Raw genomic sequence first — 55848 nt, forward strand, 5'->3', positions numbered from 1 at the left:
CTGGACTGGGCGCTGGCGGCGATCGCCCTGGTGGCCTGCCTGTACCCGGTGCTGCCGGTGACGCTGGGCGACTCCGGCGGCGGCTTCGACGCGTTCCTGGACCGGCAGGGCTCGCTGACCGGCCTGGACGTCGCCATGGGCGCGATCGTGCTGGTGCTGGTGATCGAGGCGACGCGGCGGACGACCGGCTGGGTGCTGCCGATCGTGTGCGTCGCGTTCCTGGCGTACGCGTACTACGGCGGCTTCCTGCCGCAGTCGTGGCCGGGCGCGCACGCCGGCATCGACATCGACCAGATCGTCAACGCGCTGTACAACGACCCCAGCGGTTTCTACGGCATCCCGCTCGACGTCTGCGCCACGTACATCGTGCTGTTCACGATCTACGGCGCCGTGCTCGACCGGACCGGCGCGGGCCGCTTCTTCATCGACCTCAGCTTCGCGATCTTCCGCCGGTCGCGGACGGCGCCGGGGCGGACGGTGGCGCTGTCGGGCTTCCTGCTGGGCACGGTGTCCGGGTCGGGGACGGCGACGGCGGTCGGCCTCGGCGCGGTGACGTGGCCGGTGCTGCGCAAGGCCGGCTATCCGCGCGAGAACGCCGGCGGCATGCTGGCGGCGTCGGGCATCGGCGCCATCCTGTCGCCGCCGACGCTGGGGGCGGCGGCGTTCATCATCGCCGAGTACCTGGGCGTCTCGTACCTGGACGTGCTGGTGTGGGCGCTGGTGCCGACGCTGCTCTACTACCTGGGCATCGTGCTGGCGATCGAGATCGACGCGCGCAAGGCCGGCGTCGACGCCGTCGAGGTGGAGCGGAAGAACCCGTGGCGACTGCTGGCGCGGTCCGGCTACCACTTCCTGTCCCTCGGCGTCATCGTCGTGTTCCTGGCGGCCGGGCTGACGCCGTTCCGCGCGGTGGTCTTCGCGACCGCCGTCGCCCTCGGGTTCGGCGTGATCGACGCTGTCGTGCGTCGGCGCGGCCGCGACTGGGCCGGCGTCGCGACGGAGACCGCGCGGGTCGTCTACCTGTCGCTGTCCGACGGGGTGCGCTCGGTGCTGCCGGTGGCCGCGGTGTGCGCGGCCGCCGGGATCATCGTCTCGACGATCACCAAGACCGGCCTCGGCCAGGTGCTGTCCGACCTGCTCATCGACACCGCGTCGGCGGTCTCCGACAACGCCACCGTCGTGCTGGTGCTGAGCGCGGTGCTGGCCGCGGTCGCGATCCTGGTACTCGGGCTGGCGGTGCCGGTGACGGCGTCGTTCATCATCAGCTGGGTGGTCATCGGCCCGGCGCTGCTCGACCTCGACGTGCCCGCGCCGGCGGTCGCGATGTTCATCTTCTACTTCTCCGTGCTGTCCGAGGTGTCGCCGCCGACGGCGCTCGCGGCGGTCGCGTCGGCGGCGATCACCGGCGGCCGGGTCATCGCGACGATGTGGCAGGCGTGCAAGTACGCGCTGCCGGCGTTCCTGGTGCCGCTGGCGTTCGTGCTGACGGACAACGGCTCGGCGCTGCTGCTGGAGCGCCCGGCCGGCGACGTCGCCTGGACCGTCGCCGTCTCGGCGGTCGCCGTCGCCGCACTGGCCGCGGCCGCCGGCGGCTGGATCGTCCGCCGCGCCGGTCCGGCCGAGCGCACGCTCTGCGCCGTCGCCGCCTGCCTGCTGCTGTACCTGCAGCCGCTGTCCATCGCGCTCGGCGCCGGTGTGCTGGCCGCCGCCGTCGTCGTACACCTCACCACGTCGTCAACCCGAGAGGAAGCGCCGACATGAGAACTCGCGTCGCCACCCGCCTGACGGTGGCCGTACTCGCGACCGGCCTCGCCGTGTCCGCCTGCGGCGGCCGGCAGAGCACCGAACCCAGCGATGAGGGCGGCGGCGACGCGGGCGCGTGCGAGGCCGGCTCGGGCCGGATGACCATCGCGACCGGCAACGCCACCGGCGTCTACTACGCGCTCGGCGGCGGCCTGGCGCAGCTGATCGGCGACGAGACCGACATCACCGCGACGGCGGCCGAGACCGGCGCGTCGGTGCAGAACATCCAGCAGCTGGTGGCCGGCGACTACGACCTCGCCTTCTCGCTGGCCGACACCGCCGCCGACGCCGCCGAGGGGACCGCCGCGTTCGACGAGCCGCAGCCGGTGTCGGCGCTCGGGCGCATCTACCCCAACTACACGCAGGTGGTGGTGCGCGCCGACGCCGGGATCACGTCGATCGAGGACATGGCCGGCAAGACCATCTCGACCGGGTCGCCGAACTCCGGCACCGAGGTCATCGCGCACCGGCTGCTGGAGGCGGCCGGCCTGGACCCGGCGAGTGACGTGCAGGCGCAGCGGCTGGACCTCACCAAGACCGTCGACGGCATGAAGGACGGCTCGATCGACGGGCTGGTGTGGTCCGGCGGCCTGCCGACCGCCGCGATGACCGACCTGTTCACGTCCCTCGGCGACGACGTGACGTTCATCGACATCACGCCGCAGCTGCCTGCGCTGCAGGAGTTGAACCCCGTCTACACCGAGGGCGAGATCCCGGCCGAGACGTACGGGACGAACGCCGCGGTGCCGACGATCGTCGTGCCGAACGTGCTGCTGGTCCGCGACGACCTCGACGACGGGACGGCGTGCGCGCTGACCAAACTGGTCTACGAGAACGTGGCGGCGCTGACCCAGGTGCACGCGGCGGCCGCCGACATCGACGTCTCGCAGGCGACCGAGATCGACCCGATCCCGCTGCACCCGGGCGCGGAGCAGGCCATCGGCGAACTGGAGTGAGTTCGTAGGCTGGGAGGGTGATCCTGGCCGAGGAGGAGTGGCGGGCGCGGCTGCTCGCCCACGAGGCGCGCGTCGACGCGCTGGTCGGGCCGCACCTGTCGCGGCGGCGGGCCGGGCGCACGCACCCCGTCCACGACTTCCTCTTCACCTACTACAGCTTCAAGCCGGCCCAGCTGCGCCGCTGGCACCCGGGCACGGGGGTCGTGCTGGCCGGGTCGCCGCCGCACGCGTCGTGGCCGGGGTACGAGGCGCGGCGTTCCGGCGTGGCCGTCGGCGCCGCCATGGTCGAGCGGCGGGCGTCCACCGTCGAGTGGGTGCGCGGGTTGCTGGCCGCCACGGCCTCGCGGCCCGCACACACCGGCTGCTTCGGGCTGCACGAGTGGGCCATGGTCTACCGGACGCAGCCCGGCGACGTCCGGCACGAGGCGTACCCGCTGCGCCTCGGCCACTCCGGCACGGACGAGGTGGTCGAGGCGCACCAGATCAGGTGCTCGCACTTCGACGCGTTCCGCTTCTTCACCGACGAGGCCCGGTCGCTCAATGCGCTGACGCCCACGCGCGAGCTGCAGCCGTCGCTGGAGCAGCCGGGCTGTCTGCACGCCGGCATGGACCTCTACAAGTGGGCCTACAAGCTGACGCCCTTGGTGCCGTCCGAGCTGGTCGTGGACGCGTTCGAGCTGGCGGGCGAGATCCGCGAGCTGGACATGCGCGCGTCGCCGTACGACCTGAGCGGGCTGGGCTACGAGCCGGTCCGCATCGAGACCACCGAGGGCAAGCGCGACTATGTCGAGCGGCAGCGCGCCTTCGCCGCCCGCGGCGCGACGCTGCGCGAGCGGCTGCTCGCCGTCACGGAACCCGGGTGAGCCAGTCGCCGGTGCCGAACTTCGAGACGACGAGGTCCTCGGCCAGCCACAGCGTCTTCTCGTCCAGCGCGTCGTCGGTGAGGCCGTAGCGGGCGCGGAAGGTGCCGACCATGCGGTCGATGACGTCGGCGCGGGGCAGGCCGGTCTGCGACCGGAGCGGGTCGACCCGCTTGTTGGCGCTCTTCGTGCCCTTGTCGGACAGCTTCTCGCGGCCGATGCGCAGGACCTCGAGCATCTTCGCGGCGTCGATGTCGTAGGCCATGGTCACGTGGTGCAGGACGACGCCGCCGGCGAGGCGCTTCTGGGCGGCGCCGGCGATCTTGCCGGCCGGTGAGGTGATGTCGTTGATCGGCTGGTAGCTCGCCTCGATACCGAGGGCGCGCAGCGCCGCCACCACCCACTCGTCGAGGAAGGCGTAGGAGTCGACGAAGGAGAGGCCGGACACCAGCGACTCGGGCACGTACAGCGAGTAGGTGATGGTGTTGCCCGGCTCGACGAACATCGCGCCGCCGCCGGAGATGCGCCGCACCACGGTGACGTCGTGCCGCGCGGCGCCGTCGAGGTCGACCTCGTTGCGCAGCGACTGGAAGCTGCCGATGATCACCGCGTTCGACGACCACTCCCACACCCGCAGCGTCGGCGGCCGCTCCCCCGCGCCGACCTGCTCGGCCAGCACCTGGTCGAGCGCCATCTGCAGCGCCGGCGGCTGCGGGCCCTCGTGCAGGAAGTACCAGTCGTGGTCGGTCCAGGACGTCGCGCCGGTGAGGGCCCGGCGGACGGCCACGGCGACCGCCTCGGCGGAGAACCCGAGCATGACGACGCCGTCGAGGACACCGTCGACCCGCGCCGCCAGCTCCGCCGCGGACAGCGAGACCGGCGCCCCCACCAGCGCGGCATCGATGCGTTCCAGCGCGTCGTCGGGTTCGAGGAAGAAGTCGCCGCTGACGCGCGCGTGCCGGATGACGCCGTCGAGGACGTCGAGGTCGACGACGACCAGCTTGCCGCCCGGCACCTTGAACTCACCATGCATGATCGTGACAACCGCCCCGGCCACGGGGCTGTTCCCGCTACGCTCCGACCATGCGGTCGAACCCCGTGGCGGCCCGTTGGTGGCACGTCGTGACCCTGCTGGTCATCGTCGCGTCCCTGATCACGCAGCTGGTGCTGGTGTTCCAGGGCACCAACGTGCTGGTCGAGGACGGCACCGTCCCGCCGTCGCGGGCGATGCGGCTGGTGAACTACCCCAGCTACTTCACCGTGCAGTCGAACATTCTGCTCGGCATCGGCGCGGCGATCCTCGTCGTCAGGCCGGACGCGGACGGCCGCGCCTTCCGCGTACTGCGCCTCGCCGGCCTCATCGGCATCGCCGTCACCGGCGTCGTCTACGTGACGCTGCTGCGCGGCGAGGTCAGCCTCGACGGCGCCGCGGTGCTCACCAACATCGGCTTCCACTACCTGTCGCCGCTGCTGGGCGTCATCGGCTGGCTGCTGTTCGGCCCGTGGCCGCGGATCGAGCCGCGCACCATCGTCCTCAGCCTGAGCTGGCCGGTCGCCTGGCTGATCTACACGCTGATCCGCGGCGACGTCGTCGACTGGTACCCGTACCCGTTCATCGACGTGGCCGAGCTCGGGTACGGGCGGACGCTGCTGAACGCGGCCGGCATCACGGTGGTGTTCCTGGCCGTGGGCTGGCTGTTCGCCTTCGGCGACCGTAGGCTCGGTGACCGTGCCTACGGATCTGACGACGTCGCTCGAACGCGCTGACCACGATCCGGACTCCCTCCACGACGCCTTCACCGAGTGGGCCGCCGAGCGCGGCTTCGACCTGTATCCGGCGCAGCAGGAGGCGCTGATCGAGCTGGTCTCCGGCTCGCACGTCATCCTCAGCACGCCGACGGGGTCGGGCAAGAGCCTGGTGGCGGTCGCGGCGCACTTCGCGGCGCTGGCCGACGGACGGCGGACGTTCTACACGGCGCCGCTGAAGGCGCTGGTGTCGGAGAAGTTCTTCGCGCTGATCGAGATCTTCGGCGCCGCCAACGTAGGCATGATGACCGGCGACTCCAGCGTCAACCCGACGGCGCCGATCATCTGCTGCACGGCCGAGATCCTCGCCAACATCGCACTGCGCAGCGGCGACGACGCCGACGTCGGCCAGGTCGTCATGGACGAGTTCCACTTCTACTCCGACCCGCAGCGCGGCTGGGCCTGGCAGGTGCCGCTGCTGGAGCTGACGAAGGCGCAGTTCCTGCTGATGTCGGCCACCCTCGGCGACGTGTCGTTCTTCGAGAAGGACCTGCGCCGCCGCACCGGCCGCGAGGTCGCCGTCGTCACGTCGGTGCAGCGCCCGGTGCCGCTGACCTACCAGTACTCGCGCGAGGCGACGCACGACCTGCTGGCCGAGCTGCTGTCCACGCACCGCGCGCCGGTGTACGTCGTCCACTTCACCCAGGCGGCGGCGATCGAGCGGGCGCAGGCGCTGGTCAGCGTGAACGTCGCCAGCCGCGAGCAGCGCGACCGCATCGCCGCCGAGATCGGCGGGTTCCGGTTCAGCTCCGGGTTCGGGAAGGTGCTGAACCGGCTGGTGCGCGCTGGCATCGGCGTCCACCACGCCGGCATGCTGCCGAAGTACCGCCGGCTGGTCGAGCGGCTCACGCAGGCCGGCCTGCTCAAGGTGGTGTGCGGGACGGACACCCTCGGCGTCGGCATCAACGTCCCCATCCGCACCGTCGTCTTCTCCGGCCTCACCAAGTACGACGGCGTCCGCATGCGCCAGCTCTCCGCCCGCGAGTTCCACCAGATCGCCGGGCGGGCCGGCCGGGCCGGGTACGACACCCTCGGCGAGGTGATCGTCCAGGCGCCGGAGCACGAGATCGAGAACCAGCGGCTGGTCGCGAAGGCCGGCGACGACCCGAAGAAGCTGAAACGCGTCGTGCGGAAGAAGGCGCCCGAGGGGTTCGTCTCGTGGGGCGAGGCCAGCATGCAGCGGCTCATCGCGGCCGAGCCGGAGCAGCTGACCTCCAGCTTCGAGATCAGCAACGCCATGGTGCTGGGCCTGATCAGCCGGCCCGGCGACGCGTTCGCGCACGCCCGCACGCTGCTCACCGACAACCACGAGCCGCCCTCGCGCACCCGCAAGCACGTCCACGACGCCATCGCGATCTACCGGGCGCTGGTCGCCGCCCAGGTGGTCGAGCGGGTCGACCCTCCCGACGCCGAGGGGCGGACGGTGCGTCTCACCGTCGACCTGCAACCGGACTTCGCGCTCAACCAGCCGCTGTCTCCGTTCGCGCTGGCCGCGTTCGACCTGCTCGACCAGGAGTCGCCCACCCACGCGCTGGACCTGCTCTCCGTCGTCGAGGCGACGCTGGACGACCCCCGTCAGGTGCTGTCGGCGCAGCAGCACAAGGCCCGCGGCGAGGCGATCGGCGCGATGAAGGCCGAGGGCATCGAGTACGACGAGCGCATGGAGCTGCTCGAGGACGTCACCCACCCGAAGCCGCTGGAAGAGCTGCTCGACGCCGCGTTCACGATCTACCGGCAGAGCCACCCGTGGGTCGGCGACTACGAGCTGTCGCCCAAGTCCGTCGCCCGCGACCTCTACGAACGCGCCATGAGCTTCGGCGAGTACGTCGCGTTCTACAGTCTGGCCCGCTCCGAAGGGCTGGTGCTGCGCTACCTCGCCGACGCCTTCCGCGCCATGCGCCAGACGGTGCCCGAGGAGGCCCGCACCGAGGACGTCGCCGACCTCGTCGAGTGGCTGGGCGAGCTGGTCCGCCAGGTCGACTCGTCGCTGCTGGACGAGTGGGAGGCGCTGCGCAACCCGGCAGCACTCGACGGCGACGGCGGGGCGGTCCCGGTCGAGAACGCGCCCCGGCCGATCACCGAGAACCGGCGGGCGTTCCTGGTCGGCGTCCGCAACGCGCTGTTCCGGCGGGTCGAGCTGGCCGCCCGGCGCGACTGGGCCGGGCTGGCCGCGCTCGACTCCGCGGACGACTGGACGGCCGACGACTGGCAGGACGCGCTGGAGCCGTACTTCGACGAGCACGCCGACATCGGCATCGGCCCGGACGCGCGCAGCGCGAAACGGCTGATCGTCACCGAGCACCCGGACCGCTGGGAGGTCCGGCAGATCCTCGACGACCCCGCCGGCGACCACGACTGGGGCTTCACCGTCGTCGTCGACCTCGCAGAGTCCAACGCCGCTGGCGCCCCCGTCATGGCCGCCAGCGAAGCCGGCCGGCTCTAGACCCCGTCAGACGCCCGTCGCGGCGAACCAGGTGGTCGCGTTCGGCCCGACGAACACGACCGGGGCGATGCACGGCTCCGGCAGGTCGACGCGGTCCTTGATCTCCGAGTCGCCGCCGGTGGACGCCGGGAACGGGTCGGTGGCCACGTTCACCGTCGTCGCGACGCCGTCGACCGTGGTCAGGCAGCTGACGACGGCGACGAAGTTCGGCGCCGGGTTGACGCCCTGACGGTCCGGCGGCACGGGCGCCGCTTCGAGCAGGACGAGGTCGTCCACCTCGACCTCGATGCGGCCGTTGCTGGACAACTCGACCTCCGCCTTGTCCAGCTGCCACGGCAGGCCGCCGCCGTTGACGCCGCGGATCGGGTTGGCGGCGCCGACGTACGGCCCGTCGACCGCGACCATGGTGTCGGCCTCGACCACGGTGCGGCCCTTCGAGTGCCCGTGCCCGCCCGACGCGGGCAGCGCCACGAGCGCGGCCGTCGCCAGCGACGCGAGCACGGCTGCGGGTATGCGCTTCATGTCTATCCCCTTCGCAGGTCGATGGTCCTCCCCTCCTGATACGAGCCGGACGAGCGAAAGGATCGCGTCGCTACCGACGCGGCGTCAGCCGAAGGTCACGTCGAAGTAGGCCTTGTACGCTCCCTCACCGGTGAGCAGCGGCGTCGCGAGGTGGAACTCGACGTCACGCTCGCGCTGCCGCGGTGCCTGCGCGAGGCCGATCAGTGCCTTGGGCGCCAGCGGGAACACGGCCGTGCCGATCGTGTCGTCGCCGCTGTCGATGGCGTCGTTGATGGCGTTGGCGATCGGCCCGGCACCCGCGTTGGCCAGGGCGAGGGCGATGCCGCTGACGGTGAGCCCGACGCCGGTCGCCGCGACGGCGGCGGCGAGGCCGTTCATCGCCAGCCGCACCCCGGCCTCGATCTGGCCGCGGTACTCGTCCGGGTTGCCGGTGTCGTGCTCGGCCATCGTGACGGTGAGCGCGCCGATGCCGGCCGGCGGCCCCTGGTAGACGACCATGGCGTCCGGGAACGACCCGCCGGCGTCGACGCCGACGATCGGCGTACGGACGGAGACGGTGGCGTCCCGGTTCGGCCCGACGGACGTGGCGACGACGTAGGTCTCGTCCTGCGCGGAGAGCTCGTCGGACTCCGCGAAGCAGTTCTGCCCGCGGTAGCGGACCTGGATGCTGCGGACCACCTGGACGCCGAGGTCCTCCCAGAGGTAGATGTCGCCGTGCTCGAAGGTGTTCACCTTGCCGCGGTCGGCCCGCTCGATCTGCTCGTTGCTGGTCGGGTAGCCGAGGTCACTGGTGGGCCCGCCCAGTTCCTTCCACTTGGCGCCGATCTGCCCGTGCACTTCGTGCGCGCCGGTGGCTGTGGTCGAGTACATGGTGCCGTTCTCGAATTCGGTGACCTTCCCGCGGCCGTCGGGCACCCGTTTCGTGTCGGAGAGCGGCCGGCCCAGGAAGCTGCCGAGCCCGCCGAGTTCCTTGTACTCCGCGTAGATCGGCGCGTCGATCGCGATCGCGTCGCCGGACGGATGCAGGAAATAGATCACCCGGTCGCCGTTGAACTCCTGGGAGTAGAAGCGGCCGCCGCTCGTCGGCGTCGAGTGGATCGGCCCCGTGGGCGTGTCGAAGGCCGACGTCTCCAACGCCTTGTCGGCGATGCCGTCGCGCACGATCCGGGCCACCCCCAGGCCGTCGGCCCGGCCCTCCAGCCAGGCCGCCTTCAGGTCCTCGACGTGCTCGGCGCCCAGTGGCGGCGGGACGAAGTCGTCGGTCGTCGTGCCGCGGAGGCCGACGGTGATGCCTCGCTTGAACCCCTTCTTGTAGGCCTCGAACCGGGCCATGCCGTCGTCGAAGCCCTCAGTGAACGCGTCCGTGGCCGGTCCCGGCTCACCCACCGGGTTGTTGTCCAGCCTGTGGTCGCCGAACGCGCCCTCCTTGTACCCGTCGGCGTACGCCGGTCCCAGGACCGGATCGCCCGTGTGCGGATTCTCGAACGGTCGCTCGATGAGCTGGGTACCCGTCCCGTCCTCGCCGTTCGGCATGACCATCGCCCCCCGTGAAGCCCTGGCCCGTGCCGTGCGGCACCGGGCCGCCTGATGTTTCCCCTCTTCGCAGCATGGCACCGGCGGCGGACGGTGTGAAGGGATTGACATGTGACCTTTTGGTCACCTATCGTCGATGCCATGACCGGCGACCGGGTCTTCAAGGCACTCGCCGATCCCACCCGGCGCTTCCTGCTCGACCTGCTCTTCACGCGTGACGGCCGCACGCTGACCGAGCTGGAGTCCGAGCTGGAGATGAGCCGCTTCGGCGTCATGAAGCACCTGCGCGTGCTGGAGGAAGCGAACCTCGTGGTCACGCGCCGGTCGGGGCGGGAGAAGTGGCACTTCCTCAACCCCGTCCCGATCCGGGAGATCCACGACCGGTGGATCGACAAGTACACCGAGCACCACACGACGGCGCTCATCGAGCTCAAGGCCGAACTGGAGGACGAATCATGACGACCGCGACCGTGACCACCACGCAGGTGTATCGCATCTACATCAAGGCCACCCCGGAGGCGATCTGGGCGGCCATCACGCAGCCGGAATGGACGGCGCGCTACGGCTACACCGGCATCGCCAGCTACGACCTGCGGCCGGGCGGCGCCTACTCCGTCGCGCCGACGCCGGAGTTCAAGGCCGCGGCCGAGGCGCAGGGGTTCCCGTGCCCCGACGTCATCGTGGACGGCGAGGTGATCGAGGCCGAGCCGCCGCGGCGCCTGGTGACGACGTTCCGGATGCTGATGGACCCGGCGATGGCCGAGGAGGGCTTCACCCGCATCACCCACGAGATCTCGCCCGCGCCCGACGGCAAGTCCTGCTCGCTGACATTGACGCACGAACTGGCCGGCGCGCCGCTGCTGGCCGCGCTGTCCCGCGGCGACAACGAGGCCGAGGGGGCCGGCGGCGGGCACGCCTGGGTGCTCAGCGACCTCAAGAGCCTGCTCGAGACCGGGGCCGCCCTAGGGGGTGACTGACGGATCTTCGGCGGCGCGGATCGACGCCCAGGAACCGACCAGCTGCGTTGTCGTCGTCACTCGATGGCACCGCATCGACCTCCTCCTCCGCCTTGCTGGACCGGCCCCTGGACGCCGCCCGCATCCACCAATACCCGTCAGACACCCCCTGGCGGAGTGATCGACGGGCGCAGCCGTTCGGCCGACACGCTGATCACGTGTCGGCCGAACGGCTGATCTTGGTCGACTCACCGAATTTCGATGCGACATCGCGCGCAGAAAGTGACAGACTTCACTTCGGCGATACCGCAGGAAACATTCTTACGAGAAAGGACCCAAGGTGATTCGGGGGATCCTCGACCACGGCAGCAACGGCTGGCGGGTCGAACTGTACGACACCGAACCTCTCCGCCGTACCATCATCGAGATCGACGAGCTGCCCACGTGGGCCGACGCGTCGGCCGTCATGAGCAGCGCATTCAAGCTGGTCAGCTGATCGCCGACTCCCCCTGGCGCAGCAGTCCGTAGGTGACGGCGTCGACGAGCGCCTCCCACGAGGCCTCGATGATGTTGGCTCCGACACCCACGGTCTCCCAGGACGTCTTGCCGTCCGTCATCTCCACGAGCACGCGCGTCACCGCGTCCGTGCCGTGGGCCGCGTCCAGGATCCGCACCCGGAAGTCGATCAGCTCCAACTTGGCGATCTCCGGGTAGAGCGCACCGATCGCGGTGCGCAGGGCGTGGTCGAGCGCGTTGACCGGACCGTTGCCTTCACCGGTCACCACGACGCGCTCGCCCCCCGCCCGCAGCTTCACCGTCGCCTCGCTGATGGCGTCGCCGCCGGGCCGCGACTCGGTGATGACCCGCCACGACTCCACGTCGAAGTAGCTGGGCCGGCCCTCGGCCTCCTCGCGCAGCAGCAGCTCGAACGACGCGTCGGCCGCCTCGAACGTGTAGCCGGCCGCCTCGAGGTCCTTCACCCGCTGGGTGACCCGGGTGACCAGCTCGCGGTCGCCGGACACGTCGTAGCCCAGCTCGCGGCTCTTCAGCTCGACACTCGCCCGGCCGGCCATGTCGGACACCAGCAGCCGCATGTCGTTGCCGACCCGCGCGGGGTCGGTGTGCTGGTAGAGGTCGGGGTCGACCTTGATCGCGCTGGCGTGCAGGCCGGCCTTGTGCGCGAACGCGCTGGCACCGACGTAGGGCTGCCGCGAGTAGGGCACGATGTTGGTCAGCTCGGAGACGGCGTGCGCGATGCGGGTGGCCTCCTGCAGCGCGCCCTCCGGCAGCACCGTCAGATCGCGCTTGAGCTGCAGGTTCGCGACCACCGTCATGATGTCGGCGTTGCCGGTGCGCTCCCCCGTCCCGTTGACGGTGCCCTGCACGTGGGTGGCGCCCGCGTCGACGGCGGCGACGGAGTTGGCGACGGCACAGCCGGTGTCGTTGTGGGCGTGCATGCCGACCCGGGCGCCCGTGCGCGCGAGCACGTCGCGCACCGTCGCGCCGACGTCGTCGGGCAGCATGCCGCCGTTGGTGTCGCACAGCACGACGACGTCGGCGCCGGCGCCGGTGGCGGTGCGCAGCACCCGCAGCGAGTACTCGGGGTTCGTCCGGTAGCCGTCGAAGAAGTGCTCGGCGTCGAGGAAGACGCGGCGGCCGTTCTGCACGAGGAAGCCGACGGTGTCGGCGATCATCGCGAGATTCTCGTCGAGCGTGGTGCGCAGCGCCCGCTCGACGTGCCCGACGTGGCTCTTCGCGACCAGCGTCACGACCGGCGTCTCGGCGTCGAGCAGCGCCCGCACCTGCGGGTCCTCGGCCGCCGTGGTGCCCGCCTTCCGGGTGGCGCCGAACGCCGCCAGCTTCGCGTGCGTCAGGTTCAGCTCGGTGCGGGCGCGGCGGAAGAACTCGGTGTCCTTCGGGACGGCGCCCGGCCAGCCACCCTCGATGAAGCCGACCCCGAGCTCGTCCAGGTGACTGGCGATGGCGAGCTTGTCCTGCACGGAGAGCGACAGGCCTTCCTGCTGGGCGCCGTCGCGGAGCGTGGTGTCGTAGACGTGGAACTGCTCGGGGTCGGTCACTGCTCTGTCCTCACGGGGGGTCTGCTGACAAAACAAAAGACCTCCCGCGGATGCGAGAGGTCTGCGCGCCTGGCATGGTGCTGGGTGCCGGCGCGCCTACGGAATAATCAGACAGAAAGTCATCGTGCAGCAGTATGACACAGTTCACCCGGCCGGTGGAGACGGACCCCATGACGACGCCGCAGCCAGGGCGATCGGACGCACACGACGGCGCCCACGCCTTCGTCACCTGATCATCTCCAGCATGCGGACACCTGACGATCAGGTGACACAACGGCCGCTCTGTGTGCGCGTACGTCACCTGATCGTTTCCGTCCACATCGTGGAGACGATCAGGTGACAAAGCGGGGCGCAGCGCTACGCCACCGTCACCTGATCGTTTCCGTCCACATCGTGGAGACGATCAGGTGACAAAGCGGGCGGTCAGGCGACGCGGTGCATCCAGCCGTGGGGGTCGTCGGCGCGGCCGTACTGGACGTCGAGCAGCGCGGCGCGGAGCTCGGACGTCACCGGGCCGGGCTCGGCGCCCATGGACAGCTCGCCGCCCTGCCACGCCAGCCGGCCCAGCGGCGTGACCACCGCGGCCGTGCCGCAGGCGAACACCTCGGTGATGTCGCCGGACGCCACACCCTCGCGCCACTCGTCGATGGAGAAGCGGCGCTCGTCGACCTTGTAGCCGCGGTCGGCGGCCAGCGCGTGGATGGAGTCGCGGGTGATGCCCTCGAGGATGGTGCCGGTCAGCTCGGGCGTGACGATGGAGCCGTTGGCGTGCACGAAGTACAGGTTCATGCCGCCGAGCTCCTCGACCCATTTGCCCTCGACGGCGTCGAGGAAGCAGACCTGGTCGCAGCCGTGCTCGATGGCCTCCTGCTGGGCGATGAGGCTGGCCGCGTAGTTGCCCGCGCACTTCGCCGCGCCGGTGCCGCCGGGCGCCGCCCGGGTGTACTCGGACGACAGCCAGATGTCGACCGGCTTCACGCCGGACGAGAAGTAGGCGCCGGCCGGCGATGCGATGACGCAGAACGTGACCTGCTTGGCCGGGCGCACGCCGAGGAACACCTCGGAGGCGAACATGAACGGACGCAGGTAGAGGCTGGTCTCACCGCCGGACGGCACCCAGTCGGCGTCGGCGCGGACCAGCAGGTCGACGGCCTCGACGAATGAGTCGGCGGGCAGCGACGGCAGCGCCATGCGGTGGGCGCTGCGCTGCATGCGCTCGCCGTTGGCCTCGGGCCGGAACGTCCAGATGGAGCCGTCGGCGTGCCGGTAGGCCTTGAGTCCCTCGAAGATCGCCTGCGCGTAGTGGAACACCGCGGTGGCGGGGTCGAGCGCGAGCGGGGCGTACGGACGCAGCCCGGCATCGTGCCAGCCGTCGGGGGTCCAGCTGGCGGTGACCATGTGGTCGGTGAAGTTGGTGCCGAACCCGGGGTTCGCCAGGATCTCCGACCGGCGCTCGGGCGATACCGGGCTCGACGTGAGCGTCGTCGAGAACTCCAGTGCCGCTGCGGTCGGTGTCATGGCTGTGCTCCTCGAGAACTAGTTGGACGTCCAACCAACGCTACCGATCATCGCGTTCTGCGTAAACGGTGCGAGGCCAACGACCCTCGGCGATCAGCACCTCCCGCAGCACGTCGGGCCGGTCGGTGATGATGCCGTCGACGCCGGCGTGGATCAGCCGATGCATCGTGACAGGGTCGTCAACCGTCCAAACGATGAGGCGCAACCCCAGGTCATGGGCGCCTTCGACCAGACGGTCGATGAATATCGGGAGTCTACCCCAGCGCAACGGCACGTGCACGAAACCCCCGCTGGCCACCCGCCGCGGCGGTGCGACCCGGCCATGCGAGCAGAGCAGCCACGACACCAGCGACCGCCAGCCCAGCGCGCACGACAGCCCCGGCCCGAGGTCGGCCCGCAGCGCCGCCAGCCACCCGTCCCACGCCCCGGCGAGGCACACCCGCTCGACGGCGTTCGCGGCCCGCAGCACGCGCGACAGCGGTTCCAGCGACGCCTCGTCCTTGACGTCGATGACGAACCTCGCGTCCGGGAAGGCGGCCAGGACGTCGTCCAGCCGGGCCACCGGCTCCGCGCCGAGCACCGTCAGGCGCCGGACCTCGTCCCACGTGTGCCGCCGGACCAGCCCGCGGCCATCGGTGACGCGGCCGAGCCGTGCGTCGTGGAAGGCCAGGCAGACGCCGTCGGAGGTGACGCGGACGTCGGTCTCGAGGTAGCGCAGCCCGAGGGCGTACGACCGCTCGAACGCGGCCAGGGTGTTCTCGGCAGCCAGCCCCGCCCCACCCCGGTGGGCGATGGCCAGCACGTGCGGCTCCACTCCGTAGCGAGTCAGGCTCACACCCCAACGGTGGCAGGCCCCGACGCGGAGGTCGACGGCGAAGTGCCTGTTCACAGCGGGATTCACGGAAGGTTCACCGACCAGGCGACCGTGGGTGGCCGCCTGGTCGGCGGGGACCTACCGCAGCCCGGCCGCCACCGCCGCCGGCCGGCCGCCGACGATCGGCAGCTCGATCAGCGTCCGCAGCGGGTCGACCGTGATGGTGGCGCGGTTCGGGTCGGTCTGGCTGCCGTAGTCGCGGTAGCTGCCGACGATGATCACGCCGATGCGGTGCCCCTCCGGGAACACGTAGTCCTCCGGCAGCAGCGGGAACCCCATGGTGTACGACCGGCCCGGCACCAGCGGGGTCACCGTGCCGTAGTCGTTCAGGTTGACGGCGTCGACGATCCCCTTGGTGACGACCTCCCGCTCGGTCTCGGCGACCCGCTTCGCGACCTGCCGGTAGCAGGCGTCCTCGGCGAAGCCGCCCCAGGTGGCGGTCTCGCCCCAGCAGTCCTCGACGGTGCCGGTGACGACGCCGTCGCCGGCCCGCTGCACCCGGACGGCCGGCCCGTAGTCGACCAGGATCGCGCCGAGGTTCGTGTCGGTGGTGCTGACGGACGCGTTCAGGGTCACCGTCGGCGTCCCGGAGATGTGCAGCGGCGCCGTCAGCGGCTCGGACACGTAGGCCAGCCGGCTCGGCTGCACCGCGAGCTCGTTGGTGATCATCGCGGTCTCGCGCTGGGCCGGGTCGTCGACGAAGCTCAGCACGGGGTCGGACGGGCGGTTCGGCGTGACGGAGAGCCGTCCGGCCGTCGTGGTGGACGGCCGCAGCCAGAGCCGTGTCTCCCGCGCGCCGGGGACGGGCCAGTCGTTGTACTCGTCCCACACGTCCGGCGCCCGCTCGACGTCGGCGATGGGCTCGTCCATGATCCCGTTGTCGATGTCCTGCAGCCAGTAGTCGAACCAGCGGTGCAACTCGTCGACCCATTCGGCGCGGCGGAAGTCGAACGGATCGATGTGACCGGTCTGGGTCAGCCAGAGCTTGCGCGGCACGTCGTTCTCGGCCAGCTCGTACCACCACTTGCTGAACTGGTCGGGGCGGACGTTCTCGTCGTTCAGGCCGTGCACGACGAACACGCTGGCCTTCACCTTGCCGGCGTCGGGGTTGTAGTCGCGGACCTGCCAGAACGGCGTGTAGTCGCCGGTCTCGTCGCCGTCGGTGGCGGCCAGGACGTCGCGGACCGGCCGGCAGTGCTCGCGCCGGGCCGGGTTGGTGACGGTGTTCGACAGCGACGACGGGTAGTTGTTCCCGCGGGTGACGACGCCGTTGCTGCGGGTGTAGTCGTACCAGCTGGAGATCGCGCTGATCGGCACGATCGTCGTCAGGCCGTCGACGCCGGACGCGGCCGTCGCGTTGGCCAGGGTGCCGTCGTAGGACTTGCCGATCAGGCCGGTCCTGCCGTTGTGCCAGTCGGCGACCACCTCGTCGCCGTTCGCGTCGACGCCCGGGATGCGGCCGTTCAGCCAGTCGACGACCACCTTCGGCGACAGGTTGTCCGAGACGTCGCCGGTGGTCGGGCAGCCGGTGGAGTTGTTCGTGCCGATCATGTCCATCAGCACGATGGCGTAGCCGCGCGGCACGAAGTAGTTGTCGTAGAACAGCGGCCAGCGGTCCAGCAGCCCGTCGCCGTCCTGGTCCAGTTTCAGTTCCGACTCGTTGCCGCGGCCGAGGGTCGAGTAGTACGGGCTCGGGTCCATGATGACCGGCACCTTCAGGCCCTGGTCACTGGCCGCCGGGCGCATGATGTCGACGGCGATGACGTCCACCACGCCGTCACCGTCGGAGTCGTACGGCGACGTGATGAAGACGCGTTCCCTGATCGCGTCGTCGTAACCGAAGACGGGCTGGGTGACCCCGTCCGCCACGACGACGCCGGGTTCGTCCGCCGCTCCCGCTCCCGCGCCGGCGACCGCCGCCGTGGCGGTCAACGCGAGGGCGGCGGGTAAGGCGAGCAACCTGCGGGCTCTGACCATGTGTGCCTCCCATGTCCAGTGAGTCGTGCGCTACTCCAGGCCGGCGGCCGAGGCCGCGGCCCGGCCGCCGACGATCGGCAACTCGATGAGGCTGCGCTGCGGCAGGATCGAGATCGTGGCGCGATGGGGGTCGGCCTGGCTGCCGTAGTCGCGGTAGCTGCCGACGATGATCACGCCGATGCGGTGCCCCTCCGGGAACACGTAGTCCTCCGGCAGCAGCGGGAACTCGACGTCGTACTTGGCGCCCGGCACCAGCGGCGTCGGTGTGCTGTAGTCGTACAGGTTGACCCCGTCGACGATCCCCTTGGTCACCACCTCGCGCTGGGTGAGCGCGACCCGCTTGAACACCTCCTTGTAGCAGGCGTCCTCCGCGTAGCCGCCCCAGGTGGCGGTGTCGCCCCAGCAGTCCTCGACGGTGCCGGTGACGACGCCGTCGCCGGCCCGCTGCACCCGCTCGGCCGGCCCGTAGTCGACCAGGATCGCGCCGAAGTTGGTGTCCTCCGCGTTCACCGTCGCCTGCAGCTGGACCGTCGGCGTCCCGGAGATGTGCAGCGGCCCCGTCAGCGGCTCGGACAGGTAGACCAGCCGGTTCGGCGTCACCGTCTGCTCGTTCGACACCATCGCCGTCTCGCGCTGGCCCGGGTCGTCGGTGAAGCTCAGCGCCGGGTCGAGCGGGCGGTTCGGGATGACGGAGAGGCCGCCGGACGCGCCCGGGTTCGGCTCCAGCCAGACGCGCGTCGGCCGCGACCCCGGGATCGGCCAGTCGTTCGCCGTCTCCCACACGTCGGGCGCGCGCTCGATGTCGACGATCGGCTCGTCCATGATCCCGTTGTCGACGTCGTGGAGCCAGAAGTCGAACCACTTGTGGATCTCGTCGACCCACGCGTCGCGGCGGAAGTCGAACGGGTCGATGTGGCCGGTCTGGGTCAGCCAGAGCTTGCGCGGCACGTCGTTCTCGGCGAGGCCGTACCACCACTTGCTGAAGTGGTCGGGGCGGACGTTCTCGTCGTTCAGGCCGTGCACGACGAAGACGCTGGCCTTCACCTTGTCGACGTCGCGGTTGTAGTCGCGGACGTGCCAGAACGGCGTGTAGTCGCCGGTCTCGTCGCCGTCGTTGGCGGAGAGGACGTCGCGGACCGGGCGGCAGTGGTCGCGGCGGTCCGGGTTCGTCACCGTGTTGGCGAGGCTGGCGAGATAGTTGTTGCCGCGCTGCACGACGCCGTTGCTGCGGGTGTAGTCGTAGTAGCTGGAGATCGCGCTGATCGGGACGATCGTGGTCAGCCCTTCGACGCCGGACACCGCGGTGCCGTTCGCCAGCGTCCCGTCGTAGGACTTGCCGATCAGGCCGGTCTTCCCGTTGTGCCAGTCGGCCATGACCTCGTCGCCGTTCGCGTCGACGCCGGGGATGCGGCCGTTCAGCCAGTCGATGACGACCTTCGGCGACAGGTTGTCCGAGTCGTCGTGCACCGTCGGGCAGCCGGTCGAGTTGTTGGTGCCGATCATGTCCATCAGGACCACGGCGTAGCCGCGCGGCACGAAGTAGTTGTCGTAGAACAGCGGCCAGCGGTCCAGCAGCCCGTCGCCGTCGAGGTCGGCCTTCAGCTCCGACTCGTTGCCGCGGCCGAGGGTCGAGTAGTACGGGCTCGGGTCCATGATCACCGGGACGTCGAGCCCCTGCTCGCTGGCGGCCGGGCGCATGATGTCGATGGCGATGACGTCGAGTTCGCCGTTCGCGTCCGAGTCGTACGGCGACGTGATGAAGACGCGCTCGCGGATCGCGTCGTCGTAGCCGAAGACGGGCTGGGTCACGCCGTCCTCGACGACGATGCCGGGTTCGTCGGCGCCGGCTCCCACGCTGGTGGCGACCGCGGCGGTCGCGGTCAGCGTGAGGGCGACGGGTACAGCGAGCAACCTGCGGGCTCTGACCACGCCTGTCTCCCATGTCCGAAGGTTCCGATTTGTGCCATGTCACATACAAGTGGGTGGGTCAGGGGGTGTCAAGATCGGGAGCACGTCGTCACGGCGGGGCATGACTGGCGTCATGTCCGCGCTGCGGGGCGCGGCTGCGAGGCTCGGCGTATGGGACCGCGCCGGATCGAACCCGCGAGAGGGTGGGCACATGCCTGAGTTCACGACCGCGCGCCGGGTCGTCCTCACCGTCCTGATCGGCAACTCGGTGTGGCTGCTGGTCATCCCCTGGCGAATGACGCAGCCGCCGTCGCGCCCGCTCGAGGTCGCGTTCGCGGCGGGACTGCTGGCCGCCGCCGTCGCCGTCAGCCTGATGCTGCGGGCCGCCACCAGCGCCCGGGTCGACGCCGGCGCCCGCCGCGCGCCGGCCGGAGCCGCGGTCGTCCTCACGCTGGCGTTGTGGTGGCCGGCCTTCCAGTGGGCCGGCCCGGACGAGGCTCCGTGGGCGTGGCTGGCCGGGATGGTGGCCGGTGCGGTCGCCGTCGCCATGCCGTGGGCCGTCACGGCGGGCGTCGTTGCGGCGTTCACGGTGGCGGCGACGGCGGGGGCGCTCGCCTTCGGCACGTCCGCCCTGACACAGCTGCTGACGCTCGGGGGCGCCACGATCGCGATGGTGGTGATGCAGCACGCGCTGGTCTGGCTGCTGGCGCTGCTGCACGGCACGGAACGGGCCCGGGAGTCCGACGCGGCGCTGGCGGTGGCCGAGGAGCGGCTGCGGATGAGCCGGGAGTTGCACGACCTGCTCGGACATCGTCTGACGGTGATCGCGCTCAAGGCCGAGCTGGCCGCCGGCCTGGCCGGCACCGATCCCGAGCAGGCGCGCGCCGAGAGCGACGGGATCAGGCAGGTCGCCGCGGCCACCCTCGTCGAGGTGCGGCAGGCCGTCCACGGCGACACCGTGACGGACCTGCGGCACCAGCTCGAGTCGGCGCGGCTGGTGCTGACGTCCGCCGGCGTCGAGGTCGGGGTCGAGCTGGCACCGCTGCCCCTGACAGCGGCCGAGTCGGCCCTGCTCGCCGCCGTCGTCCGCGAGGCCGTCACGAACATCCTGCGTCACGCGCGGGCCGAGCGGGTCCGGATCGGCCTCACCGCCGCACCGGGTGGCCGCGCCTTCGTGGTCGTCGACGACGGCGGCGGTTCCGGGGACCTCCCCGGAACCGGCTCGGACCGGCCGGGCGGCACCGGCCTGGCCGGGCTGGCCGTCCGCTCGGCCGACCTCGGCGCGACCCTGACCGCCGGGCGGGTCGACGGCGGCTTCGAGCTGCGGGTGGACCTCCCGGGGCGGCAGCGCTCGTGACATTGCGTCGCGGCCGCCCGATCCGGACACTGTCCGTGTGCGCGACGAGGCGAACGACGACGATGCGACGATCAGGGTGCTGCTCGCGGAGGACGAGGAGCTGATCCGGGTCGCCCTCGCCGGGCTGCTGGCTCGCGAGCCCGACATCGACGTCGTCGCGGCCGCTGCCGACGGCCGGGCCGCCCTGGACCTCGCGCTGCGGCACCGTCCGGACGTCGCGGTGCTCGACCTGCAGATGCCCGGGCTGGACGGGCTCGAGGTCGTCGCGGAGCTGGGCCGGGCGCTGCCCGAGTGCGCGGCGGTGATCCTCACCGGGCACGGCCGGCCGCTGGTGCTGCGGCAGGCGCTGGCCTCCGGCGCCCGCGGATTCCTCGCCAAGGGAGCGCCGGGCACGGCGCTGGCCGACGTGGTCCGGCGCGTCCACGAAGGGCACCGCTACGTCGACCCGATCCTCGGCGCCGAGGCCCTCACCGCGCCGCCGTCGCCGCTGACCAACCGCGAGGCCGTCGTCCTGCGCTGCGCCAACGCCGACCGGCCGATCCGCGACGTCGCCCGCGAGCTGTTCCTCTCGCCCGGCACGGTGCGCAACCAGCTCTCCCGGGTGACCCAGAAACTCGGCGTCGCGACCCGGGCCGAGGCGTTCGAGCTGGCGCGGGACTCCGGCTGGATCTGAGCGTCCCGGGGCGCACGACAAGACGTGACAATGTGCATGGGCGGCTTGCGCGGCCCGTCCGGCACGGTGGTCACATGGACACGAACCTGACCACCACACCGGAGAGCGGCGCGCTCCGGCGCGTCCTGGCACGGTGGCCCACGGCGGTCGCCGTCGCGATCTCGCTCCCCGGCTTCCTGGGCGGCGCGCCGGAGGCCGGCGTGCTCGCCGACAGCCTGGGCAACGCCCTGATGATGCTGCCGCTGGCCTACCTGACGGTCGCCAAGCTGGGACGGCGCCGGGCGACCTGGCCGGTGGTCGGGTCGATCATCGCGATCGTCGTGATCGCCCGCACGCTCGACCTCGTCTCGCCCGCCGTCGTCCTGTCGTCGCTGGCGCTCGTCGTACTGGCCTGGAGCGTGGCCGACGGCGAGCTGCGCCGGGACGGCTCCCTGCGCGTGCAGGCGCTCGGCCTCGCCGGCTTCGGCGTGCTGACGTTCGCGGGGCTGGCACTGCTCGCGACGCGGCCGGACCTCGGCGTCGTCCTGGTCGCGGCCGGCTGGTTCCTGCACGGCGTGTGGGACTTCGTCCACCTCCGTCTCGACCGGGTGGTGGCGCGATCGTTCGCCGAGTGGTGTGGCGTGATCGACGTCCTATTGGCCGTTCAACTCCTGCTCCTGCTGTAGCACGCTGATCAGTTGAGCCGATCCGTCATTCCAAGGAGATACCCCATGCGATCCCTGATCGTGTCCTGCAACGTCACCGTCGACGGCTACATGGCGGGGCCGCACGACGACCTCGCCTCGCTCGACTTCATCGCCGACGACCCCGAGCTGGAGAACGACCTGGCCGAGAGGTTCCGCTCGACCGCCGACACCATCCTCGTCGGCCGCCAGACCTTCCTCGACATGGAGGCGTACTGGACGAAGGTCGACAGCCCGATGGCCGACTGGCTGAACGCCACCCCGAAGGTCGTGCTGACGAACGACGACGGCTTCGACGTCAGCATCTGGCCGAACTCGCGGCTGGCCGCGGGCGACGGTGTGGACCGGGTCCGCCGGCTCAAGGAGGTCGACGGCGCGGCGATCGTGGCGTTCGGCGGCGTCAAGACCCTGCGCGGGCTGGCCGCGGCCGGCCTCGTCGACGAGTACTGGCTCAAGGTCAGTCCCGTGGTCCTCGGCCGCGGCAGCTCGATGTTCGCCGACCTGGCCGCGCGCCAGGACCTGACGCTGCGCAGCGCGAAGTCCTACCCGTCCGGCAGCGTCGAGGCGCTCTATGCCACGGGCGGCGTCAGGCCGTGACGCGGGCGGCGAGCGCGTCGCCGATCTCGGTCGTGCGGCGCGCCGTCGTTCCCCGCTCGCTCAGGTCCGCCGCGACGGCGTCGACGATGCGGCCGGCCTGCTCGGACAGCCCGAGGTGGTCGAGCAGCAGGCTCACCGACAGCACGGTGGCGGTCGGGTCGGCGACGCCCTGACCGGCGATGTCGGGCGCGGAGCCGTGCACCGGCTCGAACATGGACGGCGCGGTGCGGTCGGGGTTGACGTTGCCGCTGGCCGCGAGGCCGATGCCGCCGGTGATGGCGGCCGCGAGGTCGGTGAGGATGTCGCCGAACAGGTTGTCGGTGACGATGACGTCGAACCGGCCGGGGTCGGTGACGAAGAAGATCGTGGCGGCGTCGACGTGCAGGTAGTCGACGGCGACGTCGGGGAACTCCTGGCCGACCCGCTCGACCGTCCGCCGCCACAGGTGCCCGGCGTGCACCAGCACGTTGTGCTTGTGCACGTAGGTGAGCTTCCGGCGCGGCCGGGCCTGCGCGCGGGCGAACGCGTCGCGCACCACCCGCTCGACGCCGAACGCGGTGTTGACGCTGACCTCGTTGGCGACCTCGTGCGGCGTGCCGACGCGCAGCGCGCCGCCGTTGCCGACGTACGGACCCTCGGTCCCCTCGCGGACGACGACGAAGTCGACCTCGCCGGGGTCACGCAGCGGGGTGGCGACGCCCGGGAACAGGCGGGACGGGCGCAGGTTCACGTAGTGGTCGAGCTCGAAGCGCAGCCGGAGCAGCAGCCCGCGCTCCAGCACGCCGCTCGGCACGTCCGGGTCGCCCACGGCGCCGAGCAGGATGGCGTCGTGCCCGCGCAGCTCCTCGAGCACGGCGTCGGGCAGCGTCTCGCCGGTCGCGTGCCAGCGCTTGGCGCCCAGGTCGTACGTCGTGGCGCCGACCTTGACGTCGGTGCCCGCCAGCACGGCGTCGAGCACCTTCAGACCCTCGGTGACGACCTCGGTACCGATCCCGTCACCCGGGATGACTGCCAGGTTGAGACTGCGCGACATGGCCCACACCGTACGACCGTCGTCCACATGATGGCACCTGCGTCCCGCGATTCGGACGCGGGTCGCGTCGGCCCTGGTCAGCGACTGGTACTGGAGAGCTCACTCCGGCCGTACTCGCCGCCGTTGTCGCGACGGTCGATGGCCTCCTGCAACGCGTGCCGGGCCTCCAGGGCCTGCTGCTGTTCTTCGGTCATGGGCACCCCACTGATGTACTCGGTCGTCCTAGCATATGAAGCTCGACGACCGCCGTCTCGCGGAATGGCGGTTGGTCTCAGGATGCGAGATCGGAACGCACGGACTCCCGCCGCGCCACCGTGGGCGCGGCGGGAGTCCGGGACGTACGGAGGAACCTCAGCCGTCGAGGTCGGCGGTGCGGCCCCACTCGGCGCCGATGGCGGCGACGATGTCGTCGAGCACCTGGCCCGGGACGGCCTGGTCGACGGTCATGGCGACGAGCGCCTGGCCGCCCTTGCCGGTGCGGCTGACCTGCATGCCGGCGATGTTGACGTCGGCCTCGCCGAGCACCCGCCCGACGGTGCCGACGACGCCCGGCCGGTCGGTGTAGCGCAGGAACGCCATGTGCTCGGCCGGCACCACCTCGATGTCGTAGCCCAGCACCTCGACGATCTTCTCGACGTGCTTCGGCCCGGACAGCGTGCCCGACACGGACACCGTCCGCCCGTCGGCCAGCACGCCGCGCAGCGTGACGAGGTTGCGGTAGTCGGCCGACTCCTCGTCGGTGATCAGCCGGACCTCGACACCGCGGTCGGCGGCGATGAGCGGCGCGTTGACGTAGGAGACCGGGTCCTCGACGACGTCGGCGAAGACCCCCTTCAGCGCGGCCAGCTCGAGGATCTTCACGTCGTGCGCGGTGATCTCGCCGCGGACCTCGACGTCGAGCTGCGTCGCGACGCCGGCGGCCAGCGCGGTGAAGATGCGGCCGAGCTTCTCGGCCAGCGGGATGCCGGGCCGGACGTCCTCGGCGATGGCGCCGCCCTTGACGTTGACGGCGTCGGGCACCAGCTCGCCCGCGAGGGCCAGCCGGACGGAGCGCGCCACCGACACGCCCGCCTTCTCCTGGGCCTCGTCGGTGGACGCGCCGAGGTGCGGCGTGACGACGACCGACTCGAAGTCGAACAGCGGCGACTCGGTGGTCGGCTCGGACGCGAACACGTCGATGCCGGCGCCGGCGACCCGGCCCTCCTTGAGCGCCAGGGCGAGCGCGTGCTCGTCGACGATGCCGCCGCGCGCCGCGTTGATGACCCGCACCGACGGCTTCACCTTGCGCAGCGCCTGCTCGCCGATGAGGCCGACGGTCTCGGGCGTCTTCGGCAGGTGGACGGTGATGAAGTCGCTCTCCTCGAGCAGCTGGTCGAGCGACACGCTGCGCACGCCCATCTGCGCGGCCCGCGCGGCCGGCACGTAGGGGTCGTAGGCGATGACGTTCATGCCGAACGACGACAGCCGCTGCGCCACGAGGACGCCGATGCGGCCGAGGCCCACGATGCCGACCGTCTTCTCGTACAGCTCGACGCCGGAGTACTTGCTGCGCTTCCACTCGCCGCCCTTGAGCGCCTTGTCGGCCGGGGCGATGTTGCGGGCGGTGGCCAGCAGCAGGCCGATGGCCAGCTCCGCGGCGCTGGTGATGTTGGACGTGGGCGCGTTGACGACCATGACGCCGGCCTGCGTGGCGGCCTTCACGTCGACGTTGTCGAGGCCGACGCCGGCGCGGGCGATGACCTTGAGCTTCTTCGCCGCCGCGATGGCCTCGGCGTCGACCTTGGTGGCCGAGCGGACCAGGATCGCGTCGACGTCGACGATGGCCGGCAGCAGCGCCGCGCGGTCGGCGCCGTCGACCTTGCGGATCTCGAAGTCGGGCCCGAGCGCGTCGACGGTGGCGGGCGAGAGCTCTTCGGCGATGAGTACGACGGGCTTGGTCACGGTGGACTAGACCTCCGGGTGTGTCGGGCGTGGTGTGACGAGCGCGACACTGGGCCCGGGTGCGACCGAGTGTAACGCCACGTAAACCGGAGCGCACCCGGCGCGACGTACGGTGGTCGGTTCGTTACGTCCACATTACGCCGGGTCCGGCCACGTCTCGCCACGCCAGGCAGCGTCCCAGAACATCCACTCGAACCGCGTCGCCCGCGCGTACGCGTCGTGCATGGCCGCGACGGTGCCCGGGTGCCGGTCGGCCTGCTCGTCGGCGAACGACTCCGCCCGCCGGGTGTCGGCCTCGAACGCGGGGTCGCCGTACGTGCGCAGCCACGCCTCGTACGGGTGCGCGTCGCCCCCGTCCGCGGCCAGCACCGTCACCAGCTCACGTCCGACCTCGGTGTAGACGCGGAAGCACGGCAGCAGCCCGGCCAGCGCGACCCCGGCGGGCGCCAGCACGGCGTCGGCCTGCAGGGTGTGGACGTAGGCGAGGCAGGTCGGCGTCGGCTCCACCGCGCCGACGGCGTCGTCCAGCGACGCGCCGGCCGCGGCGAAGAGGGCCTCGTGCAGCTGCCGCTCCGCGTCGACGGCGCCGGCGGCGAACCGGGCGATGACGGCGGCCTGCTCGGGCTCCGGCCAGCGGGCCGCCGTCGTCGCCAGCGCCCGGGCGTAGCGGGACAGGTAGTGCGCGTCGTCGGCGATGTAGCGGAGGAACACCTTGCGCTCCAGCGTCCCGTCGGCGAGGCCGGTGACGAACGGGTGCGCGCGGATGGCGTCGTACCAGGGCGCGGCGGCGGCCCAGGCGTCGGCGGAGAAGGTCATGCGGAGGTCCCTTCCGGAGTCCACCAGGCGTGGAAGTGGTGCACCGGCCCGTGACCGGTGCCGACGTGCAGTTGGTCGGCGGCGCGCAGCGCCTCGGTGAGGTACGTCTTGGCGTCCCGGACGGCGTCGCGCAGCGGCCGCCCGTGCCCGAGGCCGACGGCGATGGCCGACGACAGCGTGCAGCCGGTGCCGTGCGTGTTGGCGGTGTCGACCCGGCGCTCGCGCAGCTCCAGCACGCCGTCGTCGTCGGCCAGCACGTCGACCGCTTCCGGCCCGGCCGCGTGCCCGCCCTTGACCAGCGCCGCCGGGCCCTTGGCGTGCAGCTCGGCGGCGGCGTCGGCGGCCTCCTCGGGCGCGACGGCGGGCAGCCCGAGCAGCGCCGCCGCCTCGGGCAGGTTCGGCGTGACGACGCTGGCCAGCGGCAGCAGGCGGTCGCGGATGGCCTCGACCGTCGCGTCGTCGACCAGCCGGTCCCCCGACGTCGCGACCATGACCGGGTCGACGACGAGGTGCCGGATGCCGTAGCGGCGGGCCGCATCGGCGACCGCCTCGACGACGTCCGGGCTACCCAGCATGCCGGTCTTCACCGCGGCGACGTCGAGGTCGGCGAACAGCGCGTCCAACTGCTCGGTGACGAACGCGCCCGGCACCCGGAGGACGCCGGTGACGCCGCGGGTGTTCTGCGCCGTCAGCGCCGTGAGGACGGCCCCGCCGTACGCGCCGAGCGCCGAGAACGTCTTGAGGTCGGCCTGGATGCCCGCACCGCCGGACGGGTCGGACCCCGCCACGGTGAGGATCGTGGGTGTCATACGTCGACGTCAGCTCCTCCCGCCGGGAAGGGAGCGCCGACACCACCACCGTCGGTCTCCCTGCGCCGGCATGACCCGGATCAGGTTCGGCGGGTGTGATCTCAGCCCCATGCGGGGCACCCCGGCCGATCGGTACGCCTCTGACTCTAACGGACGCCGACCGCGAGGTCCGAGGGGCGGCGAGGACCACAGGGAAAGCTGACAGACTCCTCCGGGATGGAAACGCACGAGGAGTACTCCTGGCGCGGCCGCCGGGTCCACTGGAGCCGGCGCGGTTCGGGTCCCCCGGTCGTCCTCTGCCATGGCACGCCGTGGTCGTCCGCGCTCTGGGAGCCGTATGCCGACGCGCTGAGCAGCCGGTACACCGTCCACCTGTGGGACATGCCCGGGTACGGCCGCTCGTCGAAGGACGACGGGCACGACGTCTCGCTGGCGGTCCAGGGCGAGTTGCTGGCCGACCTGCTGCGGTTCTGGGGCGGCCCGCCGCCGCACCTGGTGACGCACGACATCGGCGGCGCGGTCGGGCTGCGGGCGCACCTGCTGCACGGCGCGCCCGTCGCGTCACTCACGCTGGTCGACGTCGTCGCGCTGGCGCCGTGGGGGTCGCCGTTCTACCGGCTGGTCGGTTCGCACCCCGACGTCTTCGAGGCGCTGCCGGCGGCGATGCACGAGGCGCTGCTGCGCGCGTACGTCGCGGGCGCGGCGACCGGCACGCTGACGCCGTCGCAGCTGTCCATGCTGACGTCGCCGTGGCTCGGTGCGGAAGGGCAGCGGGCGTTCTACCGGCAGATCGCGGCCGCCGACCAGGCGCACACCGACGAGATCGAGCCGCTGTACCCGACGGTCTCGGTGCCGACGCTGGTCGCGTGGGGCACCGGCGACACCTGGATCCCGGTCGACCGCGCGCACCGGCTCGCCGCCCTCGTCCCGGGCGCCCGGCTGGAGCTGATCGACGGCGCCGGGCACCTCGTCCAGCTGGACGCGCCGGTCGCGCTGACCGCGCTGCTGCAGCGCTGGCTCGACTCCGTGTCCCCTTCCCCGCGATGATCGGTTCATGGCGAAGACGTACCGGACGACGCTGCCCCGCCGGCTCGGCAACGCGCTGTTCGGGCCCGCGCTGAAGGCCGGGCTGGTGCCGCCGTACGCCCTGCTCACCGTGCGTGGGCGGACGTCGGGCCGGCCGCGGAGCACGCCGGTGCGCGTGATGAAGCACGACGACCGGCGCTACCTCGTCGCGCCGTACGGTGCGGTCGACTGGGTGTTGAACGCCCGCGCCGCCGGCGAGGTGACGCTGCGCCGCGGCCGCTGGCAGGCCGCCTACGCCGTCGTCGAGTGCGAGCCCGCCGAGGCCGGCGCGGTGCTGAAGGCGTACACGCGGGCCGAGCCGGTCACCCGTCCGTACTTCGACGCCCGCCCGGCCGACCCGCCGTCCGCGTTCGCCGACGAGGCCGCCCGGCACCCCGTCTTCCGGCTCGTCGAAGCCTGACGGGCGCTGGTCTCAGACCGCCTTGCTCAGGTCGGCGAGGACCTGCTCGCGGACGGCGCGCGGCTGGATGCCGAGCCGCTCGAACACCGCCCGCGTCTGCTGGTCGTCGCTGCGCAGCAGGGCGAGCAGGATGTGCTGCGTCCCGATGGCGCCGTCCTTGCGGGCGATCGCCTCGCGCAGCGACAGCTCCAGCGCCTTCTTCGCCCGCGGCGCGAACGGGATGTGGCTCAGGCGGCCGTCCGACAGCTTGGGGCGGCGGAAGACGCCGAACCGCTTGCCGCGGCCGGACTCCAGCGGCGCGTCCAACGCGCCCTCGCCGAACGCCTCCTCGGCACGCCGTCGCACCTCGTCGAGGTCGATGCCGAACGCCTTCAACGCCTCGGTGTCCTCGTCGCCCAGCGGCGCCGCACCGCCGTCGACCGCCACCACCGCGTCGCGGCCCCGCTCCGCCGTCACCCCCAGCCGCGTCAACGTCGCCACCCCCGGCGCGTCGGGCGTGGCGAGCAGCGCCAGCAGGACGTGCTCGGTGCCGATCCAGCCGTGCCGCAACTCACGGGCCTCCTCCTGCGCCCCGATCACGGTGTGGCGGGCCTCCAGGGTGAACCGCTCGAACATCGCTACCTCCTCGTGTGCTTCTTGTGCACGGCCTGCCTGCTGACGCCGAGGGCGGCCCCGATCTCCTCCCAGGACCAGCCCTGGCGGCGGGCGCTCTCGACCTGCAGCGCCTCGAGCCGCTCCACCAGCCGGCGCAGCGCCGCGACCGCCCGCAACCCGACTCTCGGGTCCGGGTCGACAGCTCCCGCCGCGGCGTCGACCGCCTCTCGTGCTTCCGATCCGGTCATGCTGTCAACATAAGCTGACAAGGCCGCTGCTGTCAACATGTGTTGACGGGTCGCCGCTGGCGGTCCGCCGAGCCGGCGATTCACCGACCTTGTCGGACCCGGCCGGTACCGTCCGGACCATGATCGAACCCGACTTCGTCACCGCCACGCGCGCGGCCTACGACACCGTCGCCGTGTCGTACGCCGAGACGCTCCGCGACCACCTCGCCTCCGAGCCGTTCGACCGCGCGATGCTCGACGCCTTCACGTCGCTGGTGGGCGCCGGCGCCGACGCCGGTGCCGACGCCGGGCCGGTCGTGGAGGTCGGTTGCGGGCCGGGGCGCATCACCGGCTACCTGCGCCAACGCGGCCTCGACGTCGCCGGCATCGATCTCTCCCCCGCCATGATCGACGTCGCCCGAGCCGCCCACCCCGACATCCCGTTCACCGTCGGCTCCATGCTCGCCCTCGACCTCCCCGACGGCGGCCTCGCCGGCCTGGTCGCGTGGTACTCCATCATCCACACCCCGCCCGAGCTGCTTCCCGGCGTCTTCACCGAGTTCCGCCGCGTCCTCCGACCGGGCGGTCGCCTGCTGCTCGCCTTCCAGGTGGGCGACGAGAAGATCCGGGTCGAGCACGCCTACGGCCATCCCGTCTCCGCCGACGCCTACCGGCTGCCGCCCGACCACATCGCCGACCTCCTCGCCGCCGCCTCCTTCACCATCGACGCACGCCTGGTCCGGGCGCCCCGGCAGCCTGAACTGGAGAAGGGACCGCAGGCCTACCTCATCGCCAGCACCACCGCCGACCCCGAGGAGGAGCTGCCCTGATTGCCACCCACTCCTGCCCGCGCGCCCGTACGCCCGCGCGCACCGCCGCCTCACACGCCCGGTCGCTGTGGCCGGTCGCTGTGCCCTACCCAGAGCGCGCCCGGTTCAGGGCGTGGGGTCGCCGTCCGTGATCATGCGGATCGCTTTCGCCGCCCGATCGGCGCGGGTTGGCTGCTTCCTGCCCTCGGCGACCCAGTCGGCGTACCGCTTGCGGTGCGAGAACGACATCGCCTCATACTCACGCAGCGCCGCGGGGTCGGCGGCGAGCGCGGCGCTCAGTTCGCGCGGCACGTCGACCACGCGCGGCTGGTCGTCCGGCTCCATCGTCACGTGCACGGTGTCACCCACATCGACGCCGAGGTCGGCGCGCTGGGCCTTGCGCAGGCCGATCCAGCCGGCGCCCCCGTAGACGGCGACCGTCGTGCGGAAGGGCGGCGTGCCGTTGACGGACACCAGGACCGGCGCCCGCGCCTTGCCGTACGTCTCCTTCGGGTCGAACGGCAGCGCGAAGCCGCAGCCCGGGCCATCGTCGCCGATGAGGAGCGCGTCGAACTCCGTCGTCGCCATGTCGCCATTCTGCCCGCCCCGCCGGCGCGCTCCACCCCGCCGCCAGCACGCCCCACGCGCACCAGCACCCCCAGCCCTGTCGGTGCGCCCGCCTACCCTCGATCCATGACCGACGCCCGCCCGTTCCCCGCCACCGACACCGCGTTCGGCCGGCGCGTGCACGACCGCCTGCGCGACGAGCGCGTCATCTGGCTCACGGTCGTCGCGCCCAGCGGTACGCCGCAGCCGAACCCGGTCTGGTTCGCTCGCGTCGGCGACGACGTCGTCATCTACAACGACCGGCACGCCCTCCGGCTCGACTGGCTGGACGATCGGCCGCGGGTCGCGCTGCACCTCAACAGCGACGCCCGCGGCGACGACGTCATCGTGCTCACCGGGCGGGCCGAGTTCCGCGACGACATCCCGCCGGCGCACGAGTCGCCCGAGTACGTCGCCAAGTACGGCCCCGACATGGTCCGCGTCAGCGGCAGCGCCGAGGCGTTCTCGCACCAGTACTCGGCGGCGGCCGTCGTCCGCGTCGATCACGTCCGCGGATACTGAGCCATGACGGACGTGGCCGGCCTGGAGCTGGTGGGCGCCGGCCGCACCGCCGACGTCTACGCGATCGACGGCGGCCGGGTGCTGCGCCGCTACCGCGACGGCGGGTCCGCGGCGACCGAGGCCTCCGTCATGACCCACGTCCGCGCCCACGGGTTCCCCGCTCCGGCCGTCTACGAGGCCACTGGTCCGGACCTCGTCCTCGATCGTCTCGTCGGCCCGACGCTGCTCCAGGCCCTCCGCGACGGCGAGCGCTCGGCCGCCGACGCCGCCGACGTCCTGGCCGGGTTGCACCGCCGGTTGCACGCCGTCCCGCCGTCCGGTCTTCCACGCCCCGCCGGGCCGGCCGCCGGCACCGTCGTCCACCTCGATCTGCACCCCGACAACGTGATCCTGACGCCGGACGGGCCGGTGCTGATCGACTGGCGCAACGCCACCGACGGCCCCGCCGACCTCGACGTCGTGTACTCGGCGCTGATCCTGGCGCAGGTCGCCGTGGGGCCGGACGCCGCGCTGGCACCCGTCGCGGCGGCGCTGATCGGACCGTTCCTGACCGCCGCTGGCGGCGCGCCGCTCGATCGCCTCGCCGCGGCCACCACCCGCCGCGGCGGCGATCCGCAACTGACGACGACCGAACGCGAGCGGCTCGCCGCGGCCGCCGTGCTCGTCGCCGAGGAGGCCCGGCACGCCTCTTGACGCCCCCGCCCGCGACCCAAAAGCACGGCGCAAAGCAGTGGAATCCAGGCGTGAACAGGAGCAAGATGGTGAGCACACAACCCGCCGAAGACCATCGGGGTGCATCCATGTCCGGTCTCCACAACGACGCACCTGGCATGCTGCCGGTGCTTTCGAAGGGCAAACACCGCAACGCACGCAAGGGCGCGTGCTTCATGGAATTCGCGTCTTACCTCGCCGGCGAGCGATGGAGCGACCACCCGTCCTGCACGCATCCGCTGCTGGCCGCGGTCGCCCGGCTGGTGAACGACGCCATCTCCGACGAGCGCCGGCCGCAACTGGCCCCACTCGTCCCCATGGTCATCGGGGTCGACTCCGACGACCCGCGCATGGACGTCCACATCACGCTCCGGGTCGCCCAGACGGGCCTGCCGGTGGCGTCGGCGGAGCGTCAGCGCGTGCTGGCGGTCGCGCTGCTGTCGGCTGAGCGCATCCTCGACGAGCTCGACCACCGGCCGGCCGGCACGCTCACCGAGCGCAGCCGCGACGCACTGGCCAAGGTCCCGGTCGCGGCCCGGTGGGCCTACGACTTCGCCGAGGGCGAGCAGACCACGATGAAGGGGTTCCAGCGCTACGCGGCGCCGACGGCCGTCCGCTGCGCTGTCGAGGGCGTCGCCAACGCCTGCGTCGCCGACCCCGACGCGCTGCTGCACCAACTGCTCGAGCTGACCATCGCCGACTGCGCGCGGCTGGTCGAGCCGCGCGGCAACGCCGACTCCGCTCGCTGGGCCGACGCATGCCGGCTCACGGGCACGGTCACCACGTGAGCTGACGAACACCGGCCCCGGGCGCGACGGTTCGGGGCCGGTGAGTTGTGCGCGAGTGCGGACAGCGGTCCGGGCCCAAGGGAGTCCGGATCCACGGGGGCGAGCAGCCGAGCGCGACACCTGCCCAAACCGAGCCGCGGCCGGACCCAGGCGACCGGGCGGTCGGACCCAGGCGGTCGGACCCAGGCGGCCGGACCCAGGCAGCCGGGCGCCCGGGCGCAGTGCCACGACACGCGTGCCGCGACAACGGCCGGCATCCCACCCCACCTCACCCCGCCCCACCCCACGATGCGTAGTTAGGTTTGCCTGAGCTAACTTAGCCGGGTGAGTTCTCGACGACTGCCGACGTTCCTGCTAGCCCTGCTGCTCGGCGCTGCCCTCGCCGGCTGCGGCTCCGACGATGACGCCCCGAGCGGTGACGACGGCGGCGGCGGCGACAGAACCGACGCCGCCGACAACGGCGTGGCCGACAGCAGCCCGGACGACAGCGGCCCGGACGACGGCGGCGGCTTCCCCGTCACCATCGAGCACGCGCTCGGCTCCGCCACCATCGAGGAGGCGCCGGAGCGGGTGGTGACGTGGGGCCCGTCGAATCAGGATGCGGTGCTGGCGCTCGGCGTGGTCCCGGTCGCGATGCCGTTCTTGGACTACGGCGGCGACGACGAGGGCGTGCTGCCGTGGGTGCGCGAGAACCTGGGCGACGCTGAGGTGCCGACGCTGCTGCCGAACGCGTCCGGCGAGGAGATCCCGTACGAGGCGATCGCCGAGGAGCAGCCCGACGTCATCGTGGCCGTGTACTCGGGACTCACGCAGGAGGAGTACGACACGCTCAGCGCCATCGCCCCCACCGTCGCCTACCCGGACGCACCGTGGAGCACGTCCTGGCAGGACCAGACGACGATCATCGGCGCGGCGCTGGGCCGGGCCGCCCGGGCGGACGAGCTGGTCGCCGAGACCGAGGAGTACCTCGCCACCCGCAGCGACGAGTTCCCGGAGCTGGCCGGCACCACCTTCGCCTACGGCGCCGAGGACGGCGCGCAGCTCGCCCTCTACACGTCCGACGACGTGCGGGTGCGGCTGCTCACCGACCTCGGCATGACGCTCGCCCCGTACGTCGACGAGCACGCGGAGGGCGACGGCGTGTACTACTACGTGTCGCCGGAGCTGGCGGGCGACATCGAGGCCGACGTGTTCATCGGGTGGTTCAACGACCAGGCGGCGGCCGACGCGTTCGCGGCGAACCCGGCGTACGCGCAGCTCCCGGCCGTCGCGGCGGGGGCGTTCGCCCCGATCGCCGGCGAGGACTACGTGACCGCCAGTTCCGCGCCGACGGTGCTGTCGATCCCGTGGATGCTCGACGACTACCTGCCTCAGCTCGCGGCGGCGGCCACCGCGGCCGGCGAGTAGATTCCACTATTGACGAGATCCATATTGATCATTGCTGCCGCGTCAACGCCGGCCGATGCAGACTTGATCACTGTTGCGAACACATCGGCAACATTGCCGGCCGCCCAGACACCGGGCACCGAGGTGCCGCCCATCGGGTCGACGGTGAGGGCGGTGCCGGCGATGATGCCGCCGCGCTCCTGCTCGACGGCGGCCAGGCCGAGACCGGCGACCATGTCGGCCCGCGCGACCGGCTTCGGCGCGACGACGACGGCGCCGGCGGGGACGACGAGACCACTGTCGAGCTCGACGCCGGTCAGCTCGTCGGACTCGATCCGCAGCGCCGCGACCGTCCCCTCGACCACCCGCACACCGCGCCCGGCGAGGTCGGCCAGCTGCGCGTCGTCCAGGGCCGGTGCGGTGTGCGTGAACAGGGTGACGTCGGCGGACCACTGCCGGAACAGCTGCGCGTGGTGCACGGACGCCGCCGACGTCGCCAGGACGCCGATCGCGCGGTCGCGCACCTCCCAGCCGTGGCAGTACGGGCAGTGCAGCACGTCGCGCCCCCACCGCTCGCGCACGCCGGGCACGTCCGGCAGCTCGTCGACGCCGCCGGTGGCCAGCAGGATCCGCCGCGCCAGCACGGTCGCCCCACTGTCGAGGCGGACGGTGAAGTCGCCGGCCGCGCCGGTCACCTCGACCACCGCGCCGTCGACGAGCTCGCCGCCGTAGCCGGCGATCTCGGACCGGCCGATGCGGTACAGCTCGCCCGGAGCGGTGCCCTCGCGGCCCAGGTAGTTGTGGATGCCGGCAGCGGGCGCGTTGCGCGGCTCACCGGCGTCGACCACCAGCACCGATCGCCGCGCCCGGGCCAGCGTCAGGGCGCCGCTCAGCCCGGCCGGCCCGCCACCGATCACCACAACGTCATAACGGTTCTCATTAGTCATACACCCAGGGTGCGCCCACCACGCCCGGACGGCAAGGTTCGTTGCCGATCTGGCAAGGTGCGCGCCGGGTAGACTGGTCGGCAGCGCGGCCGGAGCCGCGTCCGGGTCCGCGGGCAGGGTCGAACCCACTCCGTCGAACGTGTCCTTGTCCGAGCCTTTGTGCGGCCGACATTGCGGACCATCGGCGCTCTCGCGCACGGAGGACTCGATGCCCGAGCTACCCGCCCGACCCGACCACGGCCACCTGAAGAAGCAGGCCAAAGAGCTGCTGCGCGGCTACCGCGATGGCGACCCGGCGGCGGTCGCCCGGTTCCGCGCCAGCCTGCCGCATGTCGCCCAGTCGCACGCCACTCAGCCACGGCTGCGCGACGCCCAGTCCTGCGTCGCCCGCGAGTACGGCTTCGTGTCGTGGGCCGCGCTGCGGCGGCACGTCGACGAGGCCCGAGGGATGTCGGCTGAGCACTGGCTGCGGCTGGTGTACGCCGGCGACACCGTCGGCGGGACGCACGCCGCCCGGCCGGTCGAAGCCGCGCGGCTACGCGCGGCCGTCACCGCCACCGGCGACCTCGCCGCCGCCACCGGCGACCTCGCTGCCGCCACCGGCGACGTCGCGGCCGTCACCGCGGCGATCGCCGCCGATCCCGGCTGGGTGCACCGGCCGGGCGGCTCCTTCGGCCTGCCGCCGCTGATCGCCGTCGCGCACTCGTCGTTGGTGCGGCTGCCGGAGTTCGCCGCCGGCCTGCGTGCCAGCGCCCGCGCGCTGCTGGCCGCCGGCGCCGACCCGAACCAGGCGGTCGTCCTCACCGGAGGACAGCATCCGGTGACGGCGCTGTACGGCGCCGCGGGCGTCACCCACGACCACGAGCTGACCGCGCTGCTGCTCGACGCCGGGGCCGGCCCGGACGACGGCGAGTCGCTCTACCACTCGCTCGGCGACCGCGAGTGCGCCCGGCTGCTGATGGCGGCGGGCGCGACCGTCACCGGCACGAACGCCATGTACGCCGTCGCCGACCATGACGACGCCGAGGTGCTGCGGCTGCTGCTCGAGCACGGTGGCGACCCGAACGAGCCGTCGCCGTCGTGGGGGTCGCCGCTGCTGTTCGCGCTGCGCCGGCGGTGCTCGACGGCGTTCGTGCGGCTGCTGCTCGACGCAGGGGCGGACCCGCGCGCCGTCACGCCGGACGGGGTCGGCGCGCACCGGCTGGCGCTGCGGTTCGGGCTGACGGAGGCGGCGGCGCTGCTGCCGGCCGACGACGCCAGCACCCCACTGGAAGAGCTGATCGCCGCCTGCGCCAGCGGGAACGGCGCCGTCGCCCGGAACCTGGTCGCCGCGCATCCCGGCCTCGTCGACACCCTCGACGAGGGCCAGCGGCGGCTGCTGCCCGACCTCGCCGGCGAGGGCGCCGCCGACGCCGTCCGGCTGCTGGTCGAAGCCGGCTGGCCGGTCGACGCGCCGGGCGGCGACTGGCAGGCCACCGCGCTGAACCTCGCGGTCTACCGCGGCGACGCGGCGCTGGCCCGGTTCCTGCTCGAGCACGGCGCCGACCCCGCCGTCGTGCACGGCTTCGGCGACACCGTCGTCGGGACGCTGTCGTGGGCCTCGCAGAACAACGAGGAGCCGGGCATCGTCGCCGACTGGGCCGGCTGTGCCCGCGCGCTGCTCGACCACGGCGTCGAACTGCCGGACGAACTCACCTGAGCGAGCCCGCGTGGTCGGGCACGTGGTTCTGCAGCTCGCGCGGCGGCCGCTCGTAGCCCTTGGCGGCCGGCCGCGGCGGCAACCGCAGCGGCCGGCGCTGCACCTCGTGGTACGCGATGGTCGAGAGCAGATGCGCGATCATGTTGACGCGCGCGGAGCGCTTGTCCTCGCTCTCGACCACGTACCACGGCGCCTCCGGGATGTCGGTGTGCACGAACATGTCGTCCTTCGCGCGCGAGTAGTCCTCCCAGCGGCTGATCGACTCGAGGTCCATCGGCGACAGCTTCCACCGGCGCATCGGGTCCTCCAGCCGCGATCGGAACCGGCGTTCCTGCTCCGCGTCGCTCACCGAGAACCAGTACTTGCGCAGCAGGACGCCGTCCTCGACCAGCATCCGCTCGAACGTCGGGGCCTGGTTGAGGAAGCGCAGGTACTCCTCCTTCGTGCAGAAGCCCATGACCCGCTCGACGCCGGCGCGGTTGTACCAGCTCCGGTCGAACAGGACGATCTCGCCGGCGGCCGGCAGGTGCTCGACGTAGCGCTGGAAGTACCACTGGCTGCGCTGCCGCTCCGTCGGCGCCGGCAGGGCGGCGATGCGGGCGATGCGCGGATTGAGGTACTGCGTGACCCGCTTGATGGTGCTGCCCTTGCCGGCCGCGTCGCGCCCCTCGAAGACCACGACGACGCGGGCGCCCTCCTGGCGGACCCACTCCTGGAGTGTCACCAGCTCGGCCTGCAGCCGGAACAGCTCCTTCTCGTAGAGCTTCTTGGGCAGCCGCCCGTCCTTGCCGTCCTTCTTCTTCGCCACGTGATCCCCTCCCTCGACCGAACCTATGCCTCCTCGACCTCCGGCGCGGCGAACTGACTGTTGTACAGGTCGAAATACGCGCCGCGACGCTCCAGCAGCTCGGTGTGCGAGCCCTGCTCGACGATGGCGCCGTCCCGCATGACGAGGATGAGGTCGGCGTCGCGGATGGTCGACAGGCGATGCGCGATGACGAAGCTGGTGCGGTCGCTGCGCAGCGCCGCCATGGCGTGCTGGACGAGCACCTCGGTGCGGGTGTCGACCGACGACGTCGCCTCGTCGAGGATGAGGATGGCCGGGTCGGCGAGGAACGCCCGCGCGATGGTGAGCAACTGCTTCTCACCGGCGCTGATGTTGTCGCCCTCCTCGTCGATGACGGTGTCGTAGCCGTCGGGCAGCGAGTGCACGAACCGGTCGACGTAGGTCGCCTCGGCCGCGGCGCGGATCCGCGACTCCGGCGCCGACGGGTCACCGTAGGCGAGGTTCTCCCGGATCGTGCCGCCGAACAGCCAGGTGTCCTGCAGCACCATGCCGATGTTGGAGCGCAGCTCGTCGCGGCTGAGGTCGGCGATGTCGCGGCCGTCGATGGTGATGCGCCCGCCCTGCAGCTCGTAGAACCGCATGATCAGGTTGACCAGCGTGGTCTTGCCCGCGCCGGTCGGGCCGACGATCGCCACCGTGCGGCCCGGCTCGGCCACCAGCGAGAGGTCCTCGATCAGCGGCTTGTCCGGGTCGTAGCTGAACGTGACGTGCTCGAACTCGACCCGTCCGCGGGCCGGGCCGTCCAGCGTCGCCGGCGCGGCCGGATCGGGCACCTGCTCGGGCTCGTCCAGCAGTTCGAACACCCGCTCCGCCGACGCGACGCCGGACTGCAGCAGGTTCGCCATCGACGCCAGCTGGGTCAGCGGCTGGGTGAACTGGCGGGTGTACTGGACGAACGCCTGCACCTCGCCGAGGCTCATCGACCCGGACGCGACCCGCAGGCCGCCGACGACGGCGATCGCGACGTAGTTGAGGTTCCCGAGGAAGAACATCGCCGGCATGATCAGCCCGGACACGAACTGGGCGCCGAAGCTGGCCTGGTACAGCTCGTCGTTCTTGGCGGCGAAGGACTGCTCCACCTCGCGCTGCCGGCCGAACACCTTCACCAGGGCATGCCCGGTGTAGGCCTCCTCGATCTGCCCGTTCAGCGCGCCGGTGTGCGCCCACTGCGCGACGAACTGCTTCTGCGACCGCTTCGCGATGACCATCGTCACGAGCAGCGACAGCGGGATCGTCGCCAGCGCGATCAACGCCAGCAGCGGCGAGATCCAGAACATCATCAGCAGCACGCCGACGACGGTGAGCAGCGAGTTGAGCAACTGGCTCATGGTCTGCTGCAGGCTCTGCGACACGTTGTCGATGTCGTTGGTGACGCGGCTGAGCACGTCGCCGCGGGCGTTGGCGTCGAAGTACTTCAGCGGCAGCCGGTGGATCTTGTCCTCGACGTCGGAGCGCAGCCGGTACACCGTCCGCTGCACGATCGTGTTGAGCAGGTACGCCTGGATCCACATGAACAGCGACGCGCCCACGTACAGCGCCAGCACGCCGAGCAGCACCGTCTGCAGCGCGTCGAAGTCGACGCCCTGGCCGGGCACGACGTCCATGTGCGTGAGCATGTCGGCGAAGGTGTCCTGGCCGCCGGCGCGCAGGCCCTCGACCGCCTGCTCCTTGCTCACGTCGGCGGGCAGTTGCCGGCCGATGACGCCCTGGAAGATGAGGTCGGTGCCGTGCCCGAGCAGCCGCGGGCCGATCGCGTTGAGCGCGACGCTGACCACGGCCAGCACGATCACCAGCGCGACGCCGGCCCGCTCCGGCCGCAGCCGGCCGAGCAGCCGCTTCGCCGACGGGCCGAAGTTCAGCGGCTTCTGCGGCGGGCCGGCCATCGCGGCCATGCCGGGCGGGCCGCCGCCGGGACGGCCGCCCGGTCCGCCCGGGCCGGGGGGCCGCGCGGGTGCGGTCGTCGTCGTGGACCTGGACGCGCTCATGCCGCCTCCTCCGCGGTCAGCTGGGACTCGACGATCTCGGCGTACGTCGGGCAGGTCTCGATCAGCTCGGCGTGCGTGCCGAGCCCGACGACGGCGCCGTCGTCGAGCACCACGATCTGGTCGGCGTCGATGATGGTGGAGATCCGTTGCGCGACGATGACCACCGCGGCGTCCGTGGTGTGCGGGCGCAGCGCCGCCCGCAGGCGGGCGTCGGTGGCGAGGTCGAGCGCCGAGAACGAGTCGTCGAACAGGTAGATGGCGGGCCGGCGGACCAGCGCGCGGGCGATCGCCAGCCGCTGCCGCTGCCCGCCGGACACGTTGGTGCCGCCCTGCGCGATCGGCGCGTCCAGCCCTTCCGGCATCTCCTCGACGAAGTCGGCGGCCTGCGCGATCCGCAGCGCCTCCCACAGCTCGTCGTCGGTGGCGTCGGGGTTGCCGTAGCGCAGGTTGCTGGCGACCGTCCCGGAGAACAGGTACGCCTTCTGCGGCACCAGCCCGACCCGCTCGCGCAGCGCCTCGGGGTCGAGCCGGCGGACGTCGACACCGCCGGCCAGGACCTGCCCCGCGGTGACGTCGATCAGCCGCGGCACCAGGCTGACCAGCGTGGTCTTGCCCGAGCCGGTGCTGCCGACGACGGCGGTCGTGCTGCCCGGCTCGACGGTGAACGTGACGTCGCGCAACACCGGCGACTCGGCGCCCGGGTAGGCGAACTCGGCGCCGCGCAACTCCAGCGACACCCGCCCCGGCAACGTCGTCACCGGATCCGACGGCGGCAGCACCGACGACTCGGTGTCCAGCACCTCGCCGATGCGCTCCGCGCACACCGTCGCCCGCGGCAGCATGACCAGCATGAACGTCGCCATCATGACCGACATCAGGATCTGGATGAGGTAGGTCAGGAAGGCCGTCAGCGAGCCGATCTGCATCTGCCCGTCGTCGACCCGGCCGGCGCCGAACCACAGCACCGCCACGCTGGACACGTTGAAGATCAGCATGACCCACGGGAACATCAGCGCCATCAGCCGGCCGACGTACAGCGCGGTGTCGGTGAGCGCGGTGTTGGCGACGGCGAACCGGCTCTGCTCCCAGCGCTCGCGGACGAACGCCCGGACCACCCGGATGCCGGTGATCTGCTCGCGCATGACCCGGTTGACGCCGTCGATGCGCTCCTGCATGAGCCGGAAGCCGGGCACCATGCGGCGCACGATCAGCGCGATGCCGGCGATCAGCGCCGGGACGCAGACCAGCAGCAGCCAGGCCAGCCCGACGTCCTCGCGCAGCGCCATGATGACGCCGCCGGTCGCCATGATCGGCGCCGTCACCAGCAGCGTGCACGACATCAGCACCAGCATCTGGACCTGCTGGACGTCGTTGGTGTTGCGGGTGATCAACGACGGAGCGCCGAACCGGCCCACCTCGCGCGCGGAGAACTCGCCGACCCGGTGGAAGATCGCGGCCCGGACGTCGCGGCCGAACGCCATCGCCGTCTTCGCGCCGAAGTACACCGCGCCGACTGTGCAGGTGATCTGCAGCAGCGTCGCCGCCAGCATCCACCCGCCGGTCCGGACGATGTAGCCGGTGTCGCCGCGGGCGATGCCGTTGTCGATGATGTCGGCGTTGAGGCTGGGCAGGTACAGCGAGGCCAGCGTGCCGATGAACTGCAGCACGACGACGGCGGTGAGCCAGCGGCGGTACGGGCGCAGGTACGTCCGCAGCAGGGTGATGAGCATGGAGCGGCTCCGAAGTGGAGAGACGGACGGTCGGTGACGGTGCTTCGTGTGCCCGAGCTGGTGGGGTCAGGGCGACGGGTCGCCGGCCTCGGTGCTGACGCCGTGCAGCAGCAGGTCGACGACCTCGGCCGGCGTCATCGGCTCGTGGTCGTTGATGAGCGGGTGGAAGCCGGCGAAGGCGAGGATGCGCAACCGCCTGGCCACCTCGACCGGCGGGACCCGCAGGCGGTGCCGGTCGGGCTCGACCAACGCGGCGATGACGGCCATGATGCCGGCGTGCCGCGGTGGTTGCTGCCGCCCGTCGTCGCCCGGCGGCCGGTTGAAGCCGACGGCGACCATGAGCTGGAAGACGCTGGTCAGCCGCTCGTGCAGGATGTCGGCCGCAAGCAGCAGCCGGTGCTCCAGCGGCAGGTCGGTGCCGATGGCCCGCAGCCGCCGCTCGGTGTCGGTGGGGTCGACGGCCGCCTCGAGCACCTGCCGCAGCAGCGAGTCCTTGTCCTCGAAGACCCGGAAGATGGTCCCCTCGGCGATGCCGGCCGCCTCGGCGATCTGCCGGGTGCTGACGTCGAAGCCGTGCTCGTAGACCAGCGGCAGGGTGGCCGCGATGATCGCCTCACGTCGCTGATCGGGCGACATGGGCGTTGCGCGAGCCCGGCGCGTCTCGGTGGCCACGGGACGATGGTAAGTGAGTGAGGACTCACTCACAACCACTTTTCGCCGGGTTCGCTCTGCGCTGACAGACGGGCGTACGCTCGAATGTGAAGGGCCGCTGACGAGGAGGTCAGCATGGGTGCGCTATTCGCGATCCTCACCGTTCTGGTGATTCTCGGCCTCGTCGCCTACGGCGCGAGCGCCCGCGTCGTCCGTCAGTTCGAGCGTGGCGTCGTGTTCCGGTTCGGCAAGGTGCACGGGCCGCCGCGCGAGCCGGGGTTCGCGTGGATCGCTCCGTTCGTCGACCAGATGCGCAAGGTCAACGTGCAGATCATCACGCTGCCGATCCCGGCGCAGGACGGCATCACCCGCGACAACGTCACGGTGCGCGTCGACGCCGTCGTCTACTTCCGGGTGCACGACCCGGTCGAGGCCATCGTCGAGGTGCAGGACTACGAGTTCGCCGTGTCGCAGGTGGCGCAGACGTCGCTGCGCTCGATCATCGGCAAGAGCGAGCTCGACGACCTGCTGTCCAACCGCGAGGCGCTGAACCAGGGCCTCGAGCTGATGATCGACAGCCCGGCCGTCGGCTGGGGCATCGAGATCGACCGGGTCGAGATCAAGGACGTCGCGTTGCCCGAGGCGATGAAGCGCTCGATGTCACGACAGGCCGAGGCGGAGCGGGAGCGGCGGTCGCGGGTCATCACCGCCGACGGCGAGCTCCAGGCGTCGGAGAAGCTCGCCTCGGCCGCATCGACCATGTCCGCGAACCCGGCCGCGCTGCAACTGCGGCTGCTGCAGACCATCGTCGAGGTCGCCGCGGAGAAGAACTCGACGGTCGTGCTGCCGTTCCCGGTCGAGCTGCTGCGCTTCCTGGAGCACGCGAGCGGCCAGGCGGCGCCGGGCACCCCCGCCGTCCCGCCGGCCGCTGCCGACACCAACGGCACCCGGCCGGTGCCGGAACAGCCGCCGCCCCCGCCGCCGTGATGCTAGGGTCTGCGCCATGTACGCGACCGTGCTCGGCCAGTGGTGGCCCGCCTCCTAGGCGGCCCTCCCCTTCGCGTACCCCACGCAAGCGACCGCCTCCACCGAGGCGGTCGTGGCATGTCCGGATCGTTCCGCCCCGGTCGAGGCTCGACCGGAAGGAACCTCCATGCTGCAGGATCTCCTCGACGACCCCGCTCCCCCGCCGTTCGCGCTGCTCGCCCGGGCCGGCCGGCCCGGCGTCGAACTGCTGCTCGGCGACGTCGTCGACGTCGACCGGCTGGCCGACATCCCGCTGCCCGGGTCCGGCGACGGCGGCCACGCCGCGACGCTGGCGCTGATCCCGTACCGCCAGCTGGCAGAGCGCGGCTTCGAATGCCACGACGACGGAGCGCCGCTGCGCTGCCTGCGGGTGCGGTCGCGGGTCTCGCTGTCGCGCGCCGAGGTGCTGGCGGCGCTGGGCGGCGACGTCGACGTGACGCCCGGCGGCTTCGACGTCGCCGACGACGAGTACGCCGACATCGTCGGCCGGGTCATCCGCGACGAGATCGGCCGCGGCGCGGGCGCCAACTTCGTCATCCGGCGCGACTATCTGGCCCGGCTCACCGGGTCCGTGCCGCACGCGGCGCTGCGGCTGTTCGGGCGGCTGCTCACCGGCGAGCCGGGCGCCTACTGGACGTTCGCGGTGCACGCCGGCGACGTGACGATGGTCGGCGCGACGCCCGAACGCCACGTCAGCGTTGACGCCGGCACCGTCGTGATGAACCCGATCAGCGGCACCTACCGGGTCCCCGCCGACGGTGCGACCACCGATGACCTGCTGCGCTTCCTCGCCGACCCGAAGGAGACCGAGGAACTGTTCATGGTCGTCGACGAGGAGCTGAAGATGATGAGCGCCGTCTGCGAGGACGGCGGACGGGTGCTCGGGCCCTTCCTCAAGGAGATGAGCCACCTCGTCCACACCGAGTACCTGCTCGAGGGCACGACGCGGCTGGACGTGCGCGACGTGCTGCGCGAGACGATGTTCGCGCCGACGGTCACGGGGTCGCCGCTGGAGAACGCGGCCCGGGTCATCACCCGCTATGAGGTGGGTGGGCGGGGGTACTACGCGGGTGTGGCGGCGCTGATCGAGGACGGCGACGAAGGGCTGTCCGTCGACGCGCCGATCCTGATCCGGACCGCCTACCTTTCGCCAGACGGGACCGTGCGGGTGCCGGTCGGCGCGACGCTGGTGCGGCACTCCGTCGCCGGTCACGAGGTGGCCGAGACGCACGCGAAGGCGGCCGGCGTGCTGACGGCGCTCGCCGGGAAGCGGCCGCCGTCCGCCCCCGATCGTCCGTTCGCCGGTGACCCGGAGGTCGCCGCCGCGCTGACCGCCCGCAACCGCACCCTGGCGCCGTTCTGGCTGCGGCCGCAGGGGCAGGACGAGCGGCCGGCGCTGGCCGGGCGGTCGGTGCTGATCGTCGACGCCGAGGACCGGTGGACGGCGATGCTGGCGCACCTGCTGCGCCGGCTCGGCATGCTGGCGGAGGTGCGCCGCTGGTCCGCCGTCGACCCCGCCGACGGCGCCGCGTACGACCTCCTGCTGGCCGGTCCCGGTCCGGGCGACCCGCGCGACGTCGACGACCCGCGGATCGCCCGGCTGCACGACGTCGTCCGGGCCCGGCTGGACGCGGACCGCCCGCTGCTCGCCGTCTGCCTGAGCCACCAGGTGCTGGCCGGGCAGCTCGGGCTGCCGCTCGGGCCGCTGCCGCAGCCGTACCAGGGCACGCAGCGGCCGGTCCCGCTGTTCGGCCGCGAGACCCGGGTCGGGTTCTACAACACCTACGCGGCCCGGCTCGCCGACCTGCCGCCCGGCGTCGAGGTCGCCGCGCACCCGGAGACCGGCGAGGTGTTCGCGCTGCGCGGCGCCGGGTTCGCGTCGGTGCAGTTCCACCTGGAGTCGATCCTGTCGACGGACGGGATCGACCTGCTGGCGGAGCTGGTGACCGGCGTGCTCGCGCCCGTCCGCGGTGGACGGGCGGTCCGCGGCTGACCCGAACTGGCCTAGGATCCGAACATGGATGTCCCTGTCGTGACCGAAGAGCTGGTGCGGCAGTTGCGGGACGGCTACCCCCACGTCGCACTCGTCTATGCCGGTGACGGCGTGCTGCTGGTCCGCGGCCCGCGCGGCGGCGTGGTCGAGGGCGAGCGTCTCTACAGCTCGCAGCGGCTCGACTCCTGGCGGCCCGCCGCGGGCGGCCAGGCGCTGTCCGACCGCGAGCACGCCGCCCGGCTGACGGCGCAACTGACGCCGGCCATCGAGGACCTCGTCGCGCACGAGCGGGCCGAGGCGATCCTCGGCCTGCTCGCCGCGTACACCGGCCCGGACATCTGGGCCGACGTCATCGAGAAGCTGCCCGACTTCGACCGCCGCATCCCGGCGGAGTACCCGAGCTATGTCCGGTCGGCGTACGACCAGCGCCACCACGACGCCAACGCCACCACCGCCGAGTTCGTCGCGCTGGGCGAGCGGGTGACGTTCTCGCTGGACCGCCGGGAGAACCGCTGGCATGCGACGTACGCCGAGGGCGGCCGCTGACCCGCTCAGCCCGGATCGCCGTCCAGCCGGCTCTGCACCTCGTCGGCGCTGAGGTCCTCGGTCTGCCGCGTGACGATCCACTGGATGCCGAACGGGTCGCGGAGCCGGCCCTGGCGCATGCCGTACGGCTGGTCGTCGATCGGGAAGACGACGGTCGCCCCGGCCTGCTCCAGGGCGGCGCCGACGGCGTCCGGGTCGGCCGTCTCCAGCGTGAAGAGGGCGCCGGCGGCGGGGTCGTGCTCGTCGGCGTCCTTGATCGACAGCGTGCCGCCGCCCAGCCGGAACTCGGCGTAGACCACCCGGCCGCCGGGCCCGGCGTACCGGACGCCGGGCTCGGCGCCGAGCGCGCGGCGGTAGAAGTCGATCGCGGCGTCCGCCCCGTCGACGACGAGCTTCGGTGTCACGGTCATCGCGTTCATGCGTCCATCGTGGCCCTCCGAGCGGCCGCGCGCTTGGAGAAAACGGTCAGCCAGGCGGCTTCAGGTATCGATGCCCCGTCGGACTGGCCCATCGGGTGCCGCCGCCGGGTTGTCGCTCGACGCCCCACCGGCCGAGGTGCTTGATCAGGTGGTGCGCCTCGCACAGCGACTGGAGGTTCGCACGGCTGGTCGGTCCGCCGGCGGCGAACGGGACGACGTGGTCGATGTCGGCGGCCCGGGCCGGCTGATGACAGCCGGGCATGCGGCAGGTCCGGTCGCGAGCGGTGACGAACGCCGCCAGGGCCGCGGTCGGCCGGTACCGCCTGCGGCCGAGGTCGAGCAGCTGCCCGGTCTCGGGGTCGGTGCGCAGCCACGTCCACACGCCCTCGGCGGCGAGAGCGCGAGCCACGTGGGCGGGGATGGGTCCGTAGCCGTCGAGCTCGCCGGGCTGGTCGTCGAGACCAGCGAGCGTGCTGAACGGGACGGTGACATGCACGGTGACGGACCGCCGCTTCCTCGGCCGAGGAGCACCGGAAGGTCGCCCGCGGGCCGCGACGGTGGCCGGGCCGCCGACCCCACCCGCAGCGGGCCCGGACGAGGCTGCGCAAGGCGGGCGAGCGGGCTCGGCATCGACACGCCCGCCCGCACGCTCGGCGACAGGCGCGCCGGCAGCGGCGAGAGCATCCCAGGCGAGCTCCGCCAGCGCATCGGCGCGCCGCTGGTCGTTCGAGCGAGCCGGCAGGCCCGCCGCCGCGTCGGCACGCTTGGCGTCGGCAGCATCGGCCTTCACCACCGTGTTCAGCGCCGTCGCGTCCTCGGCCGGCAGCAGCGCCTCGAGGAACGCCATCCCGTCCGACGCCGGCGTGACCGCGACATAGCGGCCGTCGCGGGCGATGCGGTGACGCTCCGCGGTCTCGACCGGCGCCAGCTGGTGCAGCCGCCGCTTGATCAGCTTCCGCAGCGCCACCGCGTCGATGACTGGCGCCTCGGGGAGAACGTCGGCCTCGACGCGCGCCCGCACGGCGGGATCCTGACCGCCCAGCTCGTCGGTGATCACGCGCGCCCGGCGCAGGTCGATCGACCCCGCGGAGAGCGCCGCGTGGGTGTCGGGGAAATCCTCGACCAGCTGGATGGCGTGGCCGACGAGGTTCTCAGCCTGCTTGACCGTGCGCTGGCACCGCGCCGCGACCTCGACAGCCGTGATGGTGACGGGACTGACCGATCGGCAGGCGGGACCGGCGGGCTGCAGCTCAGGACGCGAGGCGAGCTCACTGAGCACGCGGGCCTCCTCGGCGGCGGCCCAGGCCGCCAGCCGCGCCCACCCGGCGGCCGCCTCGACGAGGTTGCCGGCGTCGGCCGAGCCGGCGTCGAACGCCGCGAGCAGTGCGGCCAGTTCCGCGCCCGTCGGCACTCGCTCGGCGTCGACGGGCAGCACCCGGGCCGACCGCTCCAGGAACCCCGGCTCGATGTCGTCGCCGAGCAGCTGGTCAGGCTCGAGCCGGACCCACTCGAAGGCGTCCGGATGCCACACGAGCGACCCCGCCACCGGGGATTCCCCGGGTGGCGTAGCAGCTAGTGGCACATTCTCGAACATGTGGCCAAGGCTATCGCGTCATGCGAGCAAGATCAACTCAGTGGGACGTGGTTGTGCTCGACGGCGGAACGGGGGAGGTAGCGGGCGGGGGTGAGGCCGGTGAGGGCGCGGAAGTCGTTGATGAGGTGGGCCTGGTCGAAGTAGCCGTGCCGGGCGGCGACCTCCGCCCAGTCGGGCGCCGGGCCGCCGGGCTCCGTCACCGTCGCCGCACGGAGCACCCGCTGCAGCCGCCGGACCCGGCCGAACCGCTTGGGCGACAGCCCGACGGCGGCGCGGAAGCGGCGCTGCAGCGTGGACGCGGACGCGTCGATGCGGGCGGCGACGGCGTGCACGGCGGCGCCGCGGTCGAGGGCGGCGACGGCGTAGGCAACGGCGCCGTCGGGGCCCGGGCCGCCGGCCGCCCGCAGCCGCGCCAGCAGCACCCGTTCCAGCACGTCCAGCCGCTCCCCCGGCGTGGCCGCGGTGAGCACCCGCCCCCGCACGCTGCCGCCGTCACGTCCCCACAGCACGTCCAGCGGTGTGACGGGATCGGTGAGCGCCGCCGCCGGGACGGAGCCGAACGCGACCACGCCGCCGGGGCGGAACACGACGCCGGCGGTGCGGGCTTGGTCGGCGGTGTCGACGCCGATGGGCCGGGCCAGCGGGGCGCACACGCCGGCGCCGCCGACCCCGCGACGAACGGCGAGGTCAGGGCCCTCGTACCAGTTCAGGCGGTCGGCGGCGAGGTTGACGACGAGCTGCGCGGCACCGGTGGGCAGGGTGCGGTCGCGGCCGGGCGGCAGCGGCTCGTCGAGGTACCAGAGGTGCTCGACGAACGGCGCCAGCTCGGCGCGGGGCCGGCGCAGTCGCACGTCAGTCGTTCCGGCCGGTGACCGCCAGCCGCGCGCCCAGCCCGATCATCGCGACGCCGCCGACGGCGCTGAAGTGCCCCAGCCGCCCCGGCGAGCGGGCGAACCAGTCGCGCGCGGAACCGGCCCCGAGCGCCCAGCAGCTGTCCATGAGGAACGCCATCACCGTGAACACGGCGCCGAACAGCAGCATCTGCACGCTCGGGTGCGCGCCGGCCGAGGAGACGAACTGCGGGAGGACGGCCGCGAAGAACACGATCACCTTGGGGTTGGTCAGCCCGACGACGAACCCCTCGCGCGCGGCGCGGCGGGCGCTGGTGAGCCGGACCGCCCCGGCCGCGGCGTCGGCGAAGGAACGACGGTGCCGGACCGCCTGCACACCCAGGTAGATGAGGTACGCGGCGCCGGCGAACTTGATGATGGTGAAGACGACGATGGACCGCTCGACGATCGCGCCGAGGCCGAACGCGACGGCCAGGGCCTGCAGGAACGCGCCCACGGCGTTGCCGCCCGCCGACGCGAGTCCGCCGCGCCGCCCCAGCACCAGCGCCCGGCCGACGGTGAACAGCACGCTCGGCCCGGGGATGGCGATCAGGATGAACGAGCTGACGACGAACGCCAGCAGGTGGGTCGTCGAGATCATGACTGCCTTCCGTCCCGCACGGCATAGGAGGCCGGCGGGGAGCCCTCACGCAGGTGCTCCCCGCCGGCCGGACACGTGGCCCCAGCGGGCCGCGTCAGCGCGCGGCCGTGCCCTCGGTGTAGTCGTCGTCGCTGGACTTCACCCAGGACATCAGCTTGCGCAGCTCGCGGCCGGTGGCCTCGATCGGGTGCGCCTCGCCCTCGGCCCGCAGCCGCTTGAAGTCCGGCGCGCCGGCGTCCTGGTCGGCGATGAAGCCGGCCGCCCACGACCCGTCCTGGATGGCCGTCAGCGCCTGCTGCATCCGCTCCTTCACCGACGCGTCGATGATCTTCGGACCGGTGCTGTAGTCGCCGTACTCGGCGGTGTCCGAGACGCTCCAGCGCTGCTTGGCGATGCCGCCCTCGTACATGAGGTCGACGATCAGCTTGAGCTCGTGCAGCACCTCGAAGTACGCGACCTCGGGCTGGTAGCCGGCCTCGGTCATGACCTCGAACCCGGCCTGCACCAGGTGCGACACGCCACCGCAGAGCACCGTCTGCTCACCGAACAGGTCGGTCTCGGTCTCTTCGGCGAACGTCGTCTTGATGCCGCCGGCCCGCAGCCCGCCGATGCCCTTGGCGTACGCGAGCGCGAGCGCCCACGCCGAGCCGCTGGCGTCCTGCTCGACGGCGACCAGCACCGGCACGCCGCGGCCGTCGGCGAACTCGCGCCGCACCAGGTGGCCCGGGCCCTTCGGCGCGACCATCGCGACGTCGACGTTGGCCGGCGGCTTGATGTAGCCGAACCGGATGTTGAAGCCGTGGCCGAAGAAGAGCGCGTCGCCCTCCTGCAGGTTGGGCTCGACGTCGTTGGCGTAGATGTGGCGCTGCACGTGGTCGGGCGCCAGGATCATGATGAGGTCGGCCTCGGCGGCCGCCTCGGCCGGCGTCACGACGCGCAGCCCCTCGGCCTCGGCCTTGGCCCTGCTCTTCGAGCCCTCCTGCAGGCCGACGCGGACGTCCACGCCGGAGTCGCGCAGGCTCAGCGCGTGCGCGTGGCCCTGGCTTCCATAGCCGATGACGGCGACGACCCGCCCCTGGATCACCGAGAGGTCGGCGTCGTCGTCGTAGTACATCTCTGCCACGAGGGCTTCTCCTTCTATCTCTGGGGTGTTCTATGCAACGCGGTCGACGGGGCGCAGCGCGCGGTCGGTGATGGAGCGCGATCCGCGCCCCACCGCCACCACACCAGACTGCACGAGCTCGCGGATGCCGTACGGTTCCAGCACCTTGAGCAGCGCGCTCAGCTTGTCCGACGAACCGGTCGCCTCGATGGTCACCGCGTCGGTGGCCACGTCGACGACCTTGGCGCGGAACAGCTCGACCGTCTGCAGCACGTGCGGCCGGGTCTCGTTGTCCGTGCGCACCTTCACCAGCACCAGCTCACGCTGGACCGACTGGCCGGGGTCGAGCTCGACGATCTTCAGGACGTTGACCAGCTTGTTGAGCTGCTTGGTGACCTGCTCGAGCGGGGAGTCCTCGACGTCGACGACGACCGTCATGCGCGAGACCGACGGATGCTCCGTCGGCCCGACCGCGAGCGAGTCGATGTTGAAGCCGCGGCGCGAGAACAGCGCGGCGATGCGCGCCAGCACGCCCGGCTTGTTCTCGACCAGCACCGAGAGCGTGTGCTTGCTCATCTCAGTCGTCACTCCTGTCCCACTCCGGCGCCATTCCGCGCGCGATCTGGATCTCGTCGTTGCTGGTGCCGGCGGCGACCATCGGCCACACCATGGCGTCGCGGTGGACGCCGAAGTCGACCACGACCGGCCGGTCGTCGACGGCCATCGCCTTCTCGATGGTGGCGTCGACGTCCTCGGCGGTGTCGCAGCGCAGCCCGACGCAGCCGTAGGCCTCGGCCAGCTTGGCGAAGTCGGGGATGCGGCGGCTGCCGAGGTCGGTGTTGGAGTAGCGGCCGTCGTAGAACAGCGTCTGCCACTGCCGGACCATGCCGAGGCTCTCGTTGTTGATGATCGCCACCTTGATCGGGATGCCCTCGATGGCGCAGGTGGCCAGCTCCTGGTTGGTCATCTGGAAGCAGCCGTCGCCGTCGATGGCCCAGACGGTGGCGTCGGGCCGGCCGGCCTTCGCGCCCATGGCGGCCGGGACGGCGTAGCCCATGGTGCCAGCGCCGCCGGAGTTCAGCCACGTGTTGGGGTTCTCGTAGGAGATGAACTGCGACGCCCACATCTGGTGCTGCCCGACGCCGGCGACGTAGATGGCGTCCGGACCGACCAGCTTGCCCAGCCGCTCGATGACGTACTGCGGCATGAGCTCGCCGTTCTCGGCCGGCGTGTAGCCCAGCGGGAAGTTGTCGCGCCACTGGTCGAGCTGGCGCCACCAGCCGGTGAGGTCGGCCCGGTGGTCCGCGGCGAACTCGGCCTCGACGGCCGGGATCAGCTCGGCGATGACCTCCTTGCAGTCGCCCACGATCGGGACGTCGGCGACGCGGTTCTTGGAGATCTCGGCGGGGTCGATGTCGGCGTGGATGACGGCGGCGTTCGGCGCGAACGACGCCAGCCGCCCCGTCACGCGGTCGTCGAACCGGGCGCCCAGCGTGATCAGCAGGTCGGCCTTCTGCAGCGCCGTCACCGCCGCGACGCTGCCGTGCATGCCCGGCATGCCGAGGTGCTGCTGGTGGCTGTCGGGGAACCCGCCCCGCGCCGTCAGCGTGGTGACGACGGGGAACCCGGTCAGCTCGGCCAGCCGGCGCAACTCCACCCAGGCGCGGGCGCGCAGCACGCCGCCGCCGACGTACAGGACCGGACGCTTCGCCGCCGCCATCAGCCGGGCCGCCTCGCGCACCTGCTTGGCGTGCGGACGGGTGACCGGGCGGTAGCCGGGGAGATCGAGCTCGACCGGCCAGCGGAACGTCGTCATGGCCTGCATGGCGTCCTTGGCGACGTCGACGAGGACCGGCCCAGGCCGCCCCGTGGTGGCGATGTGGAACGCCTCGGCGATGGTGCGCGGGATCTCCGCGGGGTCGGTGACCAGGTAGTTGTGCTTGGTGATGGGCATCGAGATGCCGCGGATGTCGGCTTCCTGGAACGCGTCGGTGCCGATGGCCGCCGACGCGACCTGGCCGGTGACCGCGACCATCGGGACGGAGTCCATGTGCGCGTCGGCGATGGGCGTGACCAGGTTCGTCGCGCCCGGCCCCGACGTGGCCATGCAGACGCCCGGCTTCCCCGTGGCCAGCGCGTACCCCTCGGCCGCGTGGCCGGCGCCCTGCTCGTGCCGGACCAGGATGTGACGGATCTGCTGGGAGTCGAACATCGGGTCATACGCAGGGAGAATGGCGCCGCCAGGAATGCCGAATACGGTGTCGACGCCGACCGCCTCGAGCGAGCGGATGAGGCTCGCGGCGCCCGACATCGTCGTCCCGTTGTCCCTGGTGGGCTGTCCCTGCGGCATGGCCGGACCCTTCTGCTGTGTGGTCGTGTGTCCGTCTCGAGCTGTCCCGTGCAACAAAAAACCCCTCCGCCCGGTGGGGCTGACGAGGGGTAGCGCGTCGGCTGGATCGCCTGACACGCTAATGAAGTACGAGAATGCCGAAACGCACGAATGCACCGTCCCTCACCCGCAGGGTGCACGTCAAGGCAGATCCCCGGATGTCTCACCATCCGGTACGGCCGTCCGCATCGCGGTCAGGCCGGGTCGTAGTCGAACGCGGGGAGGCCGTCGAGGCTGGTCGCGTTCTTGCGGCGCCGGTACTCGATGCGGCCGTCCTCGCCCTTGCGCTCCATGTGCGGCGGCAGCAGGTCGCGCTCGCCGGCGTAGTCCATGAACGGGACGCCGTAGCCGCAGGAGTCCGACACCCGGTGCACGTCGACGACGATGACGGCGCGGGCGCCCCGCCGCTCCGGGAACAGTGCGACCAGCGACGCGTACTCGTCGTCGTAGAGGGTGATGAAGCGGCCGGTGCCGTGCAACCGGACGATGTTCGGCGGGCCGGTGAAGGCGCAGAACATCAGCGTGATGCGGCCGTTCTCGCGCAGGTGCGCGATGGTCTCGGCGCCGCTGGCGGTGTAGTCGAGGTACGCGACGGTGTGCTCGTCGAGCACGACGAACGAGCCGCCGATGCCCTTCGGCGACAGGTTGACGTGGCCGTCCGGACCGGCCGGCGCCGTCGCGACGAAGAACACCTGCTGCGCCTCGATGAACGCGCGGAGCCGGCCACTGATCGATTCATGCACCTTGCCCACGGTCGCACCTTACCGAGACTGCCCGGAATCGGCAGCGATGGCCGGCGCCTCGCGCACCAGCGAGTCGTCCGTCAGCGCCTCGATCATGAACAGCGCGAAGTCGGTGCGCCGGGTCAGGTTGCCGTCCAGGAGCGGGTCGCCGACGTGCCGGCTCCACACCGGCAGGCCCTGGCTGTCGCCCTCTTCCAGGTCGCTGCCGCGGACGACGGTCCAGCGGCGGTCGCTGGCGAAGATGCGGCGGCACGCCTCCTCCTGGTCGTCGATCTCGACGGCGCGCAGCAGCTTCCCCACCCGGGCGGCGACGCGCAACGCCGTCCGGAACCGCCAGGAGTACCGGTCCTGCCCGTCGCGGGTGATGTGCCAGCCGCAGGAGAAGACCAGGCGCGCGTCCGGCTCGGCGAGGTCGAGCACCGCCTGCGCCGTGCCCGACGAGTACTGCTGGACGCCCCACGGGACGAGCACGCTCAGCACGCCGTCGCACCCGGCGACCGCCGCGCCGATGACCTCGCGGTCGTTCGTCGGCCCCGGCACGATCGTCATGCGATCGGCGAGCGCGGCCAGCTTCGGCACGCTCTTCTCACGGCACACGCCGACCACCTCGTAGCCGCGCTCCAGAGCGTGGCGCACGAGGTACTGCCCCAGCTTCCCCGACGCCCCGACGACGCACACCTTCATGTCCGGCTCCCTCCGTACTTACACTGTAAGTACCGTAGGCTTACACCGTAAGTAGGTCAAGACGAGGAGGAGCTGTGCGAGCGCCGCTCACCCGCGACCGCATCGTCGCGGCGGCCGTCACCCTGGCCGACGAGAAGGGCCGGGCCGGCGCCAGCATGCGGGCCATCGCCGGCCGCCTCGGGGTCGAGGCGATGTCGCTCTACAACCACGTCGCCGGGCGCGACGACCTCCTCGACGGCATGGTCGACGCGGTGTTCGCGGAGATCTCCCTCCCGCCCGACGGCGCCGACTGGCGGCCGGCCATGCGCGACCGCGCGGCGTCGGCGCGAGCGGCCCTGACGCGGCACCCGTGGGCCGTCGGGCTGATGGACTCGCGCGCCCGGCCCGGCCCGGCGACGCTGCGTCACCACGACGCCGTCCTCGGCGCGCTGCGGGCCGCCGGCTTCTCCGTCGAGCTCGCAGCGCACGCCGTCTCCGTCATCGACAGCTATCTCTACGGGTTCGTGCTGCAGGAGCTGAGCCTGCCGTTCGCCGGGCCGGGCGACGTCGACGAGGTGGCCGGCGGCATCCTGGCCGGCCTGCCCGGTGGCGCGTACCCGCACCTCACCGAGCTGATGACCACACGCGTGCTGCACACCGGCTACGACTACGGCACCGAGTTCGCGTTCGGCCTGGCCCTGATCCTCGACGGGTTGCGGCCCGACGAGGACCAGGTGTCGAAACGTGCGACGTCCCGTTCGTCTCAGGGGTGAGCCTCCCGGCAGGGGAGGGAACGTCACCGCAAGGAGAAGTCGTCATGACCCTGGACGAAGAACTCACCTCGGTCCCGGTTCCGCGCAGCCTGGCCAAGCGCCGGGCCGATGCGCGCCAGCGGCTCGAAACCGGCTTCCAGCTGTGGCTGGCGACCGGCAGCGACGGTCGTGGTGCGCATCTGATCCCGGTCGCCTACGTCTGGGACGGCTCGGTTCTGTACACCGCGACCTTCGCCGGCAGCAGGACCGTCCTGAACGCGAAGGCGCACCCGCGGATCCGGGTCGCTCTCGGCGAGACCGCTGACGTCGTCATGATCGACGCCAGCGCGTCGACGGTCGAGGTCGCCGACATCGACGACGACATCGCCGAGCGCTACGCCAAGGTCTCCACGGATCCGCGGACCGCGCCTGCGGGCAGGTTCGTCTACCTGCGCCTGCGGCCCCGGCGCATCCAGGTCTGGAACGGCTTCCACGAACGCGTCGGGCGTACGGTCATGCTGGACGGCCGCTGGCTGGAGAGCGCGGTCGACTAGTTCCTAGTCGCAGACGGCGCCGTTGGCGGCCGAGCCGACCAGCTTGGCGTACTTCGCCAGCACGCCGCGCTGGTGCTTGGGCGCCGGCGGCGACCATGCGGCCCGGCGGCGGGCGAGCTCGTCGTCGTCGACCAGCAGGTCCAGGGTGCGCGCCGCGAGATCGAGCCGGACGCGGTCGCCGTTCTCGATGAAGGCGATGGGCCCGCCGTCGACGGCCTCGGGCGCGACATGGCCGATGCACGGGCCGGTGGTGCCGCCGGAGAACCGGCCGTCGGTGACCAGCAGGACGTCCTTGCCCAGGCCGGCGCCCTTGATGGCGCCGGTGACGGCCAGCATCTCGCGCATGCCCGGGCCGCCCTTGGGGCCCTCATAGCGGATGATGATGACGTCGTTCTTCTCGAGCGTGTTGTTCTCGACCGCGTCCATGGCGCCGCGCTCGCCGTCG

Annotated in this window: 55 protein-coding genes and 1 riboswitch (2 of these 56 running past the window's edge); of the genes, 25 read left to right on the forward strand and 30 right to left on the reverse strand. The window is 72.1% G+C overall.

The genetic code is table 11. The annotated features are described in order from the left end of the window. The 3 genes in view from ACW62_RS15210 to ACW62_RS15220 are tightly spaced (at most 17 nt apart) and all read left to right on the forward strand, a layout consistent with a single transcriptional unit that may run on beyond the window. Positions 1-1761 carry the 3' portion of a TRAP transporter permease gene (locus tag ACW62_RS15210; RefSeq protein WP_083459792.1) on the forward strand. The gene continues 321 nt to the left of window position 1, outside the view, so the window shows 1761 of its 2082 coding nt (coding positions 322-2082); its start codon lies beyond the left edge, outside the window; it ends in the stop codon at positions 1759-1761. Next, a complete protein-coding gene (locus ACW62_RS15215) occupies positions 1758-2759 on the forward strand; it encodes a TAXI family TRAP transporter solute-binding subunit (RefSeq protein WP_053204969.1) in 1002 nt (333 codons plus the stop codon). Before ACW62_RS15210 ends, ACW62_RS15215 begins: the two co-directional genes overlap by 4 nt. Positions 2760-2776: 17 nt before the next feature. Beyond that, the gene (locus tag ACW62_RS15220; protein ID WP_157574778.1) at positions 2777-3622 is read left to right on the forward strand and encodes a 3-methyladenine DNA glycosylase; all 846 of its coding nucleotides are present in this window, start codon (positions 2777-2779) and stop codon (positions 3620-3622) included. Here ACW62_RS15220 and ACW62_RS15225 read toward each other — a convergent pair. Next, positions 3606-4652, reverse strand: a complete 1047-nt coding sequence (locus tag ACW62_RS15225) for a lipoate-protein ligase LplAB (protein WP_053205177.1) — start codon at positions 4650-4652, stop codon at positions 3606-3608. The two genes, ACW62_RS15220 and ACW62_RS15225, sit on opposite strands and share 17 nt — an antisense overlap. 50 nt (positions 4653-4702) lie before the next feature. Between ACW62_RS15225 and ACW62_RS15230 the strand changes: the two genes are divergently transcribed. Then, on the forward strand, positions 4703-5386 hold the full coding sequence (locus ACW62_RS15230; RefSeq protein ID WP_083459793.1) for a Pr6Pr family membrane protein: 684 nt from the start codon (positions 4703-4705) through the stop codon (positions 5384-5386). Beyond that, positions 5349-7868 (forward strand): DEAD/DEAH box helicase, encoded by a 2520-nt coding sequence (locus ACW62_RS15235; RefSeq protein ID WP_420843594.1) that lies wholly within the window; start codon positions 5349-5351, stop codon positions 7866-7868. Before ACW62_RS15230 ends, ACW62_RS15235 begins: the two co-directional genes overlap by 38 nt. A 6-nt stretch (positions 7869-7874) precedes the next feature. Here the strand turns inward: ACW62_RS15235 and ACW62_RS15240 are convergent, their stop codons facing one another. Both ACW62_RS15240 and ACW62_RS15245 read right to left on the reverse strand, forming a co-directional pair. Continuing rightward, positions 7875-8390 (reverse strand): hypothetical protein, encoded by a 516-nt coding sequence (locus ACW62_RS15240; protein WP_157574779.1) that lies wholly within the window; start codon positions 8388-8390, stop codon positions 7875-7877. 84 nt (positions 8391-8474) lie between these two features. After that, positions 8475-9923, reverse strand: coding sequence for an LGFP repeat-containing protein (locus ACW62_RS15245; RefSeq protein ID WP_053204972.1), 1449 nt, complete (start codon positions 9921-9923; stop codon positions 8475-8477). 141 nt (positions 9924-10064) lie between these two features. On the opposite strand from ACW62_RS15245, the gene ACW62_RS15250 reads away from it, so the two are divergent. The 3 genes from ACW62_RS15250 to ACW62_RS34065 all read left to right on the forward strand — a co-directional run bounded on the left by ACW62_RS15250 (position 10065) and on the right by ACW62_RS34065 (position 11375). Continuing rightward, positions 10065-10382 carry an ArsR/SmtB family transcription factor gene (locus ACW62_RS15250; protein WP_053204973.1) on the forward strand — a complete coding sequence of 106 codons (318 nt, stop codon included), beginning with the start codon at positions 10065-10067 and terminating at the stop codon, positions 10380-10382. Then, positions 10379-10900, forward strand: a complete 522-nt coding sequence (locus tag ACW62_RS15255; protein ID WP_053204974.1) for an SRPBCC domain-containing protein — start codon at positions 10379-10381, stop codon at positions 10898-10900. The genes ACW62_RS15250 and ACW62_RS15255 overlap by 4 nt, the downstream gene beginning before the upstream one ends. A gap of 319 nt (positions 10901-11219) precedes the next feature. After that, a complete protein-coding gene (locus ACW62_RS34065) occupies positions 11220-11375 on the forward strand; it encodes a hypothetical protein (protein ID WP_157574780.1) in 156 nt (51 codons plus the stop codon). Here ACW62_RS34065 and cimA read toward each other — a convergent pair. The 5 genes from cimA to ACW62_RS15280 all read right to left on the reverse strand — a co-directional run bounded on the left by cimA (position 11368) and on the right by ACW62_RS15280 (position 19237). Next, positions 11368-12957 carry a citramalate synthase gene (gene cimA, locus ACW62_RS15260; protein WP_053204975.1) on the reverse strand — a complete coding sequence of 530 codons (1590 nt, stop codon included), beginning with the start codon at positions 12955-12957 and terminating at the stop codon, positions 11368-11370. The two genes, ACW62_RS34065 and cimA, sit on opposite strands and share 8 nt — an antisense overlap. Positions 12958-13380: 423 nt before the next feature. Further along, on the reverse strand, positions 13381-14475 hold the full coding sequence (locus tag ACW62_RS15265; RefSeq protein WP_053204976.1) for a branched-chain amino acid aminotransferase: 1095 nt from the start codon (positions 14473-14475) through the stop codon (positions 13381-13383). A gap of 40 nt (positions 14476-14515) precedes the next feature. Continuing rightward, positions 14516-15310 carry a glycerophosphodiester phosphodiesterase family protein gene (locus ACW62_RS15270; RefSeq protein WP_083459795.1) on the reverse strand — a complete coding sequence of 265 codons (795 nt, stop codon included), beginning with the start codon at positions 15308-15310 and terminating at the stop codon, positions 14516-14518. Positions 15311-15427: 117 nt separating this feature from the next. Beyond that, positions 15428-17326 carry a Xaa-Pro dipeptidyl-peptidase gene (locus ACW62_RS15275; protein WP_053204977.1) on the reverse strand — a complete coding sequence of 633 codons (1899 nt, stop codon included), beginning with the start codon at positions 17324-17326 and terminating at the stop codon, positions 15428-15430. 30 nt (positions 17327-17356) lie between these two features. Continuing rightward, a complete protein-coding gene (locus tag ACW62_RS15280; protein ID WP_205629374.1) occupies positions 17357-19237 on the reverse strand; it encodes a Xaa-Pro dipeptidyl-peptidase in 1881 nt (626 codons plus the stop codon). Between the two features lie 208 nt (positions 19238-19445). Here ACW62_RS15280 and ACW62_RS15285 point away from each other — a divergent pair, with 208 nt between their 5' ends. The 4 genes from ACW62_RS15285 (at position 19446) to ACW62_RS15300 (ending at position 22544) form a co-directional block, all read left to right on the forward strand. Then, positions 19446-20591, forward strand: a complete 1146-nt coding sequence (locus ACW62_RS15285; protein ID WP_053204979.1) for a sensor histidine kinase — start codon at positions 19446-19448, stop codon at positions 20589-20591. A gap of 37 nt (positions 20592-20628) precedes the next feature. Next, positions 20629-21264 carry a response regulator transcription factor gene (locus tag ACW62_RS15290; protein ID WP_240477316.1) on the forward strand — a complete coding sequence of 212 codons (636 nt, stop codon included), beginning with the start codon at positions 20629-20631 and terminating at the stop codon, positions 21262-21264. 74 nt (positions 21265-21338) lie between these two features. After that, positions 21339-21929: a hypothetical protein gene (locus ACW62_RS15295; RefSeq protein WP_053204980.1), complete on the forward strand. Its 591-nt coding sequence runs from the start codon at positions 21339-21341 to the stop codon at positions 21927-21929. Positions 21930-21974: 45 nt separating this feature from the next. After that, positions 21975-22544, forward strand: coding sequence for a dihydrofolate reductase family protein (locus ACW62_RS15300; protein ID WP_053204981.1), 570 nt, complete (start codon positions 21975-21977; stop codon positions 22542-22544). Here ACW62_RS15300 and ACW62_RS15305 read toward each other — a convergent pair. The 4 genes from ACW62_RS15305 to thiD all read right to left on the reverse strand — a co-directional run bounded on the left by ACW62_RS15305 (position 22534) and on the right by thiD (position 27143). Further along, positions 22534-23577, reverse strand: a complete 1044-nt coding sequence (locus tag ACW62_RS15305) for a 3-isopropylmalate dehydrogenase (protein ID WP_053204982.1) — start codon at positions 23575-23577, stop codon at positions 22534-22536. The two genes, ACW62_RS15300 and ACW62_RS15305, sit on opposite strands and share 11 nt — an antisense overlap. Before the next feature lie 351 nt (positions 23578-23928). Next, on the reverse strand, positions 23929-25518 hold the full coding sequence (serA, locus tag ACW62_RS15310) for a phosphoglycerate dehydrogenase (RefSeq protein ID WP_053204983.1): 1590 nt from the start codon (positions 25516-25518) through the stop codon (positions 23929-23931). Between the two features lie 135 nt (positions 25519-25653). Beyond that, positions 25654-26334 (reverse strand): TenA family protein, encoded by a 681-nt coding sequence (locus ACW62_RS15315; protein WP_053204984.1) that lies wholly within the window; start codon positions 26332-26334, stop codon positions 25654-25656. Beyond that, positions 26331-27143: a bifunctional hydroxymethylpyrimidine kinase/phosphomethylpyrimidine kinase gene (gene thiD, locus ACW62_RS15320; protein WP_053204985.1), complete on the reverse strand. Its 813-nt coding sequence runs from the start codon at positions 27141-27143 to the stop codon at positions 26331-26333. The genes ACW62_RS15315 and thiD overlap by 4 nt, the downstream gene beginning before the upstream one ends. A gap of 39 nt (positions 27144-27182) precedes the next feature. Then, positions 27183-27277: riboswitch (TPP riboswitch) on the reverse strand. An 82-nt stretch (positions 27278-27359) separates the two neighbouring features. On the opposite strand from thiD, the gene ACW62_RS15325 reads away from it, so the two are divergent. Further along, positions 27360-28190, forward strand: coding sequence for an alpha/beta fold hydrolase (locus tag ACW62_RS15325; RefSeq protein ID WP_053204986.1), 831 nt, complete (start codon positions 27360-27362; stop codon positions 28188-28190). A gap of 7 nt (positions 28191-28197) precedes the next feature. After that, positions 28198-28629, forward strand: a complete 432-nt coding sequence (locus ACW62_RS15330; protein WP_053204987.1) for a nitroreductase family deazaflavin-dependent oxidoreductase — start codon at positions 28198-28200, stop codon at positions 28627-28629. A 12-nt stretch (positions 28630-28641) separates the two neighbouring features. Here ACW62_RS15330 and ACW62_RS15335 read toward each other — a convergent pair whose 3' ends face one another. Both ACW62_RS15335 and ACW62_RS15340 read right to left on the reverse strand, forming a co-directional pair. Next, complete coding sequence (locus ACW62_RS15335; protein WP_053204988.1) at positions 28642-29244, reverse strand: Clp protease N-terminal domain-containing protein; 603 nt, start codon at positions 29242-29244, stop codon at positions 28642-28644. Between the two features lie 2 nt (positions 29245-29246). After that, entirely contained in the window at positions 29247-29471 is a 225-nt protein-coding gene (locus tag ACW62_RS15340; protein WP_053204989.1) for a hypothetical protein, read from the reverse strand. Between the two features lie 119 nt (positions 29472-29590). Between ACW62_RS15340 and ACW62_RS15345 the strand changes: the two genes are divergently transcribed. Then, complete coding sequence (locus tag ACW62_RS15345; protein WP_053204990.1) at positions 29591-30280, forward strand: class I SAM-dependent DNA methyltransferase; 690 nt, start codon at positions 29591-29593, stop codon at positions 30278-30280. 105 nt (positions 30281-30385) lie between these two features. Here ACW62_RS15345 and ACW62_RS15350 read toward each other — a convergent pair whose 3' ends face one another. Next, positions 30386-30847 (reverse strand): YdeI/OmpD-associated family protein, encoded by a 462-nt coding sequence (locus ACW62_RS15350; protein ID WP_053204991.1) that lies wholly within the window; start codon positions 30845-30847, stop codon positions 30386-30388. A 105-nt stretch (positions 30848-30952) separates the two neighbouring features. Between ACW62_RS15350 and ACW62_RS15355 the strand changes: the two genes are divergently transcribed. From ACW62_RS15355 to ACW62_RS15370, 4 genes are all read left to right on the forward strand, one after another. Next, entirely contained in the window at positions 30953-31387 is a 435-nt protein-coding gene (locus tag ACW62_RS15355; RefSeq protein WP_053204992.1) for a TIGR03667 family PPOX class F420-dependent oxidoreductase, read from the forward strand. Between the two features lie 3 nt (positions 31388-31390). Continuing rightward, positions 31391-32080: a phosphotransferase gene (locus ACW62_RS15360; protein WP_053204993.1), complete on the forward strand. Its 690-nt coding sequence runs from the start codon at positions 31391-31393 to the stop codon at positions 32078-32080. Positions 32081-32274: 194 nt separating this feature from the next. Continuing rightward, positions 32275-32886 carry a hypothetical protein gene (locus ACW62_RS34070; protein ID WP_157574781.1) on the forward strand — a complete coding sequence of 204 codons (612 nt, stop codon included), beginning with the start codon at positions 32275-32277 and terminating at the stop codon, positions 32884-32886. Positions 32887-33210: 324 nt separating this feature from the next. After that, complete coding sequence (locus ACW62_RS15370; RefSeq protein WP_053204995.1) at positions 33211-34293, forward strand: ABC transporter substrate-binding protein; 1083 nt, start codon at positions 33211-33213, stop codon at positions 34291-34293. On the opposite strand, the gene ACW62_RS15375 is transcribed toward ACW62_RS15370, so the two are convergent. After that, positions 34257-35219: an NAD(P)/FAD-dependent oxidoreductase gene (locus ACW62_RS15375; RefSeq protein ID WP_053204996.1), complete on the reverse strand. Its 963-nt coding sequence runs from the start codon at positions 35217-35219 to the stop codon at positions 34257-34259. The genes ACW62_RS15370 and ACW62_RS15375 overlap by 37 nt on opposite strands. A gap of 208 nt (positions 35220-35427) precedes the next feature. On the opposite strand from ACW62_RS15375, the gene ACW62_RS15380 reads away from it, so the two are divergent. After that, positions 35428-36918 (forward strand): ankyrin repeat domain-containing protein, encoded by a 1491-nt coding sequence (locus ACW62_RS15380; RefSeq protein WP_053204997.1) that lies wholly within the window; start codon positions 35428-35430, stop codon positions 36916-36918. Here the strand turns inward: ACW62_RS15380 and ppk2 are convergent. The 4 genes from ppk2 to ACW62_RS15400 all read right to left on the reverse strand — a co-directional run bounded on the left by ppk2 (position 36911) and on the right by ACW62_RS15400 (position 42152). Next, the gene (ppk2, locus tag ACW62_RS15385) at positions 36911-37726 is read right to left on the reverse strand and encodes a polyphosphate kinase 2 (protein WP_053204998.1); all 816 of its coding nucleotides are present in this window, start codon (positions 37724-37726) and stop codon (positions 36911-36913) included. The two genes, ACW62_RS15380 and ppk2, sit on opposite strands and share 8 nt — an antisense overlap. 23 nt (positions 37727-37749) lie before the next feature. Further along, positions 37750-39750 carry an ABC transporter ATP-binding protein gene (locus ACW62_RS15390; protein WP_053204999.1) on the reverse strand — a complete coding sequence of 667 codons (2001 nt, stop codon included), beginning with the start codon at positions 39748-39750 and terminating at the stop codon, positions 37750-37752. Further along, on the reverse strand, positions 39747-41480 hold the full coding sequence (locus ACW62_RS15395) for an ABC transporter ATP-binding protein (RefSeq protein WP_053205000.1): 1734 nt from the start codon (positions 41478-41480) through the stop codon (positions 39747-39749). The genes ACW62_RS15390 and ACW62_RS15395 overlap by 4 nt, the downstream gene beginning before the upstream one ends. 66 nt (positions 41481-41546) lie before the next feature. Continuing rightward, positions 41547-42152: a TetR/AcrR family transcriptional regulator gene (locus tag ACW62_RS15400; protein ID WP_157574782.1), complete on the reverse strand. Its 606-nt coding sequence runs from the start codon at positions 42150-42152 to the stop codon at positions 41547-41549. Between the two features lie 114 nt (positions 42153-42266). Here ACW62_RS15400 and ACW62_RS15405 point away from each other — a divergent pair, with 114 nt between their 5' ends. The 3 genes from ACW62_RS15405 (at position 42267) to ACW62_RS15415 (ending at position 45696) form a co-directional block, all read left to right on the forward strand. After that, entirely contained in the window at positions 42267-43118 is an 852-nt protein-coding gene (locus tag ACW62_RS15405) for a slipin family protein (RefSeq protein ID WP_053205002.1), read from the forward strand. Positions 43119-43284: 166 nt separating this feature from the next. Continuing rightward, on the forward strand, positions 43285-45150 hold the full coding sequence (locus ACW62_RS15410; protein ID WP_053205003.1) for an anthranilate synthase family protein: 1866 nt from the start codon (positions 43285-43287) through the stop codon (positions 45148-45150). A gap of 24 nt (positions 45151-45174) precedes the next feature. Then, positions 45175-45696, forward strand: coding sequence for a hypothetical protein (locus ACW62_RS15415; protein ID WP_157574783.1), 522 nt, complete (start codon positions 45175-45177; stop codon positions 45694-45696). Between the two features lie 5 nt (positions 45697-45701). On the opposite strand, the gene ACW62_RS15420 is transcribed toward ACW62_RS15415, so the two are convergent. The 9 genes from ACW62_RS15420 to ACW62_RS15460 form a co-directional block, all read right to left on the reverse strand. Further along, positions 45702-46115 carry a VOC family protein gene (locus ACW62_RS15420; protein ID WP_053205005.1) on the reverse strand — a complete coding sequence of 138 codons (414 nt, stop codon included), beginning with the start codon at positions 46113-46115 and terminating at the stop codon, positions 45702-45704. 46 nt (positions 46116-46161) lie between these two features. Beyond that, positions 46162-47661: an HNH endonuclease signature motif containing protein gene (locus tag ACW62_RS15425; RefSeq protein ID WP_053205006.1), complete on the reverse strand. Its 1500-nt coding sequence runs from the start codon at positions 47659-47661 to the stop codon at positions 46162-46164. Positions 47662-47741: 80 nt separating this feature from the next. Further along, positions 47742-48560, reverse strand: coding sequence for a helix-turn-helix domain-containing protein (locus tag ACW62_RS15430; protein WP_053205007.1), 819 nt, complete (start codon positions 48558-48560; stop codon positions 47742-47744). Between the two features lies 1 nt (position 48561). Further along, positions 48562-49200, reverse strand: a complete 639-nt coding sequence (locus ACW62_RS15435) for a LysE family translocator (protein ID WP_053205008.1) — start codon at positions 49198-49200, stop codon at positions 48562-48564. A 94-nt stretch (positions 49201-49294) separates the two neighbouring features. Next, positions 49295-50323: a ketol-acid reductoisomerase gene (gene ilvC, locus ACW62_RS15440; RefSeq protein ID WP_053205009.1), complete on the reverse strand. Its 1029-nt coding sequence runs from the start codon at positions 50321-50323 to the stop codon at positions 49295-49297. 30 nt (positions 50324-50353) lie between these two features. Then, on the reverse strand, positions 50354-50878 hold the full coding sequence (gene ilvN, locus ACW62_RS15445) for an acetolactate synthase small subunit (RefSeq protein WP_053205010.1): 525 nt from the start codon (positions 50876-50878) through the stop codon (positions 50354-50356). A gap of 1 nt (position 50879) precedes the next feature. Next, positions 50880-52709: an acetolactate synthase large subunit gene (locus ACW62_RS15450; RefSeq protein ID WP_420843590.1), complete on the reverse strand. Its 1830-nt coding sequence runs from the start codon at positions 52707-52709 to the stop codon at positions 50880-50882. 176 nt (positions 52710-52885) lie between these two features. After that, positions 52886-53443, reverse strand: a complete 558-nt coding sequence (locus ACW62_RS15455) for a pyridoxamine 5'-phosphate oxidase family protein (RefSeq protein WP_053205012.1) — start codon at positions 53441-53443, stop codon at positions 52886-52888. 9 nt (positions 53444-53452) lie between these two features. Further along, complete coding sequence (locus ACW62_RS15460; protein ID WP_053205013.1) at positions 53453-54118, reverse strand: NAD(P)-dependent oxidoreductase; 666 nt, start codon at positions 54116-54118, stop codon at positions 53453-53455. A gap of 74 nt (positions 54119-54192) precedes the next feature. Here ACW62_RS15460 and ACW62_RS15465 point away from each other — a divergent pair, with 74 nt between their 5' ends. Both ACW62_RS15465 and ACW62_RS15470 read left to right on the forward strand, forming a co-directional pair. After that, a complete protein-coding gene (locus ACW62_RS15465) occupies positions 54193-54870 on the forward strand; it encodes a TetR/AcrR family transcriptional regulator (protein WP_053205014.1) in 678 nt (225 codons plus the stop codon). Between the two features lie 44 nt (positions 54871-54914). After that, entirely contained in the window at positions 54915-55403 is a 489-nt protein-coding gene (locus ACW62_RS15470) for a pyridoxamine 5'-phosphate oxidase family protein (RefSeq protein WP_053205015.1), read from the forward strand. Positions 55404-55406: 3 nt separating this feature from the next. Here the strand turns inward: ACW62_RS15470 and ilvD are convergent, their stop codons facing one another. After that, positions 55407-55848, reverse strand: the 3' end of a protein-coding gene (ilvD, locus tag ACW62_RS15475) for a dihydroxy-acid dehydratase (RefSeq protein ID WP_053205016.1). Its footprint extends 1250 nt past the window's final position; 442 of the gene's 1692 nt are visible here — the last part of the coding sequence; the start codon falls outside the window, past its right edge — the gene reads right to left on this strand; the stop codon is at positions 55407-55409.

The sequence above is a fragment of the Jiangella muralis genome (assembly GCF_001270745.1).
GTDB classification, from domain to species: domain Bacteria; phylum Actinomycetota; class Actinomycetes; order Jiangellales; family Jiangellaceae; genus Jiangella; species Jiangella muralis.

Bases quoted from the DNA above. Each gene is read 5' to 3' on its own strand.
- ACW62_RS15215 (WP_053204969.1), top strand. From the start codon at position 1,758: ATGAGAACTCGCGTCGCCACCCGCCTGACGGTGGCCGTACTCGCGACC.
- ACW62_RS15225 (WP_053205177.1), bottom strand. From the start codon at position 4,652: ATGCATGGTGAGTTCAAGGTGCCGGGCGGCAAGCTGGTCGTCGTCGAC.
- ACW62_RS15230 (WP_083459793.1), top strand. From the start codon at position 4,703: ATGCGGTCGAACCCCGTGGCGGCCCGTTGGTGGCACGTCGTGACCCTG.
- ACW62_RS15240 (WP_157574779.1), bottom strand. From the start codon at position 8,390: ATGAAGCGCATACCCGCAGCCGTGCTCGCGTCGCTGGCGACGGCCGCG.
- ACW62_RS15245 (WP_053204972.1), bottom strand. From the start codon at position 9,923: ATGCCGAACGGCGAGGACGGGACGGGTACCCAGCTCATCGAGCGACCG.
- ACW62_RS15250 (WP_053204973.1), top strand. From the start codon at position 10,065: ATGACCGGCGACCGGGTCTTCAAGGCACTCGCCGATCCCACCCGGCGC.
- ACW62_RS15255 (WP_053204974.1), top strand. From the start codon at position 10,379: ATGACGACCGCGACCGTGACCACCACGCAGGTGTATCGCATCTACATC.
- ACW62_RS15265 (WP_053204976.1), bottom strand. From the start codon at position 14,475: ATGACACCGACCGCAGCGGCACTGGAGTTCTCGACGACGCTCACGTCG.
- ACW62_RS15275 (WP_053204977.1), bottom strand. From the start codon at position 17,326: ATGGTCAGAGCCCGCAGGTTGCTCGCCTTACCCGCCGCCCTCGCGTTG.
- ACW62_RS15285 (WP_053204979.1), top strand. From the start codon at position 19,446: ATGCCTGAGTTCACGACCGCGCGCCGGGTCGTCCTCACCGTCCTGATC.
- ACW62_RS15295 (WP_053204980.1), top strand. From the start codon at position 21,339: ATGGACACGAACCTGACCACCACACCGGAGAGCGGCGCGCTCCGGCGC.
- ACW62_RS15300 (WP_053204981.1), top strand. From the start codon at position 21,975: ATGCGATCCCTGATCGTGTCCTGCAACGTCACCGTCGACGGCTACATG.
- ACW62_RS15305 (WP_053204982.1), bottom strand. From the start codon at position 23,577: ATGTCGCGCAGTCTCAACCTGGCAGTCATCCCGGGTGACGGGATCGGT.
- ACW62_RS15315 (WP_053204984.1), bottom strand. From the start codon at position 26,334: ATGACCTTCTCCGCCGACGCCTGGGCCGCCGCCGCGCCCTGGTACGAC.
- thiD (WP_053204985.1), bottom strand. From the start codon at position 27,143: ATGACACCCACGATCCTCACCGTGGCGGGGTCCGACCCGTCCGGCGGT.
- ACW62_RS15325 (WP_053204986.1), top strand. From the start codon at position 27,360: ATGGAAACGCACGAGGAGTACTCCTGGCGCGGCCGCCGGGTCCACTGG.
- ACW62_RS15330 (WP_053204987.1), top strand. From the start codon at position 28,198: ATGGCGAAGACGTACCGGACGACGCTGCCCCGCCGGCTCGGCAACGCG.
- ACW62_RS15335 (WP_053204988.1), bottom strand. From the start codon at position 29,244: ATGTTCGAGCGGTTCACCCTGGAGGCCCGCCACACCGTGATCGGGGCG.
- ACW62_RS15340 (WP_053204989.1), bottom strand. From the start codon at position 29,471: ATGACCGGATCGGAAGCACGAGAGGCGGTCGACGCCGCGGCGGGAGCT.
- ACW62_RS15345 (WP_053204990.1), top strand. From the start codon at position 29,591: ATGATCGAACCCGACTTCGTCACCGCCACGCGCGCGGCCTACGACACC.
- ACW62_RS15350 (WP_053204991.1), bottom strand. From the start codon at position 30,847: ATGGCGACGACGGAGTTCGACGCGCTCCTCATCGGCGACGATGGCCCG.
- ACW62_RS15355 (WP_053204992.1), top strand. From the start codon at position 30,953: ATGACCGACGCCCGCCCGTTCCCCGCCACCGACACCGCGTTCGGCCGG.
- ACW62_RS15360 (WP_053204993.1), top strand. From the start codon at position 31,391: ATGACGGACGTGGCCGGCCTGGAGCTGGTGGGCGCCGGCCGCACCGCC.
- ACW62_RS34070 (WP_157574781.1), top strand. From the start codon at position 32,275: ATGGAATTCGCGTCTTACCTCGCCGGCGAGCGATGGAGCGACCACCCG.
- ACW62_RS15375 (WP_053204996.1), bottom strand. From the start codon at position 35,219: ATGACTAATGAGAACCGTTATGACGTTGTGGTGATCGGTGGCGGGCCG.
- ACW62_RS15380 (WP_053204997.1), top strand. From the start codon at position 35,428: ATGCCCGAGCTACCCGCCCGACCCGACCACGGCCACCTGAAGAAGCAG.
- ACW62_RS15390 (WP_053204999.1), bottom strand. From the start codon at position 39,750: ATGAGCGCGTCCAGGTCCACGACGACGACCGCACCCGCGCGGCCCCCC.
- ACW62_RS15395 (WP_053205000.1), bottom strand. From the start codon at position 41,480: ATGCTCATCACCCTGCTGCGGACGTACCTGCGCCCGTACCGCCGCTGG.
- ACW62_RS15405 (WP_053205002.1), top strand. From the start codon at position 42,267: ATGGGTGCGCTATTCGCGATCCTCACCGTTCTGGTGATTCTCGGCCTC.
- ACW62_RS15410 (WP_053205003.1), top strand. From the start codon at position 43,285: ATGCTGCAGGATCTCCTCGACGACCCCGCTCCCCCGCCGTTCGCGCTG.
- ACW62_RS15415 (WP_157574783.1), top strand. From the start codon at position 45,175: ATGGATGTCCCTGTCGTGACCGAAGAGCTGGTGCGGCAGTTGCGGGAC.
- ACW62_RS15420 (WP_053205005.1), bottom strand. From the start codon at position 46,115: ATGAACGCGATGACCGTGACACCGAAGCTCGTCGTCGACGGGGCGGAC.
- ACW62_RS15435 (WP_053205008.1), bottom strand. From the start codon at position 49,200: ATGATCTCGACGACCCACCTGCTGGCGTTCGTCGTCAGCTCGTTCATC.
- ilvN (WP_053205010.1), bottom strand. From the start codon at position 50,878: ATGAGCAAGCACACGCTCTCGGTGCTGGTCGAGAACAAGCCGGGCGTG.
- ACW62_RS15460 (WP_053205013.1), bottom strand. From the start codon at position 54,118: ATGAAGGTGTGCGTCGTCGGGGCGTCGGGGAAGCTGGGGCAGTACCTC.
- ACW62_RS15470 (WP_053205015.1), top strand. From the start codon at position 54,915: ATGACCCTGGACGAAGAACTCACCTCGGTCCCGGTTCCGCGCAGCCTG.